This window comes from Sphingobium sp. KKT206 (assembly GCF_055640555.1).
Map to the genome: position 1 here is coordinate 847534 of NZ_CM145764.1, position 56526 is coordinate 904059.

Below are 56526 nucleotides of genomic sequence, written 5' to 3' on the forward strand. Positions count from 1 at the left end.
TGCGATGCCGGAGACGGGGGCGATCGCCGACTTGTTCAGTGGCCTCGGCACCTTTGCGCTGGCGCTGGGCGCGGCGCGGCCGGTCTATGCGGCGGAGGGCGCGCGCGATGTGGTGCTGGCGCTCAAGCTGGCGGGCCAGCGGGCGCAGCGGCGGATGGTGGCGGATCATCGCGACCTGTTCCGACGTCCGCTGACGCCGGAGGAACTCAACCGTTTTGCCGCCGTCGTGCTGGACCCGCCGCGCGCGGGTGCGCGCGAGCAGGTGATGCAACTGGCGGCCTCGACCGTGCCGGTGATCGCCTATGTCTCCTGCAATCCGGCAAGCTTCGCGCGCGACGCGGTGCATCTGGTCGCGGGCGGCTATCGCCTGGAGAGCGTGCGCCCGGTCGGGCAATTCCGCTGGTCCACCCATGTCGAGATGGTCGGCATCTTCCGCCGATAAAAAATCCCTCGCCGCAGGGGGAAGCGGCGAGGGACTGGCATCCTCTCCAACAGGGAAACCGGGGTCGGTTTAGCCCAGCTTGATGACGGTTGCGCGACGGCGGGCGGGTACGGCTTCGGCATAGAGGCTGGCCATCGGCGCATCCTCCACTTCGATCGTCGCTTCCGACGTGAAGCCGTTGAAGCCGGTCCGCATCGCTGCGCCATAGGCGCCCAGCATGCCGATCTCGATATAGTCGCCGACGCCGACATCGGCGGGCAGCATGAACGGACCGACCATATGGTCCATATCGTCGCAGGTCGGGCCGTAGAAGGAGAAGCCGGTCTGCTCCGCCATGCTATCCTCTTCGCGCAGCAGCGCGACGGGGAAGCGCCAGCCGATATGCGCCGCATCGAACAAGGCACCATAGGCACCGTCGTTGATGTAGAGTTCGGTGCCGCGACGGCGCTCTACCCGGACGATGATGGAGCTATACTCGGCGGACAAGGCCCGGCCGGGTTCGCACCACAATTCGGACGAATAGCTGACCGGCAGGCTTTCAAAGCCACGGTGGATCGCATCGAAATAATTTTCGAGCGCGACCGGCTCCATGCCGGGATAGATGGACGGAAAGCCGCCGCCGACATCGATGATGTCGACCGTGACCGCCGCATCGACGATCGCCGCACGGACGCGTTCGATGGCGTCGCTATAGGCCTGCGGGCTCATCGCCTGGCTGCCGACATGGAAGCAGATGCCCAGGGCATCGGCAGCCTGGCGGGTGGCCATCAGCAGATCGCGGGTCTCGCCCAGTTCCGCGCCGAATTTCGACGCGAGGGACAGTTCGCTATGCTCGGACGATACGCGCAGGCGGACGCACAGTTCAAGATCGGTCGCGTCATTGGTGGCGCGCATGATCTTTTCCAGCTCGTCGATCGTGTCGAGCGAGAAGGTGCGCACGCCATGGACGGCATAGGCTTCGGCAATGGCTTCTTCAGCCTTGACCGGATGCATGAAGCAAAGCTTCGCGTCCGGCAGCGTTTCGGCGACGAGGCGCACTTCCGCGATGGAAGCAACGTCATAGTGCGAGATACCGCTGTCCCACAATGTCCGAAGCAAATCGGGCGAGGGGTTCGCCTTCACCGCATAGAGCGAGCGCCCCGGAAACTTCTCGACGAAGAATCGGGCTGCCCGAGCCGCAGCTTGGGGACGAATAAGCGTTACCGGTGCTGCCGGTGTGAGGGCGGTTGCTACCCCCAGCGCGCTAGGATGCTTGTGCAATTCAAGGGACCTCCAGTGTAGTCAAGGTGAAAGAAGCTGCCTTGCGGTGGAAGTCCCATGGGGCAGCGGACGGCCGCTATATGCGGAGGGGTCCCCCCTGTAAAGCGCATATGAAAATTTTGTTGCGCAAGGTCGCACGAAGCGTGCGTCAGGAGAGACGGGCCTTGAAGTCCTGATAGGAAAAGGCCCGGATTTGCCGGAGATCGTCAGTGGACGAGTTCCACAGCCAGATGGCGGGCAGGGGCACGCCGTTGAAGCTATTGGTCTTGACCATCGAATAATGGGCCTGGTCAAGGAAGGCGATACGCGCACCCGGTTCCGCGCCACCAGGCACATGATAGTCGCCAATAATGTCCCCGGCAAGGCAGGAGGGACCACCGAGTCGGACTAGCGGGCCTTCGCTCGGCTCATGCAGCATCGCGGGGCGATAGGGCGCCTCGATCACGTCGGGCATGTGGCAGGTCGCGGAGATGTCGGTGATGGCGACGGGCATGCCATTGTCGATCACGTCGAGAATTTCGCCGACCAATATGCCTGCGTCGAGCGCCATCGCTTCGCCTGGTTCCAGATAGAGGGTGAGGCCAGTCTTGGCCTTCACGCCCTGGAGAAAGGCGACGAGATCGTCGCGCTGATAATCGGCGCGGGTGATGTGGTGGCCGCCGCCGAAATTCAGCCATTTGAGGGTCGAGAGATGCGGCAGGATATGCGGTTCAACCGCCGCCCAGGTGCGTTCCAGCGGTGCCAAATCCTGTTCGCACAGATTATGGAAATGGATGCCGTCGACACCCGACAGATGATCGGGCGTCAACTGGCTGACGGGAAAGCCAAGGCGGCTGTGCGGCTGCGACGGGTCATATTTGGCGACCTCGCCCTCCGGGTTTTGCGGGTTGATGCGCAGGCCGATGTCGAAATCATGCCCGGCGGCGCGGGCAGCGTCGATCTGAGGCTTGAAACGGGCGATCTGGCCGGGGCTGTTGAAGATGACATGGTCGGAAATCTTGAGGATTTCGGCCAGGTCGTCGGGCTTGTAGGCGGCGCAATAGGTGGCGACTTCGCCGCTATATTCCTCGCGGCCAAGGCGCGCTTCGTACAGGCCCGACGCGCAGACGCCGTCGAGATATTCGCCCACGACGCTGCCCAGCGACCACATGGAAAAGGCCTTGAGCGCGCCCAGCACTTTGATGCCCGCGCGGTCGCGGACATCGGCGAGGATCGCCAGATTGCGCCGGATCGCGGCCTCATCCACCACGAAGGCGGGCGAGGGGACGCGATACAGATCGAAATGCGCGAAGGCGGCGGGATCGCCGGCTTTGGTTTCCATAGTAGAACCTCGTCATTCCCGCGAAGGCGGGAATCTATTTCCCGACGTCACATCTAGGGCTTGGGCAGGAGATGGATCCCCGCCTGCGCGGGGATGACGGAGTCAGGCTGGGATGCCCGCGCGTTAGAAATTCAGCGGTGCGTCCAGTTCCTTCACCTGCCAGGGCAGTCCATGCTTGTTGAGCATGTCCATGAAGGGATCGGGATCGAACTGTTCGATATTGAACACGCCTTCGCCTTTCCACGCGCCCGTCAGCATCATGGCGGCACCGATCATCGCGGGAACGCCGGTGGTGTAGCTGACTGCCTGGTTGCCGGTTTCGGCATAGGCGTCCTCATGATCGCACACCTGATAGAGATAGACGGTCTTGGCCTCGCCATCCTTCACGCCGGTCGCGATGTCGCCGATATTGGTCTTGCCCTTGGTGGTCGAGCCAAGGCTGGACGGTTCGGGCAGCACGGCCTTGAGGAACTGGAGCGGGATGATCTCCTTGCCCTCATACATGACCGGGTCGATGCGGGTCATGCCGACATTCTGCAGCACTTCGAGATGCTTCAAATAGGCGTCGCCAAAGGTCATCCAAAAGCGGATGCGTTTGATTTCGGGATAGAATTTGGCGAGGCTTTCCAATTCCTCATGATACATGAGGTACATATTCTTCTCGCCGACCTGATCGAAGTCGAACGTCTGCTTGTGGCTGAGCGCCGGGCCTTCGACCCATTCGCCCGCTTCCCAGTGACGCGATGGCGCGGTCACTTCGCGGATGTTGATTTCCGGGTTGAAGTTGGTCGCGAAATGCTGGCCATGGTCGCCGCCATTGCAATCGAGAATGTCGAGCGTGTCGATCGTATCGAGCAGATGCTTCTTGATGTAGCTGGCGAAGACGCTGGTCACGCCGGGGTCGAATCCCGAACCCAGCAACGCCATGATGCCTGCTTCCTTAAAGCGATCCTGATAGGCCCACTGCCAGCCATATTCGAACTTGGGCGTGTCGCGCGGTTCGTAATTGGCTGTGTCGAGATAGTCGGTCTTGGTCGCGAGGCATGCGTCCATGATGTTTAGGTCCTGATAGGGCAGGGCCAGGTTGACGACCAGCTTGGGCTGCACCTTCTCAATGAGCGCGATGGTGGCCGCGACATCATCGGCATCGACCTGCGCCACGTCGATGGTGACGCCGGTGCGGGCCAGAACCGATTCGGCGACCTTCTCGCAACTCACGATGCGGCGGCTGGCCAGCGTGATGTGCGAGAAAATATCGGGGTTCATCGCCATCTTGTGAACTGCGACAGACCCGACGCCGCCTGCGCCGATGACCAGAACCTTGCTCAATCTCGTCTCCATATCCTGTACGCGGCATGCGCGCTAAAAGGGTCATATAGGGGCTTGGCGTGACAGCGCAAAGTCAGATGCTTGGGCAGAGCGCACAGCACATGCCTTAAGGGGCAGTGGCGCAACCTTATCCAGTCCGCAAGCGTAAGGGCATCGCATCCCTATCAAGCCGATGCGTGGAAGAGGAAGTAAGCCCATGAAATTCTCGAACGTCTCGCTGGCGCTGGCCGCGACCCTGTTGTCCGTCAGTGGCGCGGCCCTGGCCAATCACCATATGGGAAAGAACCCGATGGTCGGCGGCGCGGCCATGTATCCGACCAAGGATATCGTCGATAACGCCGTCAATTCGAAGGATCACACGACGCTGGTCGCCGCCGTCAAGGCCGCTGGCCTTGTCGATACGCTCAAGAGCGCCGGGCCGTTCACCGTGTTCACGCCGACCAACGCCGCCTTTGCCAAGCTGCCCGCCGGTACGGTCGATACGCTGGTGAAGCCGGAAAATAAGGCGACGCTGACGAAGATCCTGACCTACCATGTTGTCGCGGGCAAGATGAACGCTGCCGACATCATCGCCGCCGCACAGGCCGCCGGTGGCAAGGCAACGCTGACCACGGTGGAAGGCCAGCCACTTACCGCATGGAAGGATGGCGATGCCGTGTATCTGCAGGATGCCAAGGGCGGCACGTCCAAGGTGACCATCGCCGACGTCAACCAGTCCAACGGCGTCATTCATGTCATCGACACGGTCTTGATGCCCTGATCCCTGTCGGGTGACATGAATGACGGCGGGCCAGCGGCGGGACAGTCCCGTTGCTGGCCCGTTTGTGTTGGTGAAGCAGGCTCAGCGCACCAGCTTCTTCAACTCCTCCACCGTATCCGCCTCTGCCGCAGGCTTGTCGCGCCGGATCCGGGCGATGCGGGGAAAGCGCATGGCAAGGCCCGATTTGTGCCGCTTGCTGTCGTGGATGCTGTCGAACGCGACTTCCAGCACCAGCGACTTTTCGACTTCCCGCACCGGGCCGAAGCGCGCCACCGTATTCTGGCGAACGAAGCAGTCGAGCATCTTGAGTTCCTCGTCGGTAAAGCCGCTATAGGCCTTGCCGACCGGATGCAGTTCGCCGTCCGCCGTCCAGCAGCCGAACGTATAGTCGGAATAAAAGGACGAGCGTTTGCCGTGTCCGCGCTGGGCGTACATCATCACGCAATCGGCGGTCAGCGGATCGCGCTTCCATTTATACCAGAGCGCGGCCTTGCGCCCGGCGACATAGGGGCTATCGCGGCGCTTGAGCATCACCCCTTCGATCGCGGCGTCGCGGGCACCGGCGCGGATGTCGGCGAGCGCGTCGAAATCGGCGGCGTCGATGATGGCGGACAGATCGAAGCGGGTGGCGTCGAGCTGCGGCATATAGGCTTCGAGCCGGGCGCGGCGGTCGGTCCAGGGCAGGGCGCGTAAATCCTCGTCGCCTTCGAGCAGCAGGTCGTAGAGGCGGACGAAAGCGGGGTAATCGGCCTGCATCTTGGCACTGACGACCTTGCGGCCAAGCCGTTGTTGCAGGGCGTTGAAACTGGCCGCTTCGCCGCCCTGAAACTCGCCGCGCACCAGCAATTCGCCGTCCAGCACGGCATGGCCGGTGAAGGCGGCGGCGATTTCGGGGAAGCTGGCGGAAATATCGTCGCCCGCACGGCTGTAGAGGCGGGTGTCGTTGCCCGTGCCGACGATCTGGATGCGGATGCCGTCCCATTTCCATTCGGCGACATAGTCGCTGAGGTCAACGCTGTCGGCTTCGAGCGGGTGGGCGAGCATGAAAGGGCGGAAGAAGGGCGTACCCGACGGGTCGGGGCGTTCGGTGCGGCCCTCCGCCCAGTCGAACAATGCGGCATAGGGCGGGGTCAGGGAATGCCAGACCTGTTCGACATCATCGACGTCTAGTCCGAACGCCTGTGCGAAACCCGTCTTGGCGAGGCGGGCGGAAATGCCGACGCGCAAGCCCCCGGTCGCGAGTTTGAGCAGGGCGAAGCGGCCGGACGCATCGAGATGGTTCATCATCTGCGCCAAAACGTCGGGCGCGGCGGCGCGGCTGGTGGCGTGAAGGCGATCGACCACGGTAGCGAGTGTCAGCGTGCCATCGTCCAGGTCGGGCGGTTCATTGGGTGGCGGGGGCCAGAGCAAGGCGACGGTTTCGGCCAGATCGCCGACATAGTCGCGGCTCATTTCATAGAGGACGGGATCGACGCGGGCGCGGATCATCTCGCCAATGGCGGAGGATTTGACCGCCTTGAGGTCGAGATTGCCGGTGAGGGCAGCGAGCGCCCAGCCGCGATCCGGGTCCGGCGCGGCGCTGAGATAAGCGGCGATCAGCGCCAGCTTGCCATTGCGCGAGCGGGTGTAGACGAGCGCGTCGAGCAGTTGGGAGAAGGATCTCATGATGTGACTTTGATTGCCGTTCGCCCTGAGCCTGTCGAAGGGCTTTTCTTCTTCTGAGGAAAAGAGAAGGGCTTCGACAGGCTCAGCCCGAACGGATGAAAGGTGGCGCTATTCATGTTCACCCTTCCTCCTCCTCGTCATCGCGTCCGACCAGCGCCAGCGCGCGGGCGCGGATCTGGTGGGTCATGCACCAGTGGAGCAGCGCTTCCTCGCGGCCATGGGTGATCCAGGTTTCGGTGGGGGCGACCTCGCGAATCGTGTCGGTCAACTCATCCCAGTCGGCATGGTCGGACAGGATCAGCGGCAGTTCGACATTCTTCTGCCGCGCCCGCTGACGCACGCGCATCCAGCCTGACGCCATGGCCGTGATCGGGTCGGGCAGGCGGCGGCTCCAGCGGTCGTTGAGCGCGGAGGGTGGCGCGACGACGATCGCGCCGCGCATATCCTTGGCCGCGACGCCGGTGGCAGGGCGCAGGTCGCCCATCTCGACGCCGAGTTCGGCATAGAGCGCACACATGCGTTCCATCGCGCCATGGAGGTAGATGGGGTCGCTATGCCCGCGCGCGCGCAGTTCGCAGATGACCCGCTGCGCCTTGCCTAGCGCATAGGCCCCGACCAAAACGCTCCGGTCAGGGTTGGCGTGGAGCGCGGCGAGCAGCCGGTCGATCTCGCTGCCGGTATCGGGATGGCGGAAGACGGGCAGACCGAAGGTCGCTTCGGTGACGAAAATGTCGCAGGGCACCGGCTCGAACGGGGGACAAGTGGGGTCGGGACGGCGCTTGTAATCGCCGGTCACGACGACGCGCTCGCCCGCATGGGTCAGCACGATCTGCGCCGATCCCAGCACATGACCCGCAGGCACATAGCGGATGGTGACGCCGCCCAGCCGGATTTCCTCGCCATAGCCTACCGCCGTGCCCGACGCGGTGCCATAGCGCAGCCCCATGATCGCCAGCGTTTCGCGCGTGGCCCAGACATGGCCATGGCCGCCGCGCGCATGATCGGCATGGCCATGGGTCACCAGCGCGCGTTCGCGCGGCATCGACGGGTCGATCCAGGCATCGGCGGGGCGGACATAGATGCCGGTGGGGTGGGGTTCGATCCAGTGAGCCATTCCCTCCAGAAGATGTGAGCGCGCCTGCGGTTCCGCAAGCTGGTCACAAGGACGTAACGCCATCGTCACGGCCACGACACGCATCTGCCCTATGCGCCGCCCACGACCCGACTGCGAGGAGGCTTAACGACATGGCGGCACCGGCACATCAGAACGTCACGCGCGCGGTGCATCGCCACCGGCATCTGTCCAAACAGGGGCTGCTGGAACGGGCCTTCACCTTTGCCTTCCGCGGCCTCGTCTATGCGCAGATATGGGAAGATCCCGCCGTTGACATGGAAGCGCTGGCGATCACGCCCGATTGCCATGTCGTGACGATCGCGTCGGGGGGCTGCAACGTGCTGTCCTACCTGACCGCTGATCCGGCGAAGATCACCGCCGTCGATCTCAACACCGCGCATATCGCGCTCAACAAATTGAAGCTGATGGCCGCTCGGACCTTGCCCGACCATGCCGCCTTCCACCGGTTCTTCGCGCAGGCGGACAGCAAGGAGAATATTGCGGCCTATCGCGACATCGTCGCGCCGCACCTGGATGAAGCGACGCGCCGCTATTGGGAAGGGCGCGACCTGATCGGGCGGCGGCGGATCGGCGGGTTTGCGCGCGGCATCTACAAACATGGCCTGCTGGGCCGCTTCATCGGCGCGGCGCATTTGCTGGCGCGGGTGCATGGGGTGGACCTGCGGCGAATGCTGGCGGCAACGTCGCGCGCCGAACAGCGCGAGATTTTCGAGCGGGAGGTCGCGCCGATCTTCGACCGCGCTTTTGTCCGCTGGCTCACCAGCCAGCCCGCCTCGCTCTTCGGCCTGGGTATCCCGCCCGCGCAGTTTGAAGCGCTGGCCGGTGACGCACGCATGGACGTGGTGTTGAAGGCCCGGTTGGAGAAACTGGCCTGCGACTTTGACCTGAAGGATAATTATTTCGCGGTGCAGGCGTTCGGCCGCGGCTATGACGGCGGGGAGGGCCCATTACCGCCCTATTTGCAGGCTGCCAATCATGACGCCGTCCGGGCACGGGCGGACCGCGTCGATGTGCGCCATGCTAATTTCACCGATTTCCTGCGCGAACAGCCCGATGCGTCGGCGGATCGCTACATCCTGCTCGATGCGCAGGACTGGATGGATGACGAGCAGTTGAACGCGCTCTGGGCGCAGATCACGCGGACGGCCAAGCCTGGCGCACGGGTGCTGTTCCGCACCGCTGGCGAACCCAGCATCTTGCCGGGCCGGGTTGTCGATGCGGTGCTAGACCTCTGGGTGTATCGCGCCGAAGCGTCGCTCGACTATACTGCGCGCGACCGGTCGGCCATTTATGGCGGCGTGCATCTTTATGTGCTGAAGGACGCGCTGTGAGCGACCATGGGCGGCTAATGGACGGGACCTATCGCTGGCAGCGCCACATCTATGACATCACCCGCAAATATTATCTGCTGGGTCGGGACGGCCTGATCGCCGACCTCGCGCCGCCATCGGGTGGCAGCGTGCTGGAGATTGGCTGCGGCACGGGGCGCAATTTGATCGCGGTGGGCAAGGCCTGGCCCCATGCGCGGCTGTACGGCGTCGATATTTCGCAGGCGATGCTCGACACCGCGCAATTGTCGGTCGAACGAGTCGGCATGGCGCGCTGCGTCCGCTTGGCACAGGGCGATGCCGTCGATTTCGATCCGATGGCGCTGTTCGGTCAAGCCACGTTCGACCGGGTGTTCATCAGCTATGCGCTATCGATGATCCCGCAATGGGAGGCGGCGCTGACGCAAGCCGCGCGCTGCGTTGCGCCGGGCGGTCGGTTGGAAGTCGTCGATTTCGGGCAGCAGGAAGGCTGGCCGGGCGTGTGGCGGCGGGTGCTGTTCGGGTGGCTGGCGCGGTTCCATGTGACGCCGCGCCATGTGCTGGGAGCGGCAATCGAGAAAGTGGCTGGGGACGTTGGCGGTGAAGCCAGCGTTCGGCCGCTTTATCGCGGCTATGCGCTGCGGGGTGGCGTGGCGTTGGGTTAATACGACCTCTCCCTGCAGGGAGAACTACCCATGTCGCACTGAACCCTCGCCCGTTCGGGCTGAGCCTGTCGAAGCCTTTTTCTTCACGGATAGAAATAAGGCCCTTCGACAAGCTCAGGGCGAACGGATGAAGTGGTCTTGCGGCGAGAATTCAAGCCGCGCGCCGCGCCGCCTTCTCCAAATCCAGCCGATCCCAAATCTCGACCAGCGCGTTCACCAGGTCGCGCATCATCGCTTCGGTGTGCGCCGGGCCGGGCGTGAAACGCAGCCGTTCGGTGCCGCGCGGGACGGTGGGATAGTTGATGGGCTGCACATAGGCGCCATATTCGGCGAGCAGGATATCGCTGATCCGCTTGGCCTTGACCGGATCGCCGACCATCAGCGGAACGATATGCGTCACCGACGGCATGACCGGCAGGCCAGCGTCCGCCATCATCGTCTTGAGCATCGCGGCAGCGGCCTGCTGGCCCTCGCGCTCTTCGCTCGATGCCTTGAGGTGGCGCACGCTCGCCAGCACGCCGGCGACCAGCACGGGCGACAGCGAGGTGGTGAAGATGAAGCCGGGTGCATAGCTGCGGATCACATCGACGATCATCTGGTCGGCCGCAATATAGCCGCCCATGACGCCGAACGCCTTGCCAAGCGTGCCTTCGATGATGGTCAGCCGATCCGCGACGTCATCGCGTTCCGAAATGCCGCCGCCGCGCGTGCCATACATGCCCACGGCATGGACTTCGTCGAGGTAGGTGAGCGCGTTGAACTCGTCGGCCAGGTCGCAGATTTCCGCGATCGGCGCGACGTCGCCATCCATCGAATAGACGCTTTCGAAGGCGATGAGCTTGGGCGCTTCGGGGTCTTCGGCAGCCAGTAATTCGCGCAGATGCTCGACATCATTGTGGCGGAAGACGCGCTTTTCGCAGCCCGAATTGCGGATGCCCGCGATCATGCTGGCATGGTTGAGTTCATCGGAAAAGATGATGCAGCCGGGCAGCAGACGCGCCAGCGTCGCCAGCGTCGCTTCGTTCGAGACATAGCCCGACGTGAACAGCAGGGCGGCTTCCTTGCCATGCAGGTCGGCCAGTTCGCCTTCCAGATCGACATGATAATGGGTGTTGCCGCCGATATTGCGGGTGCCGCCCGACCCGGCGCCGACATCATGCAGCGCCTCTTCCATCGCAGCGATCACCTTGGGATGCTGACCCATGGCGAGATAGTCGTTGGAGCACCAGACGGCGATCGGCTTGGGGCCGTTATGGCCGTGGAAGCAGCGCGCATTGGGGTAGGAACCGCGATTGCGGAGGATGTCGATGAACACCCGATACCGGCCTTCTTCATGAAGACGGTCGATCGCCTGCGCAAAGATATGCTTGTAGTTCACGCTCGCCCTATCCCTTGATGGCCCGCATCCTCTGGGTGCGGCGTTTACCGGTAGATGGCGCGCATTACCAGCGCTAACCGCTCGCAGACATAGGGGGAAATACCGATCAGTGATATCGGACCTTTTGTCCAAGCCCCTATATTATAGCTGTTCTAGGCGGGAAAGACCGTAGCGGGCGAGCGCCGGGACGAGGGCGCGGACCTTGTCATCGACGCGCGTGAATACCGCTGTGCCCGGCGGCGGCGTGTCGGGCCAGAGCTGGCCCTGCGTCAGAAAAGCGATGCGCCGGGCGATGCCGTCGCCGCCGTGGACGAAGGTGAGCGGACGGGGCGCGGCGGCGGCCAGTTCGGCCTCGACCAGCGGAAAATGGGTGCAGGCGAGCGCCACCACATCCATCCGATCGCCGCCGGGCTGCTCGGTCAGCCCCGCCAGCGCGGTGCGGGCAATGGCGGGATCGAGCGGTTCGCCGCGCAACTTCGCCTCGGCCAGTTCGACCAGCGTCGCGCTGCCATGGCGCAGCATGATGCAGTCCGCGCCATGTTCGGCGGCGAGCCGATCGACATAGGGCTGGCGCACGGTGGCCGCGGTGCCGAGCACGCCGAACACGCGGTTTTTGGATGCGAGGGCAGCGGGCTTTATCGCCGGGACAGTGCCGACGACCGGAATGTCGAGCGCGGCGCGCACATGCTGGAGCGCGATGGTGGACGCGGTGTTGCAGGCGATGACGGCCAAGCGTGGCCGATAGCGTTCCACCAACCGACCCAGCAACGCCGGCACCCGCGCAGCAATCTCCGCCTCGCTTTTGGTCCCATAGGGAAAGCCTGCGCTGTCGGCGGCGTAAATGACCGGCGCGGTTGGTATCAGCGCGCGGGCAGGGGCGAGGATGGACAGCCCTCCCACGCCGGAATCGAAAAACAGGATCGGGGCGGAGGATGCGACGGTCATTATGCCGACCATGTCGCGGGATCGGACGAGGGTGTCAACACACCCATTGCCCGTGCCGTTCGTCACGCTATGGTCGCGCTTTCCTTCTATCGGCGAGATCATGACACTTCCCTGGCTGCTTCCGCTCTTCGTGCTGGCCCTTGGCTATCTGCTTGGCTCCATCCCCTTTGGCCTGGTGCTGACGCGCCTCACCGGAGCGGGAGATTTGCGGCAGATCGGGTCGGGCAATATCGGTGCGACCAATGTGCTGCGGACCGGGCGCAAGGGGCTGGCGGCGGCGACCTTGCTGCTGGATCTGCTCAAGGGGGCGGTGGCGGTGCTGATCGGCGCGGCGCTCATTGAGGGGGGCGGGCCGATGGCGGGTGCGATGGCCTTCATTGGCCATTGCTATCCGGTGTGGCTGCGTTTTGCCGGCGGTAAGGGCGTGGCGACGATGATGGGCGTGGTGACCGCGCTCCACTGGCCCGCCGGGTGCATCTTTGCGGCGGTTTGGCTGGCTGCGCTGTTCGGGACCAGATGGTCGTCGGTCGGTGGCATGGCGGCGGCGGTCAGCGCGCCGATCGCTTTGTGGTTCATGGGGCGGATCGACTTGGTGCCGGTGACGCTGGCGCTGACGCTGATCCTGCTGTGGCGGCACCGCGCCAATATCGCGCGGCTGATGCAGGGCACAGAGCCTAAGATCGGGGCCGCGAAGGAATGAGCGAGGGGGAGCGGTTCGACCGGCTGCGGCTGATCCGATCGCCCCGGATCGGCCCGGTCAGCTATCGGCAATTGCTCGCCCGCTTCGGCACGGCCGGGGCAGCGTTGCGTGCCATTCCTGATCTCGCGGCGCGCGGTGGCGGCAAGGCCAGCGTCGCGGACGCGGGCGCGGTGGAACGGGAGATTGCGGCGTCGCAGGCTTTGGGCGCGCGCTATCTGATGATGGGCGATGCGGATTATCCCGCGCTGCTCGACCAGATGGAGGGCGCGCCGCCCGCATTGATCGTGCGCGGCAATGCGGCACTGGCCGAGGGCCAATGTATCGCGATGGTCGGCGCGCGCAATGCGTCGGCAGCGGCGGTGCGCTTTGCACGGGTGTTGGCGCAGGATCTGGGGCAGCGCGGCGCAGTGGTCGTATCGGGCCTGGCGCGCGGCATCGACACAGCGGCGCATCAGGGATCTGTGGCGAGCGGGACGATCGGCGTCATCGCCTGTGGGCTGGACGTCGTATTCCCGCCGGAAAATCGCGACCTGCAGGCGCAGATTGGGACGCAAGGCCTGCTGGTGACCGAGCATCCCCCCGGCACCCAGCCGCTGGCGCGGCATTTCCCGGCGCGCAATCGCATCATTGCCGGACTGGCGCTGGGCACCGTGGTGGTGGAGGCCGCGCCCAAGTCCGGCTCGCTCATCACCGCGCGGCTTGCGGGCGAAGCCGGGCGCGAGGTGATGGCCGTGCCCGGCTCCCCGCTCGACCCGCGCGCGCAGGGGTGCAACCAGTTGATCCGCGACGGCGCGACGCTGATCCAGAATGCGGCCGACGTGCTCGAAGCGGTCGGCCAGATCGACCCGCGCATGGTTCGGCAGGGCAGCTTCGACTTTGCGGGCGAACCCGTGTCGAGCGACGTCGCTGCGAGCGAGCGCGACGCGGTGATCGCGCTGCTCAGCCATGCGCCCGCGCCGGTCGATGACCTAATCCGGCTGAGCGGCTTTAGTCCGGCGGTCGTGCAGACGGTCCTGCTGGAACTGGAACTTGCCGAGCGGCTTGATCGGTTGGCGGGCGGACGGGTGAGTTTGCGATAGGCAAGGCTGCCATCCGCGCTACCCATGGTTGCCAAATTTTGCCAAATTCGCTACACCGCATGCCATGAGTACGATGAACATTTCCCTGCCTGAAACCCTCAAGACATTTGTCGATCAGCAGGTGTCAGGCCGGGGCTTTGGCACCAGCAGCGAATATGTGCGGGAACTAATACGCAAGGATCAGGACCGGCAGAATTTGCGCCGTCTGCTGCTCGATGGTGCCGCCAGTGCCCCGACCCAAGCTGTCGATGAAAGCTATTTTGCGGATTTGCGTGATCGCGCTCGCCACTCACGCTCAAAATGAGCGCCAAGCTGGTGGTGCCCCGCGCCCTGGCGAGAAGGGATGTCGAGGAAGCGGTAGATTATTACCGCGATGAGGCCGGGGAGGATGTCGCGCTGCGCTTCATCGAAGCATTGAGCCAAGCCTACAAGATGATAGCGGCCCGTCCGGGTAGTGGATCGGCGCGTTATGGCTATGATCTGGACCTGCCGGGTTTGCGGACCCGCAAGCTCGTTCGGTTCCCCTACCTCATCTTTTATATGGAGCAGCCAGGCCATATCGATGTCTGGCGCATACTGTATGCCCAACGGGATATTCCGCGTTCGATGAGCCAAGCGGATTAGGATCGGCGGTCATCTTTAGGTAGCCCGTCAGTCGCGCCTTCGCTCCCAACGCGGCAGTAGGGGCTGGCCATCCCCCGTCATCTCCCCTAATCACACGCACCGCTTGACGCCCGCCGTCATCGCCTTCCAGACTCGCGCGCACGTGTGAGGCATCAAAGTTCGGGGCCGTAAATGCAGCTTGTCATCGTTGAATCGCCGGCCAAGGCGAAGACTATCGAAAAATATCTGGGCGGGGATTTCCATGTGCTCGCCAGCTATGGCCATATTCGCGACCTGCCTGCCAAGGACGGGTCGGTGGACCCGGACGACGGCTTTGCGATGTCGTGGGAAAATTATGGCGACAAGGGCAAGCAGCTCAAGGCCATCAGCGATGCCGCCAAGAAGGCGACGCGCCTCATCCTCGCGACTGACCCTGATCGCGAAGGGGAAGCGATCAGCTGGCATGTGCAGGAAGTGCTGCGCGCCAAGAAGGCGCTGCCCGCGGTCGTGGACCGGGTCACGTTCAACGCGATCACCAAGACGGCAGTGCTGGACGCGATGGCCAAGCCGCGCGCGCTGGACGAGGATCTGATCGATGCCTATCGCGCACGCCGGGCGCTCGACTATCTGGTGGGCTTCACCCTGTCGCCCGTGCTGTGGCGCAAGCTGCCCGGTGCCAAGTCGGCGGGCCGGGTGCAATCGGTCGCGCTGCGGCTGGTGGTCGAGCGCGAGCGCGAGATCGAATCCTTTAACCCGCAAGAATATTGGTCGGTCGTGGCCGAGATGGAGCAGGATGGCACGGCCTTCACCGCGCGCCTCGTCCGGTGGAAGGGCGAGAAGATCGAGCGGCTGACGATCGGCAAGGAAGGCGACGCGATGGCCGCCAAGGCCGATGTCGAAGCCGGACGCTTCACCGTCGAACGGGTCGAGACCAAGCCGCTTACCCGCAACCCGCCGCCGCCTTTCACCACTTCGACGATTCAGCAGGAAGCGGCGCGCAAGCTCGGCTTCTCGGCCAGCCATACGATGCGGATCGCGCAGCAGCTCTACGAAGATGGCGCGATCACCTATATGCGAACCGATGGCGTGCAGATGGACGGCAGCGCCATTTCCGCCGCGCGCGCCGCGATCGCGCAGCGCTATGATGGCGGCTATGTGCCGGACAAGCCGCGCATCTACCAGACCAAGGCGAAGAATGCGCAGGAAGCGCATGAAGCCATCCGCCCGACCGATTTTTCGCGCGACAAGGTGGGCAGCGGCGACCATGCGCGCCTCTACGACCTGGTGTTCAAGCGCGCGCTGGCCAGCCAGATGGCGTCGGCACGGCTGGAACGCACCACCATCGACATGAACGACGCCACCGGCACGCATACGCTGCGCGCGACAGGCCAGGTGGTGATCTTCCCCGGCTTCCTCGCTTTGTATGAGGAAGGCCGTGACGACAGCGATGACGAGGACGGCAAGCTGCTGCCTCGCATCGCGGAAGGCGATGCGCCTGCGAAGAAGAAGGTCATGGCGGATCAGCATTTCACCCAGCCGCCGCCACGCTATTCCGAAGCCAGCCTCGTCAAGCGGCTGGAGGAGCTGGGGATCGGACGTCCGTCCACCTATGCCTCGACGCTCCAGGTGCTCAAGGACCGCGACTATGTGCGGATCGAAAAGAACCGCTTTTTCGCCGAGGAAAGTGGGCGGCTGGTAACGGCCTTTCTGGAGCGTTTCTTCGAACGCTATGTGTCTTACGACTTCACTGCAGGCCTAGAGGACGAGCTGGACGATATTTCCGGCGGTCGTGCCCAGTGGCAGGAAGTGCTCGAAGCCTTTTGGCGCGATTTCAAGCCCAAGACGGCGGAAATCATGGAGCAGAAGCCGTCGGACATTACCGCCGAGTTGGACAAGTTCCTCGAACCCATGCTGTTCCCGCCCAAGGCCGATGGCAGCAATCCGCGCGCCTGCCCACTGTGCGCGGACGGGCAATTGTCGCTGCGCGGTGGGCGGTTCGGGGCGTTCATTGCCTGCTCCAACTATCCCGAATGTAAATTCACGCGGAAATTCGGTCAGCCCGGCGGCAAGGATGGCGAAGATACAGGGCCAGAGGTGCTGGGCCAGCATCCCGAAACCGGGCAGGACATCGTCAAGAAAGTCGGTCGCTTCGGCCCCTATATCGAGATGGGCGAGGGCAAGGAAGCCAAGCGCGGATCGATCCCCAAGGATCTGCCCGATGGCGAATTGACGCTCGATTGGGGCATCAAACTGCTCAGCCTGCCGCGCGAAGTCGGTTTGCACCCCGAAACCGGCCTGCCGATCGTGGCCAATATTGGGCGCTTCGGTCCTTATCTGCTGCATGACGGCAAATATGGACGCTTGGCCAATACTGCCGAGATTTTCGAGGTCGGCATGAACAGCGCGGTCGTGAAACTGGCCGAGGCGGCGACGCGCGGACCACGCAGCGCCGGGCGCGAGCCTTTGAAGGTGCTGGGTGCCCATCCGCGCACCGAGCTGGAAATCAAGCTGATGGAAGGGCGCTATGGTGTCTATGTCACCGACGGCACGACCAATGCGACCCTGCCCAAGACGATGGACAAGGATGCACTGACGCTGGAGGAAGCCGCACAGTTGATCGACGCCCGCGCGGCGGCGGCTCCGGCGAAGAAGGGCGCGAAGAAGAAAGCTCCGGCCAAGAAGGCAGCGCCCAAAAAGGATGCGGCCAAGAAGGACGGGGCAGCGAAGAAGCCTGCCGCCAAGAAGGCACCGGCCAAGAAGAAAGCGGCTGCGGCGGAATAAGCGCGCACCGTCAGGCGGCGAGGCGCACCTGGTTGCGCCCACCGGTCTTGGCGGCATACATGGCCATGTCCGCGCGATGGAGGCTGACCTCGATCGCCGCCGCCGGATCGCCCGCGCTCAGGCCAATGCTGGCGGTCGCGCGCACAATCCGGCCCGATGGCGCACGCACGCGCAGCGCCTGGATCGATGCGCGGACATATTCCGCGCGCCTTGCCGCCTGGGCGCTGTCACACCCGGTCAGGCAAATGGCAAATTCCTCACCCCCCAATCGGCCACAGATCGCGTCGGGGTGCAGCGATTCGCGGATCGCGTGGCCGACCGCTTGCAGCACCGCGTCGCCAGCCTGATGGCCATGATCGTCGTTGAATTGTTTGAAATGGTCGATGTCGATCAACAGATACCAATTGCCCGGCTGACCATGGGCGACGCTCGCCTGATCGAAAAAGGCATTGCGCGTCAGCAACCCGGTCAGCCCGTCAATCTGCGCCAGGCGGGCCAGTTCGGCGACGCGCTGCTCCAATTGTTCGCGCAGATGCCGGTTCTCCTCCGCCTGACGGGTCAGGAGCAGGCAGACCGGCGTCGATAGGCTGCTGGAACAGAATATGCCGACCAAGAAATAGCGCGCCGGAATGAACATGCCGGGGATCGCCGAGACCAACGCCATGATGACCACCGTGCCGACGACCGAGATGATGACGCAGCAGGCTATTTTTTGTTTCGGACCCATGAACGGGTGCGTAACGACAGAAAGTAAAGAAGCGATTTCTGGTTGTTGCGAAATCTATTCCACCCAGTCGAGGCCGATATCGCGATAGATGCCGCGATCATTTTCCCAGTCTTCCTTGACCTTCACATGCAGATACAAGTGGACCTTGACGCCCAACAACGCCGCCAGTTCCTCGCGCGCCTTCGACCCGATTTCTTTCAATCGCTGGCCGCCCTTGCCCAGCACGATCGCGCGCTGCGTCGGCCGGCCGACCAGAATTTGTTGGTGGATTTCGACCGACCCGTCGGGACGTTCCTTATATTGTTCGGTATCGACGGCCGTGGCGTAGGGCAGTTCGGCGTGGAGCTGGTGATAGAGTTGTTCGCGCGTGATTTCAGCCGCGAGCATCCGGTCTGTGGCATCGGACACCTGGTCTTCGGGGAAATGCCATGGACCTTCGGGCATGGCGGCGGCGAAGGCTGCCTTGAGTTCGGGCAGGCCGTCGCCGGTCGCGGCCGACACGAAGAAGATTTCGTCAAAGCCCAGCGTTTCGTTGAGCTTCTCGGTATGGACAAGCAGCTTTTCCTTGATGGCAATATCGACCTTGTTCAGGATCAGCCACTTGCGTTCGCTGCGATGCTTGAGCGATTCGATGATCGGCTCCAGCTTGGGCCCCCGCCCAGCCTTGCCATCCACCACCATCGCGATCAGGTCCGCGCCCTGCGCGCCGCCCCAGGCGGCCTGCACCATCGCGCGGTCCAGCCTGCGCTTGGGCGCAAAGATGCCGGGCGTGTCGACCAGCACGATCTGCGCATTGCCCTCGATCGCGACGCCCATGACGCGGGTGCGCGTCGTCTGCGCCTTGGGACTGGTGATCGCCACCTTCTGCCCCACCAGCGCATTGACCAGCGTAGACTTGCCCGCATTGGGCGCGCCGACAACGGCGATGACGCCACAGCGCTGATTGGTTTCTGAAACTTCCAAGCCGTCCAAAATATACTCCGTTCGCCCTGAGCCTGTCGAAGGGCTTTACTTGTCTATCTTTGATCGCGCCAAGGTGGAGATCAAAGACCAATCTTCACGGATCAGCGCTAGCTTCTTTGCTCGGCTCCAACCCTTGATCTGCCGCTCGGCTTCCAACGCCTCTATACGTGTGCCGAACGATTGCGACCAGACCAGTTTCACTGGCAGGCGCGTTTGGGTGTATCCGGTGATCTGGCCTGCTTCATGCTGCCCGATGAGTGTCTCCAGATTATCCGTATGACCCACATAAAAGCTGCGGTCGGCGCAATGGAGCATGTAGGTCCAAAAGGGCATCGGAACATCAAGCCTTCAAAAGAGACCGTTCAGGCTGAGCTTGTCGAAGCCCTCTTTTAACTTCAAGAAGAGGAGCCCTTCGACAGGCTCAGGGTGAACGGGCTTTTTAGATTTCTCTACCCCGCCAACTTCTCCAGCAGCGCCGCCGCTGCCGCGGTTTCCGCTTCCTGCTTCGACCCGCCGGTGGCGCTTGCCTCGCCCGCGCCCTTGATGCTGACGGTCACGGTGAAGCGCAGCGCGTGGTGCGGGCCGGAGCGGTCCATCATCACATATTCGGGCGGCTTGCGCTTGTTGGCGGCGGCCCATTCCTGGAGTGCCGACTTGGGATGACGCGGCGCGGCGGTCTGGGTATCGACCCGGTCGGCCCACAGGCGGCGGACCAGCGTGCGCGCTTCCTCCAGCCCGCCCTCCAGATAGAGCGCGCCGATCAGCGCTTCCATCACGTCGCCCAGCACATTGTCGCTATTGGCTGCGCCATCGTCGCGCGCCTGCTTGCCGAGCACCAGATGCGTCGGCACGCCCGCCGCGCGCGCCACCTCGGCGCAGGTTTCGCCCGACACCAAAGCGTTGAACCGGCGCGACAGCTTGCCTTCAGGCTCACCGGCAAAGCGTTCATAGACCCATTCTGACACGAGCAGGCCCAACACCCGGTCGCCCAGAAATTCCAGCCGCTCATAATTGTCCGGCTTGGCGCTGCCATGGGTGAGCGCCTGGTGGAAGGGCGCGGGATCGCGCGGCGCGCGGCCGATCAGCGCCTTTAGCCAGCCCGTCGTATCAGGCCCATGGACGCTCAATTTCAAAAGCCTTCCCCGATGCGGCTCCAGCGCGCGGCGGAAATCCAGGTCCAGGGCAGCAGCCAATTGGCGCTGCCGTCGGTGGAGAAGACCGAAATCATCGCCTTGCCGACCAGATTTTCCTCCGGCACCAGCCCGATGCCGCCGCCTTCGACCGCCGGGAAGCGGCTGTCGGCGCTGCGATCGCGATTGTCGCCCATCATGAAGAGATGGCCTTCGGGCACCAGCACCGTGTCGCGATCGTCCGCCGCGCCGTCGGGCACGAGGTCGAGGACATTATAGCTGCGCGCGGGATAATCCTTGCCCGCAGGCAGCGTCTCGCGGAATTGGGGGTAACGGCACTGCTTGCCGCCGCCCGCCGCCGGTTCCTCGAAATCGGGCCGATAGCAAGGCGAGACCGCGCCTTCCTTGGCAGCGGCCTCGATCATGTTCGGGGTCACCGGGATGACGAGGTCGGCGACCTTCTGCTTCGGGACAGCCGCGCCGTTCAGATAGACCGTACCGCCGCGCACGGCGATCATGTCACCGGGCAGGCCGATGACGCGCTTGATATAGTCGTTCTTCTGGGTCGGGGGGGCCTTGAACACCACCACATCGCCGCGTTCGGGCGTGGAGGCGAAGATGCGGCCGGGAATCAGCGGGACGCTGAACGGCAGCGAATAGCGCGAATAGCCATAGGGCCATTTCGCGACCAGCAGATAGTCGCCGATCAGCAGGCGGGGCTGCATCGATTCCGATGGAATGTTGAACGGCGAAATGATGAAGCTGCGCAGGATGAAGACGAACAGGCCCAGCCTGGCGAGGAACCATAGGAAGTCCCGCGTTTCCGATTTTGCAGTCATGGGTGGTCGTCTTGTCCCTTGGATGCGCCGACAACGCGGCCGTGGCGGCTTGTGAAGCCTGGCGTCGGGGACGTCAAGCATGTCCTTGACCATGCAAAGCGCGCAAAAATTGGGTAAGGACAGGAAGAATCGACCGGTGCAGCGTCGATCTCGACCAACGTCATAGGGGACCATCGCATGCCCAGCACTGCACTGGCGGCCATCGCCGCACTGCCTATCGCCGATCTCAAGTCCATTTTCACGACCGATCCCGACCGCCTGTCCAAACTGGTCCTGTCGCAGGGACCGATCCGGTTCGACTGGTCCAAGACCCATCTGACCGACGAGCTGATGGCGCACTATCTCGATCTGGCGCAGGATCAGGGCTTCGCCGCGCGCCGCGATGCGCTGTTTGCGGGTGAGGCGGTCAACAACACCGAAGGCCGCGCGGCCGAACATACCGCCGAGCGGGGCGAGGGCAATGCCGACAGTGTGGCGCAGGCCAAGGCGCTGCAGAACCGCATGCGCGCGCTGATCGACGCGATCGAGGCGGGTGCGCTGGGCGAAATCCGCCACATATTGCATATCGGCATTGGCGGGTCGGCGCTTGGCCCCAAGCTGATCGTCGACGCGCTCGATGGTGATGGCGTGCGTTATGATGTGGGGATCGTCTCCAACGTCGATGGCACAGCGCTGGAGCGGGCGATCGAGGGCTTCGACCCGCACACTACGCTGATCGCGATCGCCTCCAAGACCTTCACGACCAGCGAAACCCTGCTGAACGCGGCGAGCGCGATCAACTGGATGGTCGAAGGCGGCGTGGAAGACCCCTATGGCCGCGTGATCGCGCTGACCGCCGCGCCCGACAAGGCGATCGAATGGGGCGTCGATGAAACCCGCATCCTGCCCTTCGCCGAGTCGGTGGGCGGGCGCTATTCGCTCTGGTCTTCGATCGGCTTTCCCGCCGCGCTGGCGCTGGGCTGGGATGCGTTCGAAAGCCTGCTGGAGGGCGCGGCCGAAATGGACCGCCATTTCCGGCTTTCCGCTCCGAATGAGAATATCCCGCTGATCGCCGCCTTCGTCGATCAATATTATAGCCGCGTCATGCACTGCCAGACCCGCGCTCTGTTCGCCTATGACGAACGGCTGGCGCTCTTGCCCTCCTACCTCCAGCAACTGGAGATGGAGAGCAACGGCAAGGCGGTGCAGCTTGACGGATCGCCGGTGGACGGTCCCACCGCTGCCATCACCTGGGGCGGGGTCGGCACCGATGCCCAGCATGCGGTGTTCCAGTTGCTGCACCAGGGGACGATCCTCTCGCCGGTCGAATTCATCGCCTCGATCGAGCCGGGCCATGCGCTCGACCCGGCGCATCATCGCGCGCTGCTGGTCAACTGTTTCGCGCAGGGCGCAGCGTTGATGCGCGGCAAGGACAATGACGCCGACCCGGCCCGCGCCTATCCCGGCAACCGGCCATCGACCACGATCCTGCTCGAAGACGTCACGCCCCATGCGCTGGGCGCGCTAATCGCCTTCTACGAGCATCGCACCTTCGCCAACGCCGTGCTGATGGGCATCAACCCGTTCGACCAGTTCGGCGTGGAACTGGGCAAGGAAATCGCCAAGTCGATCGAGGCCGACGGTGCCAAGGGGTTCGACCCCTCGACCATGGCGCTGATCGAACTGGCGCTGGGCGGGGACTAGACGAGTAGATCCGTTCGTTTCGAGCGAAGTCGAGAAACGCTGACGCAGCGCTTCTCGCTTCTCGACTTCGCTCGAAGCGAACGGCATTGGTTTGCTCAAAAGAAGCAAGATTCCCGTTTGTAACTCAGGTGCCCACCCGCCATATCTCCCGCAACCAAGCGGAGGCCAGGCATGAGCGACTATGATTTCGACCTTTTCGTCATCGGTGCAGGATCGGGCGGCGTGCGCGCCTCCCGCGTGGCAGCGGGGCATGGCGCGAAGGTCGCGGTGGCCGAGGAGTTTCGCGTCGGCGGCACCTGCGTCATTCGCGGCTGCGTGCCCAAAAAGCTGCTTATCTATGGCGCGCATTTCGCCGAAGATTTGAAGGACGCGCGCCGCTTCGGCTGGAACGTGCCCGATTGCGGGTTCGAATGGGCGACGCTGCGCGACAATGTGCTGGGCGAGGTCGACCGGCTCGAAGGCCTCTACAAAAATACGCTCAGCAGCCACAAGGTCGAGATGATCCCCGAACGCGCGACCGTGACCGGCCCGCACAGCGTCAAGCTCGCCAGCGGCCGCGAAGTCACGGCGAAATATATCCTCATCGCCACCGGTGCCTGGCCGATCCTGCCGGATATCGAAGGCGCGGAACATGGCATCACCTCCAACGAGGTGTTCCATCTCGACCAATGCCCTAAGCGCATCGTCATCGTCGGCGGCGGCTATATCGCCAATGAATTTGCCGGCATCTTCCATCAGTTCGGCAGCCTTGTGACCATCGTCAATCGCTCCGGCACGCTGCTGCGCGGCTATGATGAACAGATTCGCGACCGATTGCTCCAGATTTCCATGACCAAGGGGATTAATTTCCGCTTCAATGCGAAGATGGAGAAGATTGAGAAGAATGAAGACGGCACGCTCTGCGTCCGCTTCAAGGATGGTGATCCGGTCCCGGCCGATGTCGTGCTGTTCGCCACCGGGCGCAGGCCGCACACCGAAGGGTTGGGGCTGGATAGCGCGGGCGTCGATCTGGCCGACAATGGCGCGATCAAGGTCGACGAGTATAGCCGGTCGAGTTGCGAGAGCATCTATGCGGTGGGCGATGTGACCGACCGGCTGCAACTGACCCCGGTTGCGATCCGCGAGGGCCATGCCTTTGCCGACACGGTGTTCGGCGACAATCCGCGCACGGTGGATTATGACTGCGTGCCCTCGGCCGTGTTCAGCCACCCACCCTTGGCAGGCGTTGGCCTCACCGAAGCGCAGGCCAAGAACAAGCTCGGAACGGTGCGGGTCTACACGTCCGACTTCCGGCCGATGAAATATGTGCTTGCAGGCCGTGAGGAGCGGGCGCTCTACAAGATGATCGTGGACGCCACGACGAACAAGGTGGTCGGCCTGCACATGATCGGTCCGGATGCGCCGGAGATATTGCAGGCGGCTGCAGTGGCGGTGAAAGCGGGGCTTACTAAGCAGGATTTCGACGACACCGTTGCACTGCACCCCAGCATGGCCGAAGAATTGGTGCTGTTGAAATAATCAGTTCGCGCTGAGCGTAGCGAAGCCACTTCACCTCGATCAGTGGAGGGCTTCGACAAGCTCAGCCCGAACGGATTTTTCAGATTGCAGCGAAGGTCACCACCAGCGCGTCGCGCCAGGCGGGGCGGGCGGGGTCGTGCGGGTGGATTTCGGTTACGCCATGCAGGATGCGGCGATCGTCGATCAGCATGGCGTCGCCCGGCTGCGCCAGCATGAATTCGCCGAGCGGCGTGCCGTCGGGCGCGCCGATGCGGGTAACGCCTTCGCGCACATTGTTGCGCTCGACCAGCATGACGAAGACATGATCGACGCCGTCGCGGTGCAGCCCTTCGGGGGTCGGGCGGCCGACTTCATCGGGCTTCGCCTCGATGCGGAACTGGTGCATTTCGACATGCCAGCGACTCTGCGCCGCTGGGTCGAACTGCGCCGCGCACAAGGCGAAGATCGCCTGGCAGACCGGATTGTCGATAACCGCCTGTTCGACCGGATCGAACCAGCGCTGCACGTCGCCGTTCAGCCGATTATAGTCGCGGCTTTGATAATGGGGCTGGTGCGGCATCCGCGCGAACGCGCCATGGTCGCACAGGAAGACGGCATGGCGGCGGCGGCGATAGCGGCCGCCATCGGCCATGTAGAGATCGGGGCCGAGGTCGTTCCAACTGGCGGCGAAGGCGCGCCAATCGGCGGCATCGGCATGCAGCTGCGCGATCGTGTCGTGCCCCTCCAGCCGGGCATAGCCGATGGCGGTCATGCTGTCGCTAAGGGTGCTATCGGGCAAAGGCGGGTGATTGGTCATGCAAGGGGCCATAGTGCCCCCCGTCAACGAACGACAGGGCCATTTGCCCCCAGCCGGATCGTGCGCGTCAATGGCGGAAGAAGAGCGTCAGCGAGGCGACATGATTGACGGCGGTGCGCCCGCCGCGCTGATCGACCACTTGCGCGAGATAGCCGACCTCCGCCGTGGAGGCGCCGGGCAGGCCCAATTCCACCCCGACGAAGCCGCGCGCCTGATCGAAGCCGCCTTTGACGCCCCAGTCGGTGTCGTTGAGTGCGACGAAGCCTTCGGCATAGACCAGCGCGTTGACCGCATCGCTGCCCGGCCGCAGCGGCTTTTCGTAGCGGAGCATTTCACGAACCCGCCAGCCCATATCATCGCCGTCCGATCGCCAGCGCTGTTCCAGCCGGGTGCGCGACATGAGTTCGCCGCCCCAGGGCTTGCCGAGCGTCCAGTTGAGTTGCTGGAAGCTGCGATCCTCGTTCACATCCGCGCCGTTTTCGACCGGCGAGACGATATGGGCATAGCCCTGATAGACGGTGACGGTGGGGGATAATTTCCAGCCCAGCGCGCCGCGAAAGATCGCCTGATTGACCCGCGACACGCCATCGCCGATGCGCGGCTGGATTTCGGCGAAATAGACGAGGTCGCCCTTTACCGATCCCATCGCGGTCAGGTTGAGCCAGACCTGTTCATCCTGGCTGGTCTGTGCCTGGGCCGGTGTCGCCGCGGCGATGAATAGCGCGGACAGGATGAGGGGTAGGCGGCGCATCGGCGCTCCTTTATTAAAATTGGCGCTGGGTCAGCGTCAGGTAATGACGCTGGGCTGGTCCATGCCGGTATAGCCTGCAATGTCCGCCACTTCCTGCGCGGCGGCGATCAGCGGGGCGAGGGCGTCGCCCGTCGCCATGCCAAGGTCGCCATCGGTGCCGACATAGCGTTCGAGATAGACGCGCAGGGTTGCGCCTTCGGTGCCGGTGCCCGACAGGCGGAACACGACGCGCGATCCGTCGGTGAACAGGATGCGGACGCCTTGGTTGCGGCTGACCGACTGATCGGTGGGATCGGTATAGGCGAAATCGTCGGCGCTCTTGATCGTGCCGCCGCTGTTGGTGGTGCCGGGCAGGCTGTCGAGCGAGGCGCGCAACGCCGCCATCAGCGCGTCGGCCTTGTCCTTGGCGATGGCTTCATAGTCGTGGCGGGCATAGTAATTGCGGCCATAGGTCGCCCAATGATCGGCCATGATCGCAGCGACGCTTTCGCCGCGCACGGCCAGGATGTTGAGCCATAGCAATACCGCCCAGATGCCGTCCTTTTCGCGAACATGGTCAGAGCCAGTGCCCGCGCTTTCCTCGCCGCAGATGGTCGCCATGCCCGCGTCGAGCAGGTTGCCGAAGAATTTCCAGCCGGTGGGCGTCTCATAGAGCGGCACGCCCAGCTTCTCGGCCACCCGGTCGGCCGCGCCGCTGGTCGGCATGGAGCGGGCGATGCCCTTGAGGCCCGCCGCATAGCCGGGCGCGAGATGGGCGTTGGCTGCGAGGACCGCGAGCGAATCCGACGGCGTCACATAGCAATGCCGCCCGATGATGAGATTGCGGTCGCCATCGCCGTCCGATGCTGCGCCGAAATCGGGCGCGTCCGGGGCCATCATCCGGTCGTATAATTGCTTGGCATGGACCAGGTTCGGGTCGGGATGATGATGGCCAAAGTCCGGCAAGGGCGTGCCGTTCATCACCGTGCCCTGCGGCGCGCCGAGGCGCTTTTCGAAGATCTCGACAGCGTAAGGCCCGGTAACCGCGCTCATCGAATCGAAGGCGAGGGTGAATCCGTCCGCAATCTTCGCGCGGATCGCGGCGAAATCGAACAGGCTTTCCATCAGGTCGGCATAAGCGGCGACCGGATCGACCACGTCGACGGTCATGCCGCCCAGCGTGGACGTGCCGATCGTGTCGAGATCCATGTCGGGGGCGTCGAGGATCTTGTAGCTTTCTATCGACAGGGTGCGCTCGATGATCGCGTCGGTCACTTTTTCAGGCGCTGGGCCGCCATTGCCGATATTATATTTGATGCCGAAATCTTCGTCCGGGCCGCCCGGATTGTGGCTGGCCGACAGGACGAGACCGCCAAAGGCCCCCGATGCGCGAATGAGGTGCGAGGCGGCGGGGGTGGATAATATGCCGCCCTGGCCCACCAGCACGCGGCCAAAGCCATTGGCCGCCGCCATTTTCAGCACGATCTGGATGACTTCGCGATTGAGATAGCGCCCGTCGCCGCCGACGACCAGGGTCTGCCCCGCAAAACCGTCGAGGCTGTCGAACACCGACTGGACGAAATTTTCGGCATAATGGGGCTGCGCGAAGATACGCACTTTCTTGCGCAGGCCTGACGTGCCGGGCTTCTGGTCCATGAAAGGCTGGGTCGAAACGGTCTGGATCACGCGGGCATCCCTTTAGTGTCGGTTCTTGTCTCTATGGCCCGGCTGGACGGACCTTTTCAATCCAGCATGTTCAACGCTTTTGTGCAAACCAGATGACATGGCGTGGCCCCTTGCCATTGTCGCGCGCGCGCACGGCGACTTCATCGACGGCAAATCCGGCGCTGGCCAGCCGGCGGGTGAAGGCATCGTCGGACCCGGCCGACCAGACCGCCAGGATGCCGCCGGGCGTCAACGCCGCCCGCGCCGCCGCCAGCCCGGTCGCGCTGTAGAGCCGGTCGTTGGCGGCGGCGGTCAGGCCGTCCGGGCCATTGTCGACATCGAGCAGGATGGCGTCATAACAGGCGCGTCCCGCGGCGATGACGGGGACGACATCGCCCATCCGCAGATCGACGCGCGGGTCATCGAGGCAGCCATCGGCCAATTCCGCCATCGGCCCGCGTGCCCAGTCGATGATTTCGGGCACCAGTTCGGCGAGCGTGATGCGCGCATCCTGCCCCAATACGCCGAGCGCCGCGCGCAGGGTGAAGCCCATGCCATAGCCGCCGATCAGCAGATGGGGGGCTTTGCGCCCCGCCAGCCGCTCGATCGTCATCAGCGCCAGCGCCTTTTCGGAGCCGCTCATCCGGCTGCTCATCAATTCATTGCGGTCGAGCACGATCATGAAATCGCCACCACGCCGGTACAGCATCAGTTCCTGCCCCCCAGGCACGGCGGCGGACCCCAGAAATTCGCGCGGCGTCATGATCGATCCTTTGGTGATGGCGTTGTGGCGCGCATGGCAGCTTGGCGTGCGTCGCGCAAATGCTACGGCGCGTCGCACGGCATGGCATGTGGGCGGCGGCGATGCTATCGGCCCTGTCCTATCGGACACGGACAAGGCAGTTCTTCTTTTCATGCGCTATTTTCTCGACACCGAATTTAACGGCTTTGGCGGCGTGCTGATCAGCGTCGCGCTGGTGCCCGAACATGCGGATGACGAGGAATTCTATGTCTCGCTGCCGCTGCCCGATGATGTCGAACCCTGGGTCGCGCAGCATGTCGTCCCCTATCTGCGCCATGTGCCGCCGGGCATCGATCTGGAATTGAACCGGGTGGAGGCGGCCGACCATGTCGCGGCCTATCTGGAAGGGGATAGCGATCCCGTCATCATCGCCGATTGGCCCGAAGATCTCGCGCATTTCTGTGCGTTGCTGGTGACGGGGCCAGGACAGATGGCGGGGGTCGATTTCGGGCTGCGGCTTGAACTGATAAACGCGGCGGGGTTCAGCGCGGCGGCCAACAGCCGGGTGCCGCACAACGCCCTGCATGATGCGCGGGCGTTGCGCGATTTCTACATGGCCGACTGACGACCGCGACGCGCGCGTTCCAATAGCCAGAGCAAGGCGCTGGCGATCAGCCAGGCGAGGGCGAAGGGCCAGGACGGGCCGGGTGCGCTGTCGCCCGCCCGGTCGGTTGCGGTTGGCGGGCGCAGCGCGAGCATGGCGGCCCGATCGCGCGCGGCGCGCATCGCGGGCAGGGCTTGGGCGGGATAAATATAGAAGGACTGGCCGGTGCCGGTCCGATGCCAGCCTGTGCTATCGGGCCAGAAGGCCGCGCATCCCTGTACTGGCAATAGGGTGGACCGCCGCCCATCGGGGCGCTCGACCGGCGTCGGGGCGGATAGGCCGCACAGGGTCAGGCGCGCGTTCGCCCAGCCGATCAGGCCAGACTGTTGCACGCCGGATGCCGGGCGGATGACGGTGCGCAGCAAGGCGTTCCACCAATCATTATGCAGCGCGCGATGGCCGGTCAGGGTCAGCGCATAGCTGTCCACGCCCGCGAACAGGGCGATGCGTCCAGTGCCCATCGCGCGCCATTGGGCGAGGGGGGCGTCACTGGCGTCCTGCAACAATGTGGGTGCCTGCGCAGCGGGGGCGAGGGGCAGGCGGCTGACATCGGGCAGCAGATCGTCAGGCGTGGCGATATCGACCGGCGCGTCCGTGCTGCCGATGCCAAGACGGGTGCTGCTCAGCGCGGGCGCGGCGACTTTGGGCAGGGCAATGGGGGCAAGATCGCCGCCGCCAATGCCGAAGCCCAAGGCGCGCCATTGGCCGCGTGTCGCGCCATCGATCGGCCCGCTGGGGCGCAGCACCAAGCCCAATCCTTCGCGCGCTGCCCCGGTCAGGACGCCGCGCTGCGCCGCCCAACTGCGATCATCGACGATGGCGAGGTCGAACCGCCGCAGCGTTGCGCCGTTGATGGCGATGGTGGGATCGCCGAGCGCAATGCCGCCGCCCGCACTCATCTGCGTCGTGACCGTGAAGCCTGCGTCGGTGGCCCAGCGGCGCAGATATTTGACCTCTGGCCCCGGTGCTGCGGCCAGGATCAACAGTCGCGGGGCGGGGCTATCGGTTACCAGCAGCGGGACGGCGGCTTGCTCGACCACGCGCTGTCCATCCCGCACGCGCAGGGTGAAGGCGGTGGTTCCGGCGGCGCGGGCGGTGCCGGTCAGGGTGAAATAGCCGTCCGCATCGGGCGTGGCGCTGTCGGTGACGCGCCCGGCGGGATCGACCAGGTCGATGGTCGCGCGGGGCAGGGCGGTTAGCTGGCCACCCACGCGGAACGCTTCGCCCGGCGCGACGCTGCGGGGCGGGGCGATATGGCTGATGCCGGGACGGGGCGAGGGCGGGGTGAAGCGAACCGCGACGGCGCGCGCAGCTTCCAGATCGCGGGGGGGCAAGCCTTCGCCCAGCACGGTGATGGTGCCGACAGCGGGATGACGGCGCAGGGCGGTGGCAAAGTCGGGGGCGCTTTCGTCGCCGCTGATGGCGCCGGCTTCGGGGAGGATGACGAGCGGCGCGCCCGGCGTCGCCGCAGCCAATCGCGGCGTTCCGGCGGTCGCGATGCGCAGCGTGTCGCCCGTCGTCGGGGTCGGCGGTGGGAAGAGCGTCAGGAATAGGAGGCCTGCGCAGAGCGGCTGCAGCAGGAGCAAGGCCGCCAGTCGCCATGGCGCGGATGGACTGGACCGCTGCCACAGGATCAGGCGCAGCGAGGCCATCAGCACGGCGAGGATCAAAAGGGCGGCGACGATCCGTTCGATGGTCATGGCGCGGCTCCCTCGATCGCGCGGAGATAGCGCGTGCCATTGGCGTCGGGTGTGGCGCGGCGGGCCGGGCGGGCGGGCGGGCGTTCCATCGCCGTCCATAACAATCCCCGCAGCTTCGTCCGGCAGGGGGCACAATCGGGGTCGCGCCGCACCGCGTCGAGCGCGCCCGACAGGGCCAGTGGGTCGGGCAAGCGGGCGGCTTCGCTGCGCACCCAGCGGTCCAGCGCATCGAGCGCGATCGGTCCCCGGATCGCGCCCGGTCCATCGCCCAGCGCGCGCCAAGCGGCGGCGGCTGGGCCATCGCCGCGCTCGACCGGCGCGACCGCCAGCGTGCGGCTGGCCACGCCGTCGCGCTTGCCGGTCATGCGGCGGCTGGGGTCGATCGGCGGCAATTCCGGCCCGACGCGCGACAGGAAGATGCGGGTCGCTTGCTGCACCTCCTTGATGAAGCGGAGCGCGCGATAGGCGAAGGGGAGGGCGAGATCGGGATGCCCTTGCCGCAAATGCACTTCGGATTGCCACATTTCATCGACGGCATTTTTGAGGATGGCGCGGGTTTCGGGGTCGAGGCTGGACGCTGCGCTGTCGTCATGGGGATGGCCATAATCGGCCAGCACATCTTCGGCGACGCCAAAGCCCGGTGCGGGTTGGCGCGGGGGACCATGATCATGGCCGTCGCCGTCATGATGGGTTTCCGCGTCGGCGGTGGGGAGTTGCGGCTGGGCCGATTCCTCGCCGCCCAGAAACTGGCTGTAGCGGCCGCGCAAAATCTGCTGATCGGTGCCGATGCTGGCGGAACGGGCGAGATAGCGGTCGGCGCTGAGGCGGGACTTTTGTTTGAGCAGCGCTTCGGCGTCGATGATGATCTGCCGCTCGCTGCGGAAATAGGCGGGCAGGACGGTGTTGACCATGCCCTCCAGCCCGCTGCCGTCGGGTTGCTGCGCCGATGGCCAGCGCAGGATGAGGCTGGGGCTGCGCGCTTCCTGCGGGCCGGGGCTGCGATTGTCGCGGACGATGAGTTGTACGACCATGTCGCTGCCGGGACCAAAGCCCAGCGTTCCGAAATCGAGGCGGGGGGCGAAACGGCGGTCGCGCGCCGGGCCGCTGCCGCTGACGGCAATTTCGCGCTCGGTGAAGGTGACATTTTCGCCCTCGCCGATGGCCAGCGTGATGCGGAGCCTGGCGCTGGCGGCCACGCCATAATCGTCGGTCGCGGTAAAGACCGGCGACCAGCTGCGCTGTCCGCGCGTCACCAGGGTCAGGCTGGCCTTCGGGTTGATGGCTTTGACCTGTGGCACGGCGTCGGCGATGGCATCGATACGGTGGAGCGGCGGGGTCGGGCCGCGTCCGGTGGCGGGATCGACGCGGTAGAGGAAGGCGGCGTCGGCCGTGCGGCTGGCGATCCAGTCTTCGCCGTCGCGGCGCAGCGCGAGTGGCTGGCCGCCCAGCATCAGCAGGCGCGGGACGCTGGCTTGCGGATCGAAGTGTAACGTCCATTCGAGCCGCGATCCCTGCGGCACGCGGGCGTCGAGCGATTGGGAGTCGCGCACGGGCAGGCCGGTGTAAGCGGGCGGGAGGATGCGGAGATTTTGTGCGACGAGGCGGGGGATGCCGGGCGTTGCCGCGACGCCTTCGCTGGCGGGGGCGAGGGTGGGCGGACCTTCGCCGGGCCGAGGCCAGAGGAAGGCGAGCGCGACGATGATCAGGGCGGCGATCGCCGTTAGGGCGATGCTGCGTCGATGCCAGTCGGGGGCCAGTTGGTCGGGCGTGTCTGCGTCGATCCGGGCGGTGAGGCGCGCGCGCTGGAGTCGCTGGAGCGGGCCGAGGGTGGCATCGTCCGCGAACAGAAGCGCGGCGCTGTCTTCCATGTCGGGGCGGCGGGCATCGAGCGTGCGGATCAGCCAGTCCTGGTCGAACCGCGCCGCCAGTCGCAGCGCGATGAGCAGCGATAGGGTCAGGCCGATGGCGATGGCAGCGATCGCCGTGCCCATTCCCACCAGCCGCCACGCCAGCGCACACGCGGCTATCGACAGCGGCACGCCGATGGCGGCGGCGTTGAGGAACGCGCGTGTGCGGGCGGGCGCCGTCCATGGACGGGTGAGGGCGGAAGCGCTCATGGCGATACGCCCCGGCTGCGGCGGGCGGCGAGCCAGCGTTCGGCGATCAGCATCAGCGCGATGACCAGCGCCAGCCAGGGGCGGAGCGGTTCGGGTTGCTGGTCATAGGCGCGTCCGCCGGGGAGCGGCGCATAGTCGGTAGCGGCGACGCGTGTAGGCGGCGAGAGAGCAGGCGCGAGTTGGCGGCGCAGTTGCGCGGGGAAATCGCCATCCAGCAAGACCGGCATGTCGGCGGGGCGCAGCGGCTGGGTGAAGCGGAGCCATCGGCCCGCGCCCAGCGGTGCGCCCTCGACCAGCGGTATGCCGAGCGCATCGCGCCACTGCGGCGTCGGGGTGGCTTTCGGCGCGGTGGCATCGCTGGCGATCAGGGCCGTGCCGCCTTGGGTGATCCAGTCTGTGACGCTGTCGGGCAGGGTGCCGCCTGCGAGCCAGATCAGCACATGCTGGCGGTCGGACAAGGGGCTGTCGAGCGGGGCGCTGTCGAGGGTGCGCTCGGTCGGCTGCCAGCTCATCGCGGCGGCGCGCAGATAGCGCAAGGCGGGGCGATGCGCGGCATCGTAGCGAATGGAGACGGTTGGAGCGGGGGCGGCTGCCGTGGTGGGCGCGGGCATGGTGCCGGGCACGATGCGCCAGTCGACCTTGTGCGACAGGTGCAGGCGGGCGGCATCCGCGCCGTCGATGACTTGCGGCGTGAGGATGGTGAGCGGCGTTCCGGTGGGCAGATCGGCGTCGAGCTGGCGGATCAGGCTGGCGAGCGGCAGGGGGCCGGTGGGTGCGGCCTCCTCGATCGGCGGAAAGCCGGGGGCGAGCCAATGGACTCGCGCATCGGCAAATGGCGCGCGATCGATCTGCGCGCCGGGCACGACCGCGACATAGGGCGTGTCGTCGCCTGCGCCGGACAGGACCGGCTGCGCCAGCCATAGCGCGACCAGCGCCAGCAGCAGGAGGCGGAGCAGCAGCAGCGGCCATTCGTCGAAGCGCAGGCGCGACCGGGGGCGGGGTTTCGACCGCAGCCAGCGCAATGCGGCGAAGTCGGTCGGCAACTGTTCGCTCTTGCGCGCGATGTGGATGGCGAGCGGCACCAGCAGGGCCAGCAACGCCGTCAGTGCGGCGGGAAAGAGCAGGCTCAAGCCCATGGTCAGACTGCCGCGAACAGGCGGCGCAGCGGCAGATCGACCGGCTCGTCCAGCATATGCGCGACATGGACCACGCCCGCTGCGTCCAGCCGGGCATGGAGCGCAGCGCGCGCTTCGCCGAAGCGGGCCAGAAATTCGGCGCGCAGGGCGACGCCATCGGCGAGCAGTTCCTCGCCGGTTTCGGGATCGCGAAAGCGATAGCCGCCGGTGAAGGGGAAATCGCGCTCGGCGAGCGTCAGCATCTCGACCACCAGCGTCTCGCGTCCGGCGGCGGCCAGTTTCTCGACCAGCGCGACCGCGCCCTCGTCGAAACAATCGCTCAGCAAGATGACCAGATCATGCGCGCCGATCCGCTCCCACACCGGGGCAAGCTGGTCTTCGGGCGGGAAGCCGGTCGCGGTGCGCAGCGCCAGCAGGTCGAGCAGCAGCCGGTCGCGCTGGCGCAGGCCCGTGGCGGGGGGGAGCAAAGTGAGGCCGCTGTCGCCCAAGGCCATCAGGCCGAACCGGTCGCCCTGCTGCATCGCCAGTTCGCCGATCGATGCGGCCATCGCCTTGGCAGCGTCGAAGCGGCTATAGTCGGGGCGGCCCGCATCGGCCTGGCCCATCGATGCGCTGGCGTCGATGAGAATCCAGACCGCCACCGGGCTTTCGCGCTCGGCTTCGCGCACGAAGAATTTGTCCGACCGCGCATAGAGTTTCCAGTCGATCTGGCGCAGCTCGTCGCCCGGTTCATAGGCGCGATATTGGGCGAATTCCAAACCCGCGCCGCGGCTGTGGCTTTGGTGCAGGCCGATGCCATGCTGCCCGACCGCGCGCCGCGTGACGAGGCGCAGGCCTTTCAGCCTGCGGCGAACATCGGCGGGGATCAGGTCGGCCATGCTACGCAATCAGGCGAGCGGCACGGCGCGCAGCAGCGAGGCGATGACGTCGTCGGCGCTGCGTCCCTCGGCCTCGGCCGCGAAGGACAGCAGCAAGCGATGGCGCATCACCGGCGCGGCCAGCGCGACAATATCGTCGCGTGTGGCGGCGAGGCGACCTTGCAGCAGCGCGCGCGCCTTGGCGGCCAGGATCAGAGACTGGCCCGCGCGCGGCCCGGCGCCCCATTTGACATAGCGGGCGATGTCATCGGGCGCGCCGTCGCCGGGGCGGCTGGCGCGGATGATCCGCGTCACCCAGTCGAGCAGCTCGTCGCCGAAATGCACGTCGCGTACCAGCTTCTGCAGCGCCAGCACTTCCTCGCCCGCCATCACGGCGGGGACGGTGCCGGGCTTGGACCCGGTGGTTTGCGCCAGGATTGCGCGCTCCTCCGCTTCGCTCGGATAATCGACGCGGATATGCAGCAGGAAGCGGTCGAGCTGGGCTTCGGGCAGGGGGTAGGTGCCTGCCTGCTCCAGCGGGTTCTGCGTCGCCAGCACGAAGAAGGGGGCGGGCAGGCGGTGGGTGACGCCGGCATAGCTGACCGTCTTTTCCTGCATCGCCTCCAGCAGTGCCGCCTGCGTCTTGGGCGGGGTGCGGTTGAGTTCGTCGGCGAGCAGCAGATTGGTGAAGACCGGGCCGGGCTGGAAGCGGAAGCTGCGATGGCCGGTGCCATGGTCTTCCTCCAGCAATTCGGTGCCCAAAATGTCGCTGGGCATCAGGTCGGGCGTGAACTGGACGCGACGAAAGTCGAGCTTCAACGCTTCGCCGAGCGAGCGGACGAGCAGGGTCTTGCCCAGGCCCGGCACGCCTTCGAGCAGGCAATGGCCACCGGCGAGCAGGCCGATCAGCAATTGTTCGACGACATCGGCCTGGCCCACGATCGCCTGGCCGATCGCCGCGCGCAATTGGGTGAGCGCGGCCAGGCGCGTCTGGATGTCGGCTTCGGTGAGGTCGGTCATTGGGCTTCCTAACTTAAAGGCCGTCATCCCCGCGCAGGCGGGGATCCATCTCCGGCGCTATCTCCTGGCGCGCTGGTGGGAGATGGGTTCCCGCCTGCGCGGGAATGACGAAGGCAAAGGGCAGAACGAGGATCAAACCGACAGCGCATACATCACGATATTGACCGCGAATTTGGTGTTGTCTTCGGCCAGGAAGCGTTTGTTGCGCCAGTCATAGTCCCATTCGCAGCCATAATCCTTGTTGCTGTAGAGAACGCCCAGTCGGCCATTTACCTCTATCCCCTTGAGATAATCATGGACCAGATCGTCGCCCCAGCCATTGAGTTCGAGGCCGGTATTGGGTGGCCCGTCGAACGTGAAGAAGCTGCGATAGAGGCCATGATTTTTGGGCAGCGTCTTCATCGCCTTGGCCCCGAAAATCCTGGCCATCTGCGCTTCGAACGAGCGGGCGAACAGGCCGTCAATGTCGTGATTGCAATCATCCACCAGAACGAAGCCGCCATTGCGGACATAGCGTTCGAAATTGCGCCGCTCGGCGGGTGAAAATTCGACCAGCTTGTGCCCGGCGAGGTAACAGAAGGGCGCGGTCAGCATCTTGGGGTCCGACAGGGCAAGGACATGCTCCTTCGGATCGACCCGTAAGGTCGTATAGTCGATCAGCGAGGTGATGACGTTGGACGGCATCCGCTGATCGACATCCCAGTCGCCTGAATCATAGCGCAGGCGGGTGAACCAGAAATCATAGCCCCCGGCGGCAGCGAGTGGCCGGGCCAGCAATGCGCTGGCCAAGCCGCCTGCCATTAGCCGGAGGAAATCGCTGCGGGTCATGCGTCGAACATTACCGATCCTCCCCTGGAAGGGGAGGTGTCTGGCGTAGCCAGACGGAGGGGTGTCACGCTATCGATAGGGTGACACCCCTCCGTCAGCACTTCGTGCCGCCACCTCCCCCGCCGGGGGAGGATCGTCCATCTGGTAACCGTCAACGCCAATATTACACCGCGTCCGACAGCGAGGTGAAGGTGAAGTCGCGCAGTTTCATCGGCGGGACCATGATGTTCATCGACACTTCGTCTGGTGGCACGCGGACGGGCTTGCCGAGTTCTTCGACATTGTTGAGCATGATCACCGGGCTTTCGTTGAACCGGAAATTCTTGATCGGATATTTGATCTGCCCGTTTTCGATATAGAAAGTGCCGTCGCGGGTCAGGCCGGTCAGCAACACCGTCTGCGGATCGACCATGCGGATATACCAGGTGCGGGTGACCAGCACGCCGCGCTGGGTCGATCGCACCAGTTCGGCGGTCGACTTGGTGCCGCCCGTCATCAGGATATTACCCATCTGGCCGACAGGTGCCTTGCCCTGCTTCTGCGCCCAATAGCGGCTATAATCCAGCGCGACGACTTTGCCGTCCTTGACCAGGTCCATGCGCTTGCGCGGGACGCCGTCTTCGTCCCAGGGCAGGCTTGGTGCTACCGGATCCCAGGGGTCGGTGTAGAAATTGACCTGCGGCCCGAACACCTGCTGGCCGATCTTGTTGCCGCCGCCTGCCTTCGACAGGAAGCTGCGGCCTTCGTCCGCTTCGCGGGCGCCGAAGAAGTTGAACATGAAGCCGATCAGACCGGCGGCCGCCATCGGTTCCAGGATGACGGTATATTTGCCCGGCTCCAGCGCCCTGGCTTCGGACGAGGCCGATGCCTTGCGCATCGCGATCTGGATATCATCCTCGACCTTGAAGCGGGTGGCGTCCTGCGTATCGGTGCCGACCCAGCCGGACCCGCGCCCGTCTTCGGTGCGGACGGTGCAGGTATAGTCCAGCACGGTCGAGCGCTGATAGCCGAAATTGCCCTTGCTGTTGGCGAAGGCGACGAAGCTCTGGCCATCCTCCAGAAAACCGGCGGCGATCAGATTCTGCGCCTTGCACGCCGTGATCGAGGCGGCGGCGACCTTGGCCCGATAAACGGGGGTGATCGCGGCGGTCGCTTCGCTGAAGGTCGGGCTGGTCTTATAGACCTGCTTGTCCACGGCCGGCATGAATTCCGGGTTTTCCGGGGCGAGCTTGGCCAATTCTTCGGCGCGGCGCACGACTCGTTCGAGCGAGGCGTCGTCAAACTGGTTGATCGTGGCGATGCCGACCCGCTTGCCATAGGCGACCTGGACCTGCAGGTCGGTGTCGTCGGTCAGGCCGGCGGTCGAGACATTGTTGAGCGCAAAGCGCACATTGCCCTGAATCTGGCCGGTCAGTTGCGCGGTGCATTCGTCGGCTTTCGACATGGCGACCACTTTGGTCAGAATGTCCTTCGCCTGTGCTTCGGTAAAGATGCCCATTATACTAACTCCCCTGAGCGATCAGCCGAGCGAACGCGCGGTGTTGATGACGTTGATGCCGTCGAAGCGGGTGGTCGATGACCCGTGCGACACGGCGGAAACCTGCGAAGGCTGTCCCTTGCCGTCGAAGAAGGAGCCGAACATGCGATAGTCGCTGGAATCGCAGATCGCCGAGCAGGCGGCCCAGAATTCGGGCGTCCTGATCTGATAGGCGACATCCTCCAGCGGTTGCGTGATCTTGCCGTTCTTGATCTCGTAGAAGAGCGTGCCGCCGAACTGGGCGTTGTAGCGCTGCTGATCGATCGAGAAGGAACCGCGGCCCAGGATATAGATGCCATCCTCGACATTGCTGATCATGTCGGCGACGCTCATCTTGTCCTTGCCGGGTTCCAGCGAGATGTTGGCCATGCGCTGGAACTGCACATTGGACCAGCTATCGGCGTAGGAGCAGCCGTCGCTTTCGCTCTTGCCCTCGATATGCGCCTGATCGCGGGTGGCCTGATAACCGACCAGCTTGCCGTTGCGGATCAGATCCCACTTCTTGGTCTTCACGCCTTCATCATCATAGGCGACCGCGCCCAGGCTGCCTGGCTGCGTCTTGTCGGCGACGATGTTGACCTTGTCGCTGCCATATTGGAAATTGGCCTTGAGCTTGTCCATCGTCGCGAAGCTGGTGCCGGCATAATTGGCTTCATAGCCCAGCACGCGATCCAGTTCGAGCGGATGGCCGACCGTTTCATGGATGGTGAGGCCGAGATGATTGGGGTCGAGCACCAGATCATATTTGCCCGGCTTCACCGATTTGGCGGTCAGCTTCTCGCGCGCCTGTTTGGTCGCGGCGATCGCGTCTTCCTTCATGTCGTAGGACATGCCGTAGCTGATGATGCCGTTGGGACCGACGGTCTTATCCGCCGCGCGCCCGTCAAGATATTCAAAGCCCAGGCCCATGGGCGCGGACAGGCCGTCGCGGACGCGGAACTTGCCGGTCTTCTTGTCGACGGCGGTGACTTCCATCGGTGCCCAGATGCGGTGGACATCCTGGTCGATATAGCTGCCATCGGTGCTGGCGAAATATTTCTGCTCGTTGACCAGGAACAGGATGGAGCTGATGAAGTCCGCGCCTGCATCCATGGCGGCGGCGTTGACGCCCATCAGCAGGTCGACCTTGTCCTTGATCGGCACGGTCATGCTGTTCTTGGCGATCGGCGTGCGCCAGGATACTTCGCCGACGCCCTTGACCGGGGCAAGCTGAACAGGCGCGGTCTGGGTCGGTGCGTTCGCCTTGGCGATGGCGACCGCCTGCTGCGCGGCCTTGGCCACGGCATCGGTGGTCATCGCATTGGTGGCGGCAAAGCCCCAGGCGCCGTCGGCCAGCACGCGGATGCCGACGCCGCTCGATTCGGTGTTGACGACATTTTCGACATTGCGTTCGCGGGTGATGACGAACTGGCGCAGGTAGCGGCCGACGCGCACGTCGCAATAGGATGCGCCCGCGCTTTTGGCCGCGTTCATCGCGGCGTCGGCCAGCGCCTTCTTGACGGCGACGTCGATCGCGCTGTTCAATTCCTCGGCGGCAATAACCTTGCCGAACATCGATGGGAGGACAAGCCCCCCGACACCCATGGCCCCAAAAGCCAGAAAATCACGTCTGTGCAAGGTTCGTCTCCCACCTGCGGAACGCCCGCATGATGCGGGTCGGATAGTGATTGGGAAGCGGCCGGTCGGCCGTCCGATGCGGGGGATCATCGCCGGGTGGACGCGGCGGGTCAAATATCTTTTACATTCGAACAACATGGGGGTCGCCGCTTTCGACATATGACATCTGTCGAAAGCGGCTGGCCAGAGGGATGCAAGCGCCCCAGTCGCGCGGGTGCGCGAAACGAAAGACGCGCGCGGAAAGGCGTTCCCCCGCAAGGGGTTGATCTGTTCGAAGCTGTGAAGAAATGTGGTCGGGGAAAGAGGATTCGAACCTCCGGCCCCTGCCTCCCGAAGACAGTGCTCTACCAGGCTGAGCTATTCCCCGACCGATGCCGACGCCGCCGTGAAGCGACCCCGTAAGGCAGGCCGCAGCCTATAGAGACGGGTTTTCGGGCTGGCAAGCGGCGAGCGACGCTTTTTTTACGGCCGTAGCGATGCCCCGATGCGCTAAAGCCTGTGGATCACAGATTCGATTCCGACAGGACCAGCACCTTGCCCGATACGCCCCATTATGAGCAGCAATATCTCGACCTGATGCGGTATATCTGGCGGCATGGCGACGAGCGGATCGACCGTACCGGGGTCGGCACCCGGTCGATCCTGGGCGCGACGATGCGCTTTTCCCTGGCCGACGATGCGGTGCCGCTGCTCACCACCAAGCGGGTCTATTGGAAGGCGGCGGCGCGCGAGATGCTGTGGTTCCTGACCGGCGACACCAATATCCGCGAACTGGTGCGGCAGGGGGTGCATATCTGGACCGACTGGCCGCTCGACGCCTATCGCAAGGCGACGGGCGAGACGATCGACCGGGAGGCGTTCGAGGCGCGGATCATCGCGGATGAAGGCTTTGCGCTGGAGTGGGGCGATCTGGGGCCGGTCTATGGCGCGCAATGGGTCAACTGGCCGCGCTACGAACCGGCGGGCGAGGGGCTGTATCGCCGGGCGGAGAAGGGGCACAACCAGATCGCCGCGCTGGTCGATGCGATCCGCGCGACGCCGGGATCGCGGCGCTTGCTGTTCACCGGCTGGAATGTCGCTGAAGTGGCGCAGATGGCGCTGCCGCCCTGCCACATGACCTATCAGTTCCAGGTGTCGAACGGAAAGCTCAACGGCCTGTTGTTTCAGCGCAGTTGCGACCTGGGTCTGGGCTTTGCCTTCAACATTTTCGGCCTGTCGATGATCACCCGGATGCTGGCGCAGCAATGCGATCTGGAGCCGGGCGAGGTGGTCTGGCAGGGGGGCGATGTGCATCTTTATCTGAACCACGCCGCACTGGTGGAGGAACAGATGAGTCGCATTCCGTCGGGCGCGCCGAAATTGCGGATCAAAAGCCGACCTTCATCCATTTTCGATTATGCCATCGAGGATTTCGAGGTGGTCGATTATGCGCCGCAATCCCACATTTCCGCGCCCGTCGCCGTCTGAAGCGGACAGCGAGGCGGACATAGATTTTGGAAAAATTGGGTAAGGGAGGCTTGCCTTTCTCGGCGTTGTAATTTAATATCCAAGCCAAGCAATATTATTGCAACGCAGCATAGGAGGCAGGATGACCGATCCGCATGATATCGGAGCCGCGCAAGGCGAACCGGGGCGCAATCTGCCCCCGTTGCGCCTGCATGTGCCAGAGCCGCCAGCCCGGCCGGGTGAGAGCGCCGACTTCACCCATTTCGACATCCCCGCCGCCGACGCGGCACCCCGCCCGGACGAGGCGGCGCAGCCCGCGACCATGCGCGACATGGCCTATGGCCTGGTGCGTGTGCTGGACGAAGAGGGCGGAGCCGTGGGGGCGTGGAACCCCAAGCTGCCGCCCGAAACGCTGCTGCGGATGCTGCGCGCAATGGCGCTGACCCGCGCGTTCGATGCGCGCATGTTCCGTGCCCAGCGGCAGGGCAAGACCAGTTTCTACATGAAGTCGACCGGCGAGGAGGCGGTGTCGATCGGCGCGGCACTGGCGCTGTCACGCGACGACATGTGTTTTCCAAGCTATCGCCAGCAGGGCATATTGATCGCGCGCGACTGGCCCATCATCGACATGATGAACCAGATTTATTCCAACAAGGGCGACAGGCTGAAGGGCCGCCAACTGCCGATCATGTATTCGGCGCGTGACGCGGGTTTCTTCTCCATCTCCGGCAACCTGACCACCCAATATCCGCAAGCGGTCGGTTGGGCGATGGCGAGCGCGGCGCGGGGTGACACCCGGATCGCGGCGACCTGGTGCGGTGAGGGATCGACGGCGGAAGGCGATTTCCATTCGGCCTGCACCTTTGCCAGCGTCTATCGCGCGCCGGTTATCCTGAATGTCGTTAATAATCAGTGGGCTATTAGCAGCTTTTCAGGTTTTGCAGGAGCCGAGTCCACGACCTTCGCGGCGCGCGCGATCGGCTATGGCATTGCCGGCCTGCGGGTCGATGGCAATGACGTGCTGGCGGTCTATGCCGCCACGCGCTGGGCCGCCGACCGGGCACGCGCCAATGCCGGTCCGACACTGATCGAACATTTCACCTATCGCGTCGAAGGGCATAGCACGTCGGACGATCCGACCGCTTATCGTTCGGCCGAGGAAAGCAGCCTGTGGCCGCTGGGCGACCCGATCGCGCGGTTGAAGCAGCATTGCATCGGCCTGGGGATCTGGGACGAGGAGCGGCACGCCGCGATGGACAAGGAACTGGCCGAATATGTCCGCGACGCTGCGCGCCAGGCGGAGAAGAACGGCATTCTTGGCCACGGCCTGCATCATCACCCGATGGAATCGATGTTCGAGGACGTGTTCGAGGACATGCCCCGGCATTTGAAGGACCAGCAACAACAGATGCTGGACGAATGGAAGGCGGCCGGGTTGTGATGGCGCAGCTTCTTCACCTCTCCCCGGCGGGGAGAGGATATCGTAGCTTGGCGGCTTGCCGCCTAGCGAAGATTGGGGAGGGGGCTATGCCTTTGCCCTTCATAGCCGCCGTTCCCCCTCTCCCAGCTCCGACTAGGCAGCAAGCTGCCAAGTCTGCGCAACCCTCTCCCCGCCGGGGCGAGGGAAGGAAGTGCCATGACTGACACATCAGATATGCAACAAATGACCATGATCCAGGCGATCAACAGCGCCATGGACGTGATGATGGAGCGCGACCCCACTGTCGTGGTGATGGGCGAGGATGTCGGCTTTTTCGGCGGGGTGTTTCGCGCGACCGCGGGCTTGCAGGATAAATATGGCAAGAACCGCGTGTTCGACACGCCAATCACCGAATGCGGGATCATCGGCGTGGCGGTGGGCATGGGGGCCTATGGGCTGCGGCCGGTGCCGGAGATCCAGTTTGCCGACTATATCTATCCCGCGCTCGACCAACTGGTGTCGGAAGCGGCGCGGTTGCGTTATCGGTCGGCGGGCGAGTTCACCGCGCCGATGACGGTGCGGTCGCCGTTCGGCGGCGGCATCTTTGGCGGGCAGACGCATAGCCAAAGCCCCGAAGGCATCTTCACCCATTGTTCGGGGATCAAGACTGTGATCCCGTCCACCCCCTATGACGCCAAGGGGCTGTTGATCGCGGCGATCGAGGATAATGATCCGACGCTCTTCTTCGAGCCGAAGCGCATCTATAATGGCCCGTTCGATGGCCATTATGATACGCCGGCCAAAAGCTGGGCCGGGCATCCCGATGCACAGGTGCCGACCGGCTATTATCGCATTCCGCTGGGCACCGCGCGCATCGTGCGGCCGGGCGAGGCGCTGACCATCCTGTGCTATGGCACGATGGTCCATGTCGTCGAAGATACGGTGAAGGCGATGGGCATCGACGCGGACATTGTCGACCTGCGCAGCCTGATCCCGCTCGACATCGACACGATCGAGGCGTCGGTGAAGAAGACGGGTCGCTGCCTGATCGTCCATGAAGCCACGCGGACCAGCGGCTTTGGCGCGGAATTGTTGGCCCAGGCGCAGGAGCGTTGCTTCTATCATCTCGAAGCGCCGATCGAGCGCGTCACCGGCTTCGACACGCCCTATCCGCACAGTCTGGAATGGGCCTATTTCCCCGGCCCGGTGCGTATCCGCGAAGCCATTACCAAGATCATGAAGGACTAAGCCTTCACCCAGCTTCCGTTCGTTTCGAGCGAAGTCGAGAAACGGAAGCGCAGTTTCAAGTCAAGTGTCTCGACTTTGCTCGACACGAACGGAGCTTTTTATGGCCCTTTTTACATTCAAGCTGCCCGACATTGGAGAAGGCATTTCGGAAGCCGAGATCGTCGGCTGGCATGTCGCGGTCGGGGATCGGGTCGAGGAAGACCAGCCGATCGCCGACATGATGACCGACAAGGCGACGGTCGAGATGGAAAGCCCGGTGGCGGGCGTCGTCGTCCGCCTGGCGGGCGAGCCGGGTGACCAGATTCCGATTGGCGCGATGCTGGTGGAGATCGAGGTGGAGGGTGACGACGTGGCTGCGCCGCCGCCGCCTTCGGTCGAGGCGATCGAGGCGGAGGTTCCGGGTGAAGCGGTCATCGACCCGACACCCTCTCAATCCGTTCGCCCTGAGCCTGTCGAAGGGCCGACCTTTTCTTCCGCGCCAATCGCCAAGGAAGAAGGGCAGGGCTTCGACAAGCTCAGCCCGAACGGACCTGTAAGTTCCGTGGAGTCGCACGCCTCGCCCATCCTCGCCTCCCCCGCCGTGCGTGCCCGCGCGAAGGATTTGGGCATCGACCTGGCGCAGGTGAAGGCGAGTGGCGAGCATGTTCGTCATGCCGATCTCGATGCGTTCCTGCTCTATGGCGAGGGGCAGGGCTATCGCCCGGCGGGGCGGTCCGCCACGCGGCCGGACGAGCAGATCAAGGTCATCGGGATGCGTCGCCGCATCGCCGAGAATATGGCGGCGTCCAAGCGCCATATTCCCCACTTCACCTATGTCGAGGAAATCGACGTGACCGCGCTGGAAGAGTTGCGCGCGCAGTTGAACGACGGGCGGGGGGATCGGCCCAAGCTGACCATGTTGCCGCTGCTGATCGTCGCTTTGTGCAAGGCGTTGCCCGATTTTCCGATGCTCAATGCCCGTTATGATGATGAAGCGGGCGTGGTCACACGCCATGGATCGGTGCATCTTGGCCTCGCGACGCAGACCGATGCGGGGTTGATGGTGCCCGTGATCCGCGATGCGCAGAACCGCAATGTCTGGCAGCTCGCCAGCGAAATCCGCCGCCTTGCCGACGCCGCGCGCACCGGCAAGGCGAAGTCGGAGGAATTGTCCGGCTCCACGCTGACGCTGACATCGTTGGGGCCGTTGGGCGGCATCGCCACGACGCCGGTCATCAATCGGCCCGAAGTCGCGATCATCGGTCCCAATCGGGTGATCGAACGGCCCATGTTTAGGGGCAAGGAGATCGTCGCGGCGAAGCTGATGAACCTGTCGATCAGTTGCGACCATCGCGTGGTCGATGGCTTCGACGCGGCGAGCTTCGTCCAGGCGGTGCGCAAGCTGCTGGAAGCGCCCGCTTTCCTGTTCGTGGATTGATAAAGGGGCAGGGTGCCTATTTCGTCAGGACGACGATGGCACCCTGTTTCACATCCGGGCTGAACAGCATCCGCACCGCGCGCTGCATCATCTTCCAGCGCCGCTTGCTGAGCCAGCGGCCCGAATAGTCGCGTTCCTGATAGAAGGTGCTGTGGAGCAGCGCGGGGATCGGCAGCACGCGATGGCTGGTAAAGCCCGCCTCGCGGCCGCGCGCGATGATGAGGTGGGGCGGCATGTCGCGTTCGGCGACGCCGAATTTGGCCATCGCCTCGATCGATTCGGGCGACTGGCTATGGCCTTCGCCCGGTTCGTGGGTGATCAGCATTCCGCCCGGCTTCAAGGCGCGATAGGCGCTGCGGATCGCCAGCGCTTCGTCATCGGCATGATGGAGCGCATCGAAGAAGAGCGCGGCGTCGAACTGGCCGTCGAGGTCGAGATTCTCGAAATCGCTGCATATGAAATTCGTGCGGTCGCCGACGCCATTGATCCGGGCATTCTCCTGCGCCAGCGCGATCATGTCCGGCGCGATGTCCTGCCCGGTCACGCTATAGCCCGCGCGGGCGAGGAACTGGCTGGTCCAGCCGCCGCCGCAGCCCAGGTCCAGCACGGCGGCCGGGGCCGGGGGCAGCAGGCTGATGATGAAGCCGATCGACGCCAGTTGGATGCCGCATTGCGGATCGGAAAAGGGCTTGTTCAGCGAATGATCGGCACCGCCTTCCCCCAGATTGGCGAGATAGGCGCGCTCGGCGTCTTTGGACATCAATGGGGTCTCCGGTCGAGCCGACGGCCCTAGACCGTGGCGTCGCCCTGCTCAAGCGCGCTTGTCGCTACCCTTGTTCCATTCACCGTATCGTCGCGCGGTAGCTGAGCCGTCCGGCCTGGCCCGGTGGGACACCGTCAGGCAGTGTCCAGCGGACATGGGTGATGTCGGCCGGGACGGCGCGGCGCACGCCGCCTAGCGGCGTCGGCAGCCAGAGTTGCGCCATGCGCCCCCATCGTACGCCGCCATCGACGGAGACTTGCAGGGCGGGGTCGGAGGGATCGAGTTCCACCCCCTTGGGCAGCGGGCGAACCAGCGCATAGTCGCGCAGCGGTTCGCCGCCCTGGTTGCGCCAATGGACCATGACGATCAGTTGGTCGCCCGGTGCGACGCGGTTCGCGCTGGCCAGCACGCGGCGGGTGCGGCCGTTGACGTCGGTGCTGACGCGCTCGACGAACATCTGCGTATCGACCCGCACGGCGGGTTGCGCCTGCGCCGCCTGCGCGCCGATGATGATCGCCAGCGCGCCCAGCGCTGATCCAGTGGCTGTCTTCATGCCGAACCCCGTTGTCGCATCCCCGATAGCGGACATAGACCCTGCGGCCCAATATTTGGTTAAGAGGCTGAATTTGCGGCGTGGGCGCGCGCATCGCTTTGCAAATTGACGGCCCGTGACGGGCAGCGCACATCTGGGCGAAACTATTGGCGAATCGGACAAAAGTGAGAGTCGGCGAACAACAGGAAATCAACCGCAGGCGCGATCGGCTGCTGGCGTCGATCGCGCTGACGGCGGGCATTGGCCTGATCATCGCGCTGCCTTTTGCGTTGCGGGCGGGGGCGGAGTTCTTCCTGCCGCTGACCGCCGCGCTGGTGATCGCGATCGCGCTGGTGCCGTTGCTGGAGTGGATGGAGCGACGCCGTTTGCCATCGGGGCTGGCGGCGCTGCTGGCGCTGATCGGCTTTCTGCTGGTCGCCAATACGGCGCTGGTGCTGATCATCGTGCCGGCGACCGACTGGTTCCGCATATTGCCCGAACGATTGCCGCAGATTCAGGCCAATCTCGCGCCGCTCATCGACTTCTACGCCAATTTGCAGCGGTTCGTGGATGAAACCGTGCGGATGCTGGCGACCGGGCCGGTGGCGGCGGCGCAGACGGCGGCGATCGACACGCCGCGCTCGTTGCTGCAATTTGCTGCCGCCTCCGCGCCGTCCGCCATCGTCCAGATGGTGTTCGCGCTGCTCATCATCTATTTCTTCCTTGCCGGATGGACGCGCCTGCGCCGTCGCACGATCAACAGCCGCGACAGTTTCGACGGCGCGCTGGCGGTCGCGCGGGTGATACAGAATGTGGTCGATGCGACGTCGGCCTATGTCATCACCATCGCGACGATCAACCTGGGGCTGGGGCTGGCGGTCGCCGTTTCGCTCTGGCTGATCGGGATGCCGTCGCCCTGGATGTGGGGTGGCATCGTCGCGTTGTTGAACTTCATTCCCTATTTCGGGCCGATGCTCGCGGCCGTGCTGCTGGGGCTGGGCGGCCTGATGGTGTTCGACGATATCTGGGTGGCGTTGCTGCCTGCGGCCTTGCAGGTCGGTTTCCACATGGTCGAGGCCAATGTGGTGACGCCGACCGTGCTGGGGCGGCGGTTGACGATGAATCCGCTGCTGATCCTGGTGTCGCTGGCCTTTTGGGGATGGGTGTGGGGGACGCCCGGCGCGTTACTGGGCGTGCCGCTGCTGATCATCATCCAGACCGTGGTGCAGGCAGCGGGAACGCCCGATATTGCCGGTTTCCTGTTCGAGCAGGGGACGCTGACGGTTGCGCCGCGCAAAGAAAATGACGAGAATGGCAAAACAGCCGAAACGGACGGTTGACAGTTTTGGCGCGCGCCCATAGACGGCGCTTCCACACCGAACGCGGGTGTAGCTCAGTTGGTTAGAGTGCCGGCCTGTCACGCCGGAGGTCGCGGGTTCGAGCCCCGTCACTCGCGCCACTTTCCTTGACCGGAAGGTGGAAAGGTTCCCGGATCAGCATCGTCTGGCGAACTTGGTGTGGAAATAGATGTCACCCTGCGCGGGTGTAGCTCAGTTGGTTAGAGTGCCGGCCTGTCACGCCGGAGGTCGCGGGTTCGAGCCCCGTCACTCGCGCCACTTACCTGCTGGATGCAGGAAGTGGCGCAGACCGCGCAGAGAATCGGGCCGACGCACAAGGCACCGACCCTTTTCTCTAAATCTACAGATTATCGCCCACAATGTCAGGGGCCAGCGGGGATTGAGCGAGCCAGCGATAGGTGACGCCTGCAACCAGCGCGCCGATCATCGGTGCCAGCCAGAACAGCCATAATTGCTGCACCGCCAGCCCGCCGACCAGTAGCGCCGGACCCGTGCTGCGCGCCGGATTGACCGATGTGTTGGTCACTGGAATGCTGATCAGGTGGATGAGGGTCAGCGCCAGCCCGATCGCGATCGGCGCAAATCCCGCAGGCGCACGGCTGTCGGTCGATCCCAGGATGACCATAAGGAAGCCGAAGGTCAGCAGGATTTCGATCAGCAACCCGGCCGACAGCGCATAACCACCGGGCGATTGGGCATCATAGCCATTCACCGCCAAGCCGGTGCCGGTCAGGGCATAACCCGGCTGGCCGCTCGCAATATAGAGCAGCACCGCCGCAGCGATCACCGCGCCGACCAGTTGCGCGACGATATAGGGCGCGATGTCGCGCACGGGAAGGCGCCCGCCCGCCCACAGCCCGACCGTCACTGCCGGATTGAGATGACAGCCCGAAATATGACCGACCGAATAGGCCATGGTCAGGACGGTCAGGCCAAAGGCCAGGCTAACGCCCAGCAGGCCGATCCCGACGTCGGGAAAGCCCGCAGCCAGCACGGCGCTGCCGCATCCGCCGAAGACGAGCCAGAATGTGCCGAATGTTTCGGCGAAGAGCCGTTTGCTCAAGGGAACCATCGCATCCTCCTGTCAGCATGTGCATCCGCCACCGGCCTGCAACCGCGCCTTGGCGGGGTGGCACCGCCCGGCAACGTCAGGAAAGGGTTCGACAGGGGCGTGGGCGTGCAACGCTCGGCGCGCGCTTGCAGGGCTGATGGCCGGCACATGGACATGGCTCGCCTCCCGTCGTCGGCAGCCGTTCGCAGCCCCGCTTTCAGGGCCGTCCGTTACGGTTACTCAACGGTTAGGGGATAACGGCAAATAAACGTCCTGTCACCGCTTATCCGCGACGCCAGCGGCCGGTTTCCATCCAGGCGAGCAGGCGCCGCAGTGGCAAGACCCAGATCCATATGATACCGAGCGCCAGATAGATGGGCACCTGCACCCACATCGGCAGCAGGCCGATCTGGCCCGACAGGCTGCCCACCATCACCGCCCACAGCGTGATCAGGCCGACGATCGCCAGCATCCCCACGGGCTTGCGCCAACTGGGCTGGTGATAATGGCGCGGGTCGATGCTCATGCGTCCGGTCCTTCGATCAGTTCCGCTTCGGTCAGGATGATGTCGAGCGGCAAGTCCCATGGGTCGGCGGGCACATCGTCCAGTTCCTGCGCCGACCAGGCAAGGCCGATGCGCAGCGCGTCGGGATAGCGGGCGAAGGCGCGATCATAATAGCCGCCGCCCTGGCCCAGCCGGTTGAGCGCGCGGTCGAACCCCACCAGCGGCGCGATGATCGCGTCGGGCGTCACTGGACCATCGCCCGGTTCTGGATGGCTGGTGCGGAAGGGGCCGGGGATGAGCGGGGCATCCGGCGTCCACGGCAGGAAATCCATCGATCCCAGCCGGTCCAGCACGCGCGGCAGCGCCACCCGCTTGCCCATGGCAATCACCGGGGCCGCAAGGCGCTGCGCCGGGGCTTCATCGTCCAGCCCCATATAGAGGGCGACGGTGCGGGCATCGGCCAGACGCCGGGCGAGCGGGGAAGGCAGCACCTTGAACGCCAGTCGATGGGCGAGCGGATCAAGCGTGGCGACGAAGGCGCGCCGCTGATCGCGGGCGAGGGCGCGCAGGTCGGCTTTGTCGGCGCTGTCGCTATTCACTCAAATGTCTGCCTGGTCATTGCGGTGTTCCCCTGCCTCAAACAATCCTCCCCCTGTGGGGGAGGTGGATGGCCGTAGGCCAGCCGGAGGGGTGTCACCCCCTCGATAGGGTGACACCCCTCCGTCAGGGCTTCGCCCTGCCACCTCCCCTTCCAGGGGAGGATGGGCGTGTATCGAATAGGTCAGGGGCATCATCACCAAATCATTAAGCGCATTTGGCAGGGGTGACGGGACCACCTTGGCCGTGTGCTGGAAGATCCTCTGACGCCTCAACGTCAGGTGGGGACCATGTAGATCGGGCCGGAACCCGCCCAGGGACAGCCCCCTAGGATGTGCTTATCGCCTCAGGGATGTTCGCTAAAGCTCGTACCAGGCAGTACCCGTCATCCCCAATCTAGGCGTCCGCGTGCGGCGCGGCAAGTCTCTCGCGCAGCTTTTCTATCCGGGCCGCCAGTGCCTCGACCGCGTGCGCCGCATCGTCATCCTGCGTTTCCAGCGCCAGTCTCTCCTGCCGCCCGGCGACCTCGCGACGCAGGTCGGTCACCTCGTCGGCCAGGAAGAGCGCGGCGAAGAGCAGGTTGCGCACTTCGGTCATGCCCGGCATGCCCTGCTGCGCGGCGCGGGCCTTGCCATCGATCATCGCCGCAAGCTGCGCCAGATGCGCTTCCTCGCCATCGCGGCAGCGTATGTCATAGTGCCGCCCGGCAATGTGCAGCGTGGTTTCAGCCATGGGCCTTGGCTTTCAGGTCATCGATCAACTGATCGAGCGAGCGCAGGGCTTCGCGGGCGGCGGGCAGGTCGATCTGGGGTGCGTCCGGCGGCGCAGGGGGCGGGATGGCCGCGACGAAATGGGTCACATCCTGTTCCAGCCGACCGATCGCCCGCTCCAGCGTGCCGATCGCCAGCATCATGCGCTCGCTTGCCATGGCCCAAGCATAGCCCGATTCGCGCGCCTACAAAAGCGGTCTTTGGGCCTAAGCGACGGGCATTGCGCCCCGCTATGGTTGACGCATGGGGCTTGACGCGACAAAGGAAGCGCGATCTCGACTCGTTCGCCCGCCCGCAAACGATCCGCCCTATTCGTTCAGGAAAGACGCCCGCCCATAATGACCGTCACTGATAAGTCGCTCGCCAACGCCATTCGCGCGCTTTCCATGGACGCGGTGCAGGCCGCCAATAGCGGTCATCCGGGGATGCCGATGGGGATGGCCGATGTCGCGACGGTGTTGTTCAGCGATTATCTGAAATTCGATCCGACCCAGCCCAAATGGGCCGACCGCGACCGGTTCGTCCTGTCGGCCGGCCATGGCTCGATGCTGATCTACAGCCTGCTGCACCTGACCGGCTATGCGCGGCCCACGATTGAGGACATCGCCAATTTCCGCCAGTTGCACAGCCCTTGCGCCGGGCATCCTGAGAATTTCGAGCTGGCGGGCGTGGAAGCGACCACTGGCCCGCTTGGTTCGGGCCTTGCCACCGCTGTCGGCATGGCGATTGCCGAGCGCCATCTGAATGCGCAGTTCGGCGACGACCTGGTCGATCACCGGACCTGGGTGATTGCGGGCGACGGTTGCCTGATGGAAGGCATCAACCATGAGGCAATCGGCCTTGCGGGCCACCTGAACCTCGGTCGCCTGATCGTGCTGTGGGACGACAACAAGATCACGATCGACGGCGCGGTCGACCTGTCGAGCAGCGAAGATGTGCGCGCGCGCTATGCCGCCACTGGCTGGCATGTCGTGTCGTGCGATGGCCATGACGTTGCCGATGTGCGCCGTGCGCTGGCCGAAGCGATCGCCGATCCGCGTCCCTCGCTCGTCGCCTGTGCGACCAAGATCGGCTATGGTTCGCCCAACAAGGCGGGCACATCGGGCGTGCATGGCTCCGCGCTGGGTACGGACGAAGTCGCGGCCGCGCGCGAATTTCTGGGCTGGACCGCCGAACCCTTCGTCATCCCCGAAGATATTGCCGCGGCCTGGAAGGCGATCGGTGCCAAGGGCGGCGACGCGCGCACCGCATGGGAAGCCCGGCTTGCAAGTGCCGAGAAGGGCGGCGAATTTTCCCGTCGCATGGGCGGCGACCTGCCTGCCGATTTCTCGCTTGAGGCCTATATCGACAGCCTGATCGCCGCGCCGCAGAAGGTCGCGACGCGCAAGGCCAGCGAGTTGGCGCTGGGCGCGATCAACGACCTGTTGCCCGAAACGCTGGGTGGTTCGGCGGATCTGACCGGCTCGAACAATACCAAGACCAAGTCGACCCGCCCGCTGACCAAGGATGATTATGCGGGTCGCTATGTCTATTATGGCATTCGCGAATTCGGCATGGCCTGCGCGATGAACGGCATGGCGCTGCATGGCGGCGTGATCCCCTATGGCGGCACCTTCCTGGTTTTCTCGGACTATATGCGCGGTGGCATCCGCCTCGCCGCGTTGCAGCAGCAGCGCGTCATTCATGTGCTGACCCATGACAGCATCGGCTTGGGCGAAGATGGCCCGACCCATCAGCCGATCGAGCATGTCATGTCGCTGCGCATGATCCCGAACCTGGACGTCTATCGTCCGGCCGACATCGTCGAGACGGCGGAATGCTGGGAACTGGCCTTGAAGGACGCGACCGGCCCATCGGTGCTGGCGCTGACCCGCCAGAACCTGCCGCAGTTGCGCACCGAAAAGACCGAAAATTTGTGTGCCAAGGGTGCCTATCGCCTGCGCGCCGCGACCGGCGACCGCCGGGTGGTGATCATGGCCACGGGTTCGGAAGTCGAGATCGCCGTCGACACCGCCAAGCTGCTGGAAGAACAGGGCATCGGCGCCGATGTCGTGTCGATGCCGAGCTGGGCGCATTTCGAGGCGCAGCCGCAATCCTACAAGGATGACGTGCTGCCCTATGATGTGCTGCGCGTGTCGATCGAGGCGGGGACGACCTTCGGCTGGGAACGGCATACCGGTATTGGTGGGCTGCGCTTTGGCATCGACAGCTTCGGCGCGTCCGCGCCGGCCGAAGCGCTGTACGACCATTTCGGCCTGACCGCCGTGAAGATCGCGCCGCAGATCGTGGCCGCGCTCGACAATTAATCGACAATCAACACCTTAAGGGAGGCTAGTGCAGTGGCAACGAAGGTAGCAATTAACGGTTTCGGACGTATCGGCCGCCTGGTGGCGCGCGCCATCCTCTCGCGCACCGACCATGACCTGGAACTGGTCAGCATCAACGATTTGGGCGATGCCAAGGCGAACGCGCTGCTGTTCAAGCGCGACTCAGTCCATGGCAATTGGAAGGGCGACGTCAGCGTCGATGGCGACTTCCTGGTCATCGACGGCAAGCGCATTGCCGTGACCGCCGAACGCGATCCTGCCAATCTGCCCCACGCGGCGCAGGGCGTCGAAATCGCGCTCGAATGCACCGGCATTTTCGCCGACAAGGGCAAGGCCAGCGCGCACCTGACTGCTGGTGCCAAGCGCGTCATCATCTCCGCGCCCGCGACCGGCGTCGACAAGACGATCGTGTTCGGCGTCAACCATGATGCGCTGACCGCCGACGACATCGTCATCTCGAACGCCAGCTGCACCACCAACTGTCTGGCCCCGCTCGCCAAGGTGCTGCACGATGCGATCGGCATCGAGCGCGGTTTCATGACGACGATCCACAGCTATACCAACGACCAGAACACGCTGGACCAGATCCACAAGGATATGCGCCGCGCCCGCGCCGCCGCCCTGTCGATGATCCCGACCACCACGGGCGCTGCCCGTGCCGTGGGTGAGGTTATGCCCGAACTCAAGGGCAAGCTGGACGGCTCGTCGGTTCGCGTGCCGACCCCGAATGTGTCGGTGGTTGATTTGAAGTTCGACGCCAAGCGCGCCACGAGCGTCGAGGAAGTCAACGCGCTGCTCAAGGCCGCTTCGGAAGCAGGGCCGCTCAAGGGCGTGTTGGGCTATTCCGACGAACCGCTGGTCTCGATCGACTATAATGGCGATCCGCGCAGCTCGACCGTCGACAGCCTGGAAACCGCCGTCATCGACGGCACGCTGGTCCGTGTGCTCAGCTGGTACGACAATGAATGGGGCTTCTCCAACCGCATGATCGACACCAGCGGCGTGGTGGCGAAGTTCCTGTAAGATACTGAGGGGGCAGGGTGACTTGCCCCCTTTTCGTCATCCCGGCGAACGCCGGGATCCCGCTTTTCTTCTCTTCGGCGATACAGGAAGAGTGATCCCAGCTTTCGCTGGGATGACGGATGCATCAGGAAGCCAACATGACCAAGCCGTTCAAGACACTCGACGATATGGGCGACATCAGCGGCAAGGCCGTGCTGGTGCGCGAAGACCTCAACGTGCCGATGCACGAAGGGTCGGTCAGCGACGACACGCGCCTGCGTTCGGCGATGCCGACCGTGCTGGAACTGGCCGATCGCGGCGCGAAGGTGCTGATCCTCGCCCATTTCGGTCGCCCCAAGGGCCAGAAGAACCCCGAATTTTCGCTGTCGAAGATCACCCGGCCCTTGAGCCAGGTTCTGGGCCGCGAAGTGCAGTTCATTCCCGATTGCGCTGGTCAGGCAGCGATCGATGGCATTGCGGTGATGCGCCCCGGCGACATTGCGATCCTGGAGAATACCCGTTTCCATGCGGGTGAAGAACAGAATGACCCCGCGCTGGCCGATGCGATGGCGGCGATCGCCGACATGTATGTCAACGACGCCTTTTCCGCCGCGCACCGCGCCCATGCCTCGACCGAGGGCATCGCCCACAAGCTGCCCGCCTTTGCCGGACGCGCGATGGAGCGCGAGCTGGATGCGTTACAGGCGGCGCTCGGCACGCCGGTCAAGCCGGTTGCAGCGGTCGTTGGCGGGGCCAAGGTCTCGACCAAGCTCGATGTGCTGAACCATCTCGTCACCAAGGTCGATCATCTGATCATCGGTGGCGGCATGGCCAATACCTTCCTGCACGCGCGCGGAGTCGATGTCGGCAAGTCGCTGTGCGAAAAGGATCTGGCCGACACGGCGGAGGCCATTTTCGACAAGGCGGAAGCGGCCGGTTGCACCATCCATCTGCCCTATGATGTGGTGGTGGCCAAGGAATTCGCCGCCAACCCGCCATCGGTGCGGACGTGCAACGTGCATGAAGTTGCGGCGGACGAGATGATCCTCGACGTCGGCCCGGCCGCTGTCGAGGCGCTCGCCGATGTGCTGAAAAATTGCCGGACATTGGTATGGAACGGCCCGCTCGGCGCGTTCGAGATCGCGCCGTTCGACACCGCCACGGTCGCGCTGGCACGGACGGCGGCGGCACTGACCAAGGAAGGCCAGTTGACGTCGGTCGCCGGTGGCGGCGATACCGTTGCCGCGCTCAACCATGCGGGCGCAGCGGCTGACTTCACGTTCGTTTCGACGGCGGGCGGCGCGTTCCTGGAATGGATGGAAGGCAAGGACTTGCCTGGCGTCAAGGCGCTGATGGCCTGACGACAGGCTGATAGCCAGCGCCCGCCCATGGAGAGGGGCGGGGCGCTGGCGCAGGATTGACCAGGTGCCGCCGAGGGGGCGGGGCCTCTATCATGAAGAAGGTATGTGCAGATGCTGGATCAGACCATGAAGCAGAAGATCGCCGACGGGGAGGGCTTCATCGCCGCGCTCGACCAGAGCGGTGGATCGACGCCCAAGGCGCTCAAGGGCTATGGCATCGAAGAGGGTGCCTGGGCCAATGACGAGGAAATGTTCGGCCTGATCCACGCGATGCGCAGCCGCATCATCGCCTCGCCCGTATTCACCGGCGACAAGGTGCTGGGCGCGATCCTGTTCGAGCGCACCATGGACGGGACCGTCGATGGCAAGCCGACCCCGCAGGCGTTGATCGACAAGGGCGTCGTGCCCTTCATCAAGATCGACAAGGGGCTGGAAGACGAAGCCAATGGCGTCCAGTTGATGAAGCCGAACCCCGATCTCGATGTGCTGCTGCACCGCGCCAAGGCGCTGGGCGTATTCGGCACCAAGGAGCGTTCGGTCGTCAACCTCGCCAACCGCGAAGGCATCGCCGCCGTCGTCAAGCAGCAGTTCGAAACCGGGCAGCAGGTGTTGGCCGCCGGGCTGATGCCGATCATCGAGCCCGAAGTGAGCATCAAGTCGCCCGAACGCGCCGAAGCCGACGCGATCCTGCTCGACGAACTGGTCAAGGCGCTCGACGCGCTGCCGGAAGACCAGCAGGTGATGCTGAAATTGTCGCTGCCGACCAAGGCTGGCCTGTTCGATCCGCTGGTCGATCATCCCCGCGTGCTGCGCGTCGTCGCGCTGTCGGGTGGCTTTGCCCGTCCCGAAGCCTGCGTCGAACTGGCCAAGAATCGTGGCATCATCGCCAGCTTCAGCCGCGCGCTGCTCAACGACCTGCGCCACCAGATGAGCGATGATGAGTTCAACGCGGCGCTCGGCGAAGCGATCGACGAAATCCACGGCGCATCGGTCGCCAAGACGCCGGTTACGGCCTGAACCGGATCGGCCGGGCGGGCTTTGCGCCTGCCCGGCACCCCTTCCCCGGATCGGCGGGATCGGTTAGGGCATC

General features: G+C 64.6%; 52 protein-coding genes and 3 tRNA genes (1 of these 55 only partly in view). 23 read left to right on the forward strand and 32 right to left on the reverse strand.

The window, feature by feature from the left end; translation table 11 throughout:
- A protein-coding gene (locus ACZ2HM_RS04010; protein ID WP_470426295.1) for a class I SAM-dependent RNA methyltransferase crosses the window boundary here: on the forward strand, window positions 1-442 show its final stretch. The gene continues 764 nt to the left of window position 1, outside the view; only the last 442 of its 1206 coding nucleotides appear in the window; its start codon lies beyond the left edge, outside the window; it ends in the stop codon at window positions 440-442.
- A gap of 69 nt (window positions 443-511) precedes the next feature.
- Here ACZ2HM_RS04010 and ACZ2HM_RS04015 read toward each other — a convergent pair whose 3' ends face one another.
- From ACZ2HM_RS04015 to ACZ2HM_RS04025, 3 genes are all read right to left on the reverse strand, one after another.
- Window positions 512-1702, reverse strand: a complete 1191-nt coding sequence (locus tag ACZ2HM_RS04015; RefSeq protein ID WP_037476990.1) for a type III PLP-dependent enzyme — start codon at window positions 1700-1702, stop codon at window positions 512-514.
- A 148-nt stretch (window positions 1703-1850) separates the two neighbouring features.
- Complete coding sequence (locus tag ACZ2HM_RS04020) at window positions 1851-3023, reverse strand: carboxynorspermidine decarboxylase (protein ID WP_069064775.1); 1173 nt, start codon at window positions 3021-3023, stop codon at window positions 1851-1853.
- A gap of 123 nt (window positions 3024-3146) precedes the next feature.
- Window positions 3147-4352 (reverse strand): saccharopine dehydrogenase family protein, encoded by a 1206-nt coding sequence (locus ACZ2HM_RS04025; RefSeq protein WP_470426296.1) that lies wholly within the window; start codon window positions 4350-4352, stop codon window positions 3147-3149.
- A gap of 196 nt (window positions 4353-4548) precedes the next feature.
- Here ACZ2HM_RS04025 and ACZ2HM_RS04030 point away from each other — a divergent pair, with 196 nt between their 5' ends.
- Window positions 4549-5112, forward strand: a complete 564-nt coding sequence (locus tag ACZ2HM_RS04030) for a fasciclin domain-containing protein (RefSeq protein ID WP_470426297.1) — start codon at window positions 4549-4551, stop codon at window positions 5110-5112.
- Window positions 5113-5193: 81 nt separating this feature from the next.
- Here ACZ2HM_RS04030 and ACZ2HM_RS04035 read toward each other — a convergent pair whose 3' ends face one another.
- Together ACZ2HM_RS04035 and ACZ2HM_RS04040 are read right to left on the reverse strand one after the other, a co-directional pair.
- A complete protein-coding gene (locus tag ACZ2HM_RS04035) occupies window positions 5194-6777 on the reverse strand; it encodes a cisplatin damage response ATP-dependent DNA ligase (protein ID WP_470426298.1) in 1584 nt (527 codons plus the stop codon).
- 118 nt (window positions 6778-6895) lie between these two features.
- Complete coding sequence (locus ACZ2HM_RS04040) at window positions 6896-7891, reverse strand: ligase-associated DNA damage response exonuclease (RefSeq protein WP_470426299.1); 996 nt, start codon at window positions 7889-7891, stop codon at window positions 6896-6898.
- Between the two features lie 131 nt (window positions 7892-8022).
- Here ACZ2HM_RS04040 and ACZ2HM_RS04045 point away from each other — a divergent pair, with 131 nt between their 5' ends.
- Window positions 8023-9243 (forward strand): BtaA family protein, encoded by a 1221-nt coding sequence (locus tag ACZ2HM_RS04045; RefSeq protein ID WP_470426300.1) that lies wholly within the window; start codon window positions 8023-8025, stop codon window positions 9241-9243.
- On the forward strand, window positions 9240-9884 hold the full coding sequence (locus tag ACZ2HM_RS04050) for a class I SAM-dependent methyltransferase (RefSeq protein WP_470426301.1): 645 nt from the start codon (window positions 9240-9242) through the stop codon (window positions 9882-9884). The genes ACZ2HM_RS04045 and ACZ2HM_RS04050 overlap by 4 nt, the downstream gene beginning before the upstream one ends.
- A 151-nt stretch (window positions 9885-10035) precedes the next feature.
- On the opposite strand, the gene hemA is transcribed toward ACZ2HM_RS04050, so the two are convergent.
- Window positions 10036-11262 (reverse strand): 5-aminolevulinate synthase, encoded by a 1227-nt coding sequence (hemA, locus tag ACZ2HM_RS04055; protein WP_470426302.1) that lies wholly within the window; start codon window positions 11260-11262, stop codon window positions 10036-10038.
- A 141-nt stretch (window positions 11263-11403) separates the two neighbouring features.
- The gene (gene murI / locus ACZ2HM_RS04060) at window positions 11404-12207 is read right to left on the reverse strand and encodes a glutamate racemase (RefSeq protein ID WP_470426789.1); all 804 of its coding nucleotides are present in this window, start codon (window positions 12205-12207) and stop codon (window positions 11404-11406) included.
- Window positions 12208-12307: 100 nt separating this feature from the next.
- On the opposite strand from murI, the gene plsY reads away from it, so the two are divergent.
- The 5 genes from plsY to topA all read left to right on the forward strand — a co-directional run bounded on the left by plsY (window position 12308) and on the right by topA (window position 17370).
- Entirely contained in the window at window positions 12308-12907 is a 600-nt protein-coding gene (gene plsY, locus ACZ2HM_RS04065; RefSeq protein WP_470426303.1) for a glycerol-3-phosphate 1-O-acyltransferase PlsY, read from the forward strand.
- Complete coding sequence (dprA, locus tag ACZ2HM_RS04070) at window positions 12904-13986, forward strand: DNA-processing protein DprA (protein WP_470426304.1); 1083 nt, start codon at window positions 12904-12906, stop codon at window positions 13984-13986. Before plsY ends, dprA begins: the two co-directional genes overlap by 4 nt.
- A gap of 73 nt (window positions 13987-14059) precedes the next feature.
- Window positions 14060-14290 carry a ribbon-helix-helix domain-containing protein gene (locus tag ACZ2HM_RS04075; protein WP_202807660.1) on the forward strand — a complete coding sequence of 77 codons (231 nt, stop codon included), beginning with the start codon at window positions 14060-14062 and terminating at the stop codon, window positions 14288-14290.
- Window positions 14287-14610, forward strand: a complete 324-nt coding sequence (locus ACZ2HM_RS04080) for a type II toxin-antitoxin system RelE/ParE family toxin (protein WP_037474488.1) — start codon at window positions 14287-14289, stop codon at window positions 14608-14610. Before ACZ2HM_RS04075 ends, ACZ2HM_RS04080 begins: the two co-directional genes overlap by 4 nt.
- 171 nt (window positions 14611-14781) lie before the next feature.
- Window positions 14782-17370 carry a type I DNA topoisomerase gene (gene topA / locus ACZ2HM_RS04085; RefSeq protein WP_470426305.1) on the forward strand — a complete coding sequence of 863 codons (2589 nt, stop codon included), beginning with the start codon at window positions 14782-14784 and terminating at the stop codon, window positions 17368-17370.
- Between the two features lie 10 nt (window positions 17371-17380).
- On the opposite strand, the gene ACZ2HM_RS04090 is transcribed toward topA, so the two are convergent.
- The 5 genes from ACZ2HM_RS04090 to lepB all read right to left on the reverse strand — a co-directional run bounded on the left by ACZ2HM_RS04090 (window position 17381) and on the right by lepB (window position 21029).
- Complete coding sequence (locus tag ACZ2HM_RS04090; protein WP_470426306.1) at window positions 17381-18097, reverse strand: GGDEF domain-containing protein; 717 nt, start codon at window positions 18095-18097, stop codon at window positions 17381-17383.
- A 54-nt stretch (window positions 18098-18151) separates the two neighbouring features.
- Window positions 18152-19060: a GTPase Era gene (era, locus tag ACZ2HM_RS04095; RefSeq protein WP_069066809.1), complete on the reverse strand. Its 909-nt coding sequence runs from the start codon at window positions 19058-19060 to the stop codon at window positions 18152-18154.
- Window positions 19061-19105: 45 nt separating this feature from the next.
- Window positions 19106-19393: a GIY-YIG nuclease family protein gene (locus tag ACZ2HM_RS04100; protein ID WP_470426307.1), complete on the reverse strand. Its 288-nt coding sequence runs from the start codon at window positions 19391-19393 to the stop codon at window positions 19106-19108.
- Window positions 19394-19509: 116 nt separating this feature from the next.
- Window positions 19510-20193 (reverse strand): ribonuclease III, encoded by a 684-nt coding sequence (gene rnc / locus ACZ2HM_RS04105; RefSeq protein ID WP_037476311.1) that lies wholly within the window; start codon window positions 20191-20193, stop codon window positions 19510-19512.
- Entirely contained in the window at window positions 20190-21029 is an 840-nt protein-coding gene (gene lepB, locus ACZ2HM_RS04110) for a signal peptidase I (RefSeq protein WP_037476314.1), read from the reverse strand. Before lepB ends, rnc begins: the two co-directional genes overlap by 4 nt.
- A 177-nt stretch (window positions 21030-21206) precedes the next feature.
- Between lepB and pgi the strand changes: the two genes are divergently transcribed.
- The gene (gene pgi / locus ACZ2HM_RS04115; RefSeq protein WP_470426308.1) at window positions 21207-22712 is read left to right on the forward strand and encodes a glucose-6-phosphate isomerase; all 1506 of its coding nucleotides are present in this window, start codon (window positions 21207-21209) and stop codon (window positions 22710-22712) included.
- A gap of 171 nt (window positions 22713-22883) precedes the next feature.
- Window positions 22884-24230 (forward strand): glutathione-disulfide reductase, encoded by a 1347-nt coding sequence (gorA, locus tag ACZ2HM_RS04120; RefSeq protein ID WP_470426309.1) that lies wholly within the window; start codon window positions 22884-22886, stop codon window positions 24228-24230.
- A gap of 79 nt (window positions 24231-24309) precedes the next feature.
- Here the strand turns inward: gorA and ACZ2HM_RS04125 are convergent, their stop codons facing one another.
- The 4 genes from ACZ2HM_RS04125 to ACZ2HM_RS04140 all read right to left on the reverse strand — a co-directional run bounded on the left by ACZ2HM_RS04125 (window position 24310) and on the right by ACZ2HM_RS04140 (window position 28184).
- Window positions 24310-25026 (reverse strand): 2OG-Fe dioxygenase family protein, encoded by a 717-nt coding sequence (locus tag ACZ2HM_RS04125; protein ID WP_470426310.1) that lies wholly within the window; start codon window positions 25024-25026, stop codon window positions 24310-24312.
- A 67-nt stretch (window positions 25027-25093) separates the two neighbouring features.
- Window positions 25094-25777 carry a DUF2490 domain-containing protein gene (locus tag ACZ2HM_RS04130; protein WP_069064758.1) on the reverse strand — a complete coding sequence of 228 codons (684 nt, stop codon included), beginning with the start codon at window positions 25775-25777 and terminating at the stop codon, window positions 25094-25096.
- A 36-nt stretch (window positions 25778-25813) separates the two neighbouring features.
- On the reverse strand, window positions 25814-27442 hold the full coding sequence (locus ACZ2HM_RS04135; protein ID WP_470426311.1) for an alpha-D-glucose phosphate-specific phosphoglucomutase: 1629 nt from the start codon (window positions 27440-27442) through the stop codon (window positions 25814-25816).
- Between the two features lie 70 nt (window positions 27443-27512).
- The gene (locus ACZ2HM_RS04140; protein WP_349635932.1) at window positions 27513-28184 is read right to left on the reverse strand and encodes a spermine/spermidine synthase domain-containing protein; all 672 of its coding nucleotides are present in this window, start codon (window positions 28182-28184) and stop codon (window positions 27513-27515) included.
- 151 nt (window positions 28185-28335) lie between these two features.
- Here ACZ2HM_RS04140 and ACZ2HM_RS04145 point away from each other — a divergent pair, with 151 nt between their 5' ends.
- Window positions 28336-28788, forward strand: a complete 453-nt coding sequence (locus ACZ2HM_RS04145; RefSeq protein WP_037478656.1) for a hypothetical protein — start codon at window positions 28336-28338, stop codon at window positions 28786-28788.
- Here the strand turns inward: ACZ2HM_RS04145 and ACZ2HM_RS04150 are convergent.
- The 9 genes from ACZ2HM_RS04150 to ACZ2HM_RS04190 form a co-directional block, all read right to left on the reverse strand.
- A complete protein-coding gene (locus ACZ2HM_RS04150) occupies window positions 28773-30527 on the reverse strand; it encodes a carboxypeptidase regulatory-like domain-containing protein (RefSeq protein ID WP_470426312.1) in 1755 nt (584 codons plus the stop codon). The genes ACZ2HM_RS04145 and ACZ2HM_RS04150 overlap by 16 nt on opposite strands.
- On the reverse strand, window positions 30524-32644 hold the full coding sequence (locus ACZ2HM_RS04155; RefSeq protein WP_470426313.1) for a DUF4175 domain-containing protein: 2121 nt from the start codon (window positions 32642-32644) through the stop codon (window positions 30524-30526). Before ACZ2HM_RS04155 ends, ACZ2HM_RS04150 begins: the two co-directional genes overlap by 4 nt.
- Window positions 32641-33780: a BatA domain-containing protein gene (locus ACZ2HM_RS04160; RefSeq protein WP_470426314.1), complete on the reverse strand. Its 1140-nt coding sequence runs from the start codon at window positions 33778-33780 to the stop codon at window positions 32641-32643. Before ACZ2HM_RS04160 ends, ACZ2HM_RS04155 begins: the two co-directional genes overlap by 4 nt.
- A 2-nt stretch (window positions 33781-33782) precedes the next feature.
- Window positions 33783-34658, reverse strand: a complete 876-nt coding sequence (locus ACZ2HM_RS04165) for a DUF58 domain-containing protein (protein ID WP_037472933.1) — start codon at window positions 34656-34658, stop codon at window positions 33783-33785.
- 9 nt (window positions 34659-34667) lie between these two features.
- A complete protein-coding gene (locus tag ACZ2HM_RS04170) occupies window positions 34668-35657 on the reverse strand; it encodes an AAA family ATPase (RefSeq protein ID WP_470426315.1) in 990 nt (329 codons plus the stop codon).
- A 132-nt stretch (window positions 35658-35789) separates the two neighbouring features.
- Window positions 35790-36485 carry a DUF4159 domain-containing protein gene (locus ACZ2HM_RS04175; protein ID WP_037472263.1) on the reverse strand — a complete coding sequence of 232 codons (696 nt, stop codon included), beginning with the start codon at window positions 36483-36485 and terminating at the stop codon, window positions 35790-35792.
- 163 nt (window positions 36486-36648) lie between these two features.
- Window positions 36649-37983 carry a TldD/PmbA family protein gene (locus tag ACZ2HM_RS04180; protein ID WP_037472264.1) on the reverse strand — a complete coding sequence of 445 codons (1335 nt, stop codon included), beginning with the start codon at window positions 37981-37983 and terminating at the stop codon, window positions 36649-36651.
- Between the two features lie 21 nt (window positions 37984-38004).
- Window positions 38005-39639 (reverse strand): TldD/PmbA family protein, encoded by a 1635-nt coding sequence (locus tag ACZ2HM_RS04185; RefSeq protein ID WP_470426316.1) that lies wholly within the window; start codon window positions 39637-39639, stop codon window positions 38005-38007.
- A 290-nt stretch (window positions 39640-39929) separates the two neighbouring features.
- Window positions 39930-40006, reverse strand: a tRNA-Pro gene (locus ACZ2HM_RS04190).
- A gap of 167 nt (window positions 40007-40173) precedes the next feature.
- On the opposite strand from ACZ2HM_RS04190, the gene thyA reads away from it, so the two are divergent.
- The 4 genes from thyA (at window position 40174) to ACZ2HM_RS04210 (ending at window position 45170) form a co-directional block, all read left to right on the forward strand.
- Complete coding sequence (gene thyA / locus ACZ2HM_RS04195) at window positions 40174-41106, forward strand: thymidylate synthase (RefSeq protein ID WP_470426317.1); 933 nt, start codon at window positions 40174-40176, stop codon at window positions 41104-41106.
- 121 nt (window positions 41107-41227) lie between these two features.
- The gene (locus ACZ2HM_RS04200; RefSeq protein WP_037474143.1) at window positions 41228-42526 is read left to right on the forward strand and encodes a 3-methyl-2-oxobutanoate dehydrogenase (2-methylpropanoyl-transferring) subunit alpha; all 1299 of its coding nucleotides are present in this window, start codon (window positions 41228-41230) and stop codon (window positions 42524-42526) included.
- A 222-nt stretch (window positions 42527-42748) separates the two neighbouring features.
- Window positions 42749-43753 carry an alpha-ketoacid dehydrogenase subunit beta gene (locus ACZ2HM_RS04205; protein ID WP_037474140.1) on the forward strand — a complete coding sequence of 335 codons (1005 nt, stop codon included), beginning with the start codon at window positions 42749-42751 and terminating at the stop codon, window positions 43751-43753.
- Window positions 43754-43853: 100 nt separating this feature from the next.
- Window positions 43854-45170, forward strand: a complete 1317-nt coding sequence (locus ACZ2HM_RS04210; protein WP_037474139.1) for a dihydrolipoamide acetyltransferase family protein — start codon at window positions 43854-43856, stop codon at window positions 45168-45170.
- 16 nt (window positions 45171-45186) lie between these two features.
- On the opposite strand, the gene ACZ2HM_RS04215 is transcribed toward ACZ2HM_RS04210, so the two are convergent.
- Both ACZ2HM_RS04215 and ACZ2HM_RS04220 read right to left on the reverse strand, forming a co-directional pair.
- A complete protein-coding gene (locus ACZ2HM_RS04215) occupies window positions 45187-45930 on the reverse strand; it encodes a class I SAM-dependent methyltransferase (protein ID WP_037474136.1) in 744 nt (247 codons plus the stop codon).
- An 82-nt stretch (window positions 45931-46012) separates the two neighbouring features.
- Window positions 46013-46486: a hypothetical protein gene (locus tag ACZ2HM_RS04220; protein WP_470426318.1), complete on the reverse strand. Its 474-nt coding sequence runs from the start codon at window positions 46484-46486 to the stop codon at window positions 46013-46015.
- A 164-nt stretch (window positions 46487-46650) separates the two neighbouring features.
- Here ACZ2HM_RS04220 and ACZ2HM_RS04225 point away from each other — a divergent pair, with 164 nt between their 5' ends.
- From ACZ2HM_RS04225 to ACZ2HM_RS04235, 3 genes are all read left to right on the forward strand, one after another.
- A complete protein-coding gene (locus ACZ2HM_RS04225; RefSeq protein WP_470426319.1) occupies window positions 46651-47805 on the forward strand; it encodes an AI-2E family transporter in 1155 nt (384 codons plus the stop codon).
- Window positions 47806-47847: 42 nt separating this feature from the next.
- Window positions 47848-47924: transfer RNA gene (locus tag ACZ2HM_RS04230), tRNA-Asp, on the forward strand.
- An 80-nt stretch (window positions 47925-48004) separates the two neighbouring features.
- Window positions 48005-48081, forward strand: a tRNA-Asp gene (locus tag ACZ2HM_RS04235).
- An 82-nt stretch (window positions 48082-48163) separates the two neighbouring features.
- Here ACZ2HM_RS04235 and aqpZ read toward each other — a convergent pair.
- The 5 genes from aqpZ to ACZ2HM_RS04260 all read right to left on the reverse strand — a co-directional run bounded on the left by aqpZ (window position 48164) and on the right by ACZ2HM_RS04260 (window position 50904).
- A complete protein-coding gene (gene aqpZ / locus ACZ2HM_RS04240) occupies window positions 48164-48895 on the reverse strand; it encodes an aquaporin Z (RefSeq protein WP_037473916.1) in 732 nt (243 codons plus the stop codon).
- Window positions 48896-49157: 262 nt separating this feature from the next.
- Window positions 49158-49400, reverse strand: coding sequence for a DUF2842 domain-containing protein (locus tag ACZ2HM_RS04245; protein WP_037473918.1), 243 nt, complete (start codon window positions 49398-49400; stop codon window positions 49158-49160).
- On the reverse strand, window positions 49397-49978 hold the full coding sequence (locus tag ACZ2HM_RS04250; RefSeq protein ID WP_037473921.1) for a 5-formyltetrahydrofolate cyclo-ligase: 582 nt from the start codon (window positions 49976-49978) through the stop codon (window positions 49397-49399). Before ACZ2HM_RS04250 ends, ACZ2HM_RS04245 begins: the two co-directional genes overlap by 4 nt.
- A 394-nt stretch (window positions 49979-50372) precedes the next feature.
- Window positions 50373-50708, reverse strand: coding sequence for a cell division protein ZapA (locus tag ACZ2HM_RS04255; RefSeq protein ID WP_313924113.1), 336 nt, complete (start codon window positions 50706-50708; stop codon window positions 50373-50375).
- A complete protein-coding gene (locus tag ACZ2HM_RS04260) occupies window positions 50701-50904 on the reverse strand; it encodes a hypothetical protein (RefSeq protein ID WP_237236431.1) in 204 nt (67 codons plus the stop codon). The genes ACZ2HM_RS04255 and ACZ2HM_RS04260 overlap by 8 nt, the downstream gene beginning before the upstream one ends.
- A gap of 180 nt (window positions 50905-51084) precedes the next feature.
- On the opposite strand from ACZ2HM_RS04260, the gene tkt reads away from it, so the two are divergent.
- From tkt to ACZ2HM_RS04280, 4 genes are all read left to right on the forward strand, one after another.
- Entirely contained in the window at window positions 51085-53052 is a 1968-nt protein-coding gene (gene tkt / locus ACZ2HM_RS04265; RefSeq protein ID WP_470426320.1) for a transketolase, read from the forward strand.
- A gap of 33 nt (window positions 53053-53085) precedes the next feature.
- Entirely contained in the window at window positions 53086-54096 is a 1011-nt protein-coding gene (gap, locus tag ACZ2HM_RS04270; protein WP_037473927.1) for a type I glyceraldehyde-3-phosphate dehydrogenase, read from the forward strand.
- 137 nt (window positions 54097-54233) lie between these two features.
- On the forward strand, window positions 54234-55436 hold the full coding sequence (locus ACZ2HM_RS04275; RefSeq protein ID WP_470426321.1) for a phosphoglycerate kinase: 1203 nt from the start codon (window positions 54234-54236) through the stop codon (window positions 55434-55436).
- A gap of 111 nt (window positions 55437-55547) precedes the next feature.
- The gene (locus ACZ2HM_RS04280) at window positions 55548-56453 is read left to right on the forward strand and encodes a fructose bisphosphate aldolase (RefSeq protein ID WP_470426790.1); all 906 of its coding nucleotides are present in this window, start codon (window positions 55548-55550) and stop codon (window positions 56451-56453) included.
- Window positions 56454-56526 lie beyond the last annotated feature (73 nt).

What these genes read in the sequence shown, in the direction of transcription:
- ACZ2HM_RS04020 (WP_069064775.1), bottom strand. Translation starts at nt 3,023, where the DNA reads ATGGAAACCAAAGCCGGCGATCCCGCCGCCTTCGCGCATTTCGATCTG.
- ACZ2HM_RS04030 (WP_470426297.1), top strand. Translation starts at nt 4,549, where the DNA reads ATGAAATTCTCGAACGTCTCGCTGGCGCTGGCCGCGACCCTGTTGTCC.
- ACZ2HM_RS04035 (WP_470426298.1), bottom strand. Translation starts at nt 6,777, where the DNA reads ATGAGATCCTTCTCCCAACTGCTCGACGCGCTCGTCTACACCCGCTCG.
- ACZ2HM_RS04040 (WP_470426299.1), bottom strand. Translation starts at nt 7,891, where the DNA reads ATGGCTCACTGGATCGAACCCCACCCCACCGGCATCTATGTCCGCCCC.
- ACZ2HM_RS04045 (WP_470426300.1), top strand. Translation starts at nt 8,023, where the DNA reads ATGGCGGCACCGGCACATCAGAACGTCACGCGCGCGGTGCATCGCCAC.
- murI (WP_470426789.1), bottom strand. Translation starts at nt 12,207, where the DNA reads ATGACCGTCGCATCCTCCGCCCCGATCCTGTTTTTCGATTCCGGCGTG.
- plsY (WP_470426303.1), top strand. Translation starts at nt 12,308, where the DNA reads ATGACACTTCCCTGGCTGCTTCCGCTCTTCGTGCTGGCCCTTGGCTAT.
- dprA (WP_470426304.1), top strand. Translation starts at nt 12,904, where the DNA reads ATGAGCGAGGGGGAGCGGTTCGACCGGCTGCGGCTGATCCGATCGCCC.
- ACZ2HM_RS04075 (WP_202807660.1), top strand. Translation starts at nt 14,060, where the DNA reads ATGAACATTTCCCTGCCTGAAACCCTCAAGACATTTGTCGATCAGCAG.
- ACZ2HM_RS04080 (WP_037474488.1), top strand. Translation starts at nt 14,287, where the DNA reads ATGAGCGCCAAGCTGGTGGTGCCCCGCGCCCTGGCGAGAAGGGATGTC.
- topA (WP_470426305.1), top strand. Translation starts at nt 14,782, where the DNA reads ATGCAGCTTGTCATCGTTGAATCGCCGGCCAAGGCGAAGACTATCGAA.
- ACZ2HM_RS04090 (WP_470426306.1), bottom strand. Translation starts at nt 18,097, where the DNA reads ATGGGTCCGAAACAAAAAATAGCCTGCTGCGTCATCATCTCGGTCGTC.
- ACZ2HM_RS04100 (WP_470426307.1), bottom strand. Translation starts at nt 19,393, where the DNA reads ATGCCCTTTTGGACCTACATGCTCCATTGCGCCGACCGCAGCTTTTAT.
- lepB (WP_037476314.1), bottom strand. Translation starts at nt 21,029, where the DNA reads ATGACTGCAAAATCGGAAACGCGGGACTTCCTATGGTTCCTCGCCAGG.
- pgi (WP_470426308.1), top strand. Translation starts at nt 21,207, where the DNA reads ATGCCCAGCACTGCACTGGCGGCCATCGCCGCACTGCCTATCGCCGAT.
- gorA (WP_470426309.1), top strand. Translation starts at nt 22,884, where the DNA reads ATGAGCGACTATGATTTCGACCTTTTCGTCATCGGTGCAGGATCGGGC.
- ACZ2HM_RS04125 (WP_470426310.1), bottom strand. Translation starts at nt 25,026, where the DNA reads ATGACCAATCACCCGCCTTTGCCCGATAGCACCCTTAGCGACAGCATG.
- ACZ2HM_RS04130 (WP_069064758.1), bottom strand. Translation starts at nt 25,777, where the DNA reads ATGCGCCGCCTACCCCTCATCCTGTCCGCGCTATTCATCGCCGCGGCG.
- ACZ2HM_RS04140 (WP_349635932.1), bottom strand. Translation starts at nt 28,184, where the DNA reads ATGACGCCGCGCGAATTTCTGGGGTCCGCCGCCGTGCCTGGGGGGCAG.
- ACZ2HM_RS04145 (WP_037478656.1), top strand. Translation starts at nt 28,336, where the DNA reads ATGCGCTATTTTCTCGACACCGAATTTAACGGCTTTGGCGGCGTGCTG.
- ACZ2HM_RS04150 (WP_470426312.1), bottom strand. Translation starts at nt 30,527, where the DNA reads ATGACCATCGAACGGATCGTCGCCGCCCTTTTGATCCTCGCCGTGCTG.
- ACZ2HM_RS04155 (WP_470426313.1), bottom strand. Translation starts at nt 32,644, where the DNA reads ATGAGCGCTTCCGCCCTCACCCGTCCATGGACGGCGCCCGCCCGCACA.
- ACZ2HM_RS04160 (WP_470426314.1), bottom strand. Translation starts at nt 33,780, where the DNA reads ATGGGCTTGAGCCTGCTCTTTCCCGCCGCACTGACGGCGTTGCTGGCC.
- ACZ2HM_RS04165 (WP_037472933.1), bottom strand. Translation starts at nt 34,658, where the DNA reads ATGGCCGACCTGATCCCCGCCGATGTTCGCCGCAGGCTGAAAGGCCTG.
- ACZ2HM_RS04170 (WP_470426315.1), bottom strand. Translation starts at nt 35,657, where the DNA reads ATGACCGACCTCACCGAAGCCGACATCCAGACGCGCCTGGCCGCGCTC.
- ACZ2HM_RS04175 (WP_037472263.1), bottom strand. Translation starts at nt 36,485, where the DNA reads ATGACCCGCAGCGATTTCCTCCGGCTAATGGCAGGCGGCTTGGCCAGC.
- ACZ2HM_RS04180 (WP_037472264.1), bottom strand. Translation starts at nt 37,983, where the DNA reads ATGGGCATCTTTACCGAAGCACAGGCGAAGGACATTCTGACCAAAGTG.
- ACZ2HM_RS04200 (WP_037474143.1), top strand. Translation starts at nt 41,228, where the DNA reads ATGACCGATCCGCATGATATCGGAGCCGCGCAAGGCGAACCGGGGCGC.
- ACZ2HM_RS04205 (WP_037474140.1), top strand. Translation starts at nt 42,749, where the DNA reads ATGACCATGATCCAGGCGATCAACAGCGCCATGGACGTGATGATGGAG.
- ACZ2HM_RS04210 (WP_037474139.1), top strand. Translation starts at nt 43,854, where the DNA reads ATGGCCCTTTTTACATTCAAGCTGCCCGACATTGGAGAAGGCATTTCG.
- ACZ2HM_RS04215 (WP_037474136.1), bottom strand. Translation starts at nt 45,930, where the DNA reads ATGTCCAAAGACGCCGAGCGCGCCTATCTCGCCAATCTGGGGGAAGGC.
- ACZ2HM_RS04220 (WP_470426318.1), bottom strand. Translation starts at nt 46,486, where the DNA reads ATGAAGACAGCCACTGGATCAGCGCTGGGCGCGCTGGCGATCATCATC.
- aqpZ (WP_037473916.1), bottom strand. Translation starts at nt 48,895, where the DNA reads ATGGTTCCCTTGAGCAAACGGCTCTTCGCCGAAACATTCGGCACATTC.
- ACZ2HM_RS04245 (WP_037473918.1), bottom strand. Translation starts at nt 49,400, where the DNA reads ATGAGCATCGACCCGCGCCATTATCACCAGCCCAGTTGGCGCAAGCCC.
- ACZ2HM_RS04255 (WP_313924113.1), bottom strand. Translation starts at nt 50,708, where the DNA reads ATGGCTGAAACCACGCTGCACATTGCCGGGCGGCACTATGACATACGC.
- ACZ2HM_RS04260 (WP_237236431.1), bottom strand. Translation starts at nt 50,904, where the DNA reads ATGGCAAGCGAGCGCATGATGCTGGCGATCGGCACGCTGGAGCGGGCG.
- tkt (WP_470426320.1), top strand. Translation starts at nt 51,085, where the DNA reads ATGACCGTCACTGATAAGTCGCTCGCCAACGCCATTCGCGCGCTTTCC.
- ACZ2HM_RS04275 (WP_470426321.1), top strand. Translation starts at nt 54,234, where the DNA reads ATGACCAAGCCGTTCAAGACACTCGACGATATGGGCGACATCAGCGGC.
- ACZ2HM_RS04280 (WP_470426790.1), top strand. Translation starts at nt 55,548, where the DNA reads ATGCTGGATCAGACCATGAAGCAGAAGATCGCCGACGGGGAGGGCTTC.